Below are 45,634 nucleotides of genomic sequence, written 5' to 3'. Positions count from 1 at the left end.
GAAATAGTTGATAAAGTTATTTCTGTTGCTCTCGATTTGATGAATCCTCAACATTTAAAAAATTGGTTCACTAATTGTTGTTACTGTACCTCATAACACCGGGAAGTGCTGTATATATATATATATATATGAAGGATAATCTATGTGCGGAATTGCAGGTGTTATCAAACTAAATACCGACGATGGAAGTTTAGAAGCAAAAATCGAAAAGATGCAAACAGCACTAAAACATCGTGGTCCTGATGATGCAGGTATTTATATTTCAACTGACAAACAAGCAGCTTTAGCTCACACTCGACTTTCTATTCTTGATCTCAGTGCTGCTGGACATCAACCTATGTCCACCACTGACAACCGCTATCATATTACATTTAATGGAGAAATTTACAACTTTCAAGAATTGCGAGAAAATCTTATTTCCCAAGGTGAAAAATTTCATTCTCAAACAGATACAGAAGTAATTCTCAAACTCTATCAAAGAATCGGTTCTGATTGTGTCCAACACTTACGAGGAATGTTTGCTTTTGCGATTTGGGATGATTTAGAAAAAACTTGTTTTTTAGCTCGTGACCCTTTAGGAATTAAACCACTTTACTATTACCAATTAGGTACAACTTTAGTATTTGCTTCCGAACTCAGAGCAGTTTTAGCATCTGGTTTACCTGCAATTAATATGAGTGTGGAAGGATTATATGGTTATTTAACAACCGGTTCAGTTCCCGAACCATACACTCTAATAGCTGACATTCATTGTTTATCCGCTGGTAATTGGCTATATTGGCACAATGGAAATACTACCAAAAAACAATATTGGCAAATAAATTTTACTCCTGAAGCAATTTCTCCTCCAGAAGCGCAAGAAATAGTTCGTAAAGCTTTATTAGATTCCATTCAACATCATTTTATCAGTGATGTACCCGTGGGAATTTTCCTCAGTGGTGGTATTGACTCCACAACCATTCTCGCTCTAGCAACCCAAACCCAACAATCACAATTATCTACCTATTCCATAGCTTTTGCTGAATCGGAATTCAATGAGGGAGAATTAGCTGAAAAAATCGCTAATCATTTTGGTGCAAAACACACAGAATATCAAGTTACATCATCCTTTGCTAAGAGCATATTACCCGATTTCCTCGCAGCAATTGATCAACCGAGTATTGATGGCTTTAATACATTTTGTGTCTCTAAAGTTGCCCATGACAATGGCATGAAAGTAGTATTATCAGGTTTAGGAGGAGATGAAATATTTGGTGGATACAAGTCTTTTCAAAAAGTTCCCCAAATGGTTGCATGGAGTAAAAATCTAAATAGATTACCTTTCCTCCGTACGGGTTTGAGTCTAGGATTAGAACGTTGGGGAAATTCACTAAAAATGCAAAGATTCGGTGAGTTTTTAAAACAACCCCCTAGTTTTGCTTCTGCTTATAATACTTTTCGCGGTATTTTTTCTCATCAAGAAGCTTGTCTAATTATTAATCAATTATCAATAAGCATCCCTATATTACCCCCCTTAGTCCCCCCTTATCAAGGGGGAGGGTTAGGGTGGGGTTCTACCCCAGAAGATGAAGTCAGCTTTTTAGAATTAAGTGGTTATATGCGTAATCAATTACTGCGAGATAGTGATATCATGAGCATGAATTGGGGTTTAGAATTGCGTGTTCCCTTTGTGGATAAAACTTTATTAGAAACTGTTGCACCAATTCCTAGTAATATTCGTTTAGCACAGGGGAAAAAACTGTTAACACAAGCAATTACAGAAATACCTGATTGGGTAATAAATAGACCGAAAAAAGGCTTTTCTTTTCCCTTTGAAAGTTGGATGAATAGTGAATTTGGCGATTATTTTCATAATGTCCATCAAAAGCTAAATATCCCACCAAATATACCCCTTAAACCTTGGTATCGTCGTTGGAGTTTAGCAATATTAAACCATTGGTGGGAGCAGATTAACTCATGAAAGTTCTCCATATAATTCCTTCAGTTGCGACTGTTCGCGGCGGTCCGAGTCAAGCCATTTTAGAAATGGTGAAAGCTTTAAGAAAAAATAATATTGATGCGGAAATTGTCACTACTAATGATAATGGAGAAGATATATTAGACGTACCTCTAAGAAAATTTATAAATTATCAACAAGTTCCTGTCCAGTTTTTTCCCCGATTTTCTCCTTCTATTCACGCTGTGAGAGAATTTGCTTTCTCCAGAGAATTAACAATATGGTTATGGCAAAATATCCGTAATTATGACTTGTTACATATTCATGCTATTTTCTCTTATAGTTCTACAATAGCAATGGCGATCGCCCGCTGTCAAAAAATTCCCTATATTGTTCGTCCTCTAGGACAATTATGTACATGGTCTTTACAGCAAAGTGCTAGAAAAAAGCAAATCTATCTGAAAATTATCGAAAAAGCTAATCTTAATCACAGTCAATCAATTCATTTTACCTCTGTTGCAGAACAACAAGAAGCTGCTCTATTAAATTTAACCTCCCCAAATTTTATCATCCCCCACGGACTTGCGATTCCCGATACAATTCCTCATGCTTATCAACGTCTACGACAACATTTTAATTTACCCATAGATGAACCAATTATCTTATTTTTATCTCGCTTACATCCTAAAAAAGGTTTAGACTACCTAATTCCAGCATTAGGTAGGTTATCTCATTACCGCTTCACATTCATTGTCGCCGGTAGTGGCGATTCAGATTATGAAACTGAGGTAAAAACTTTAGTGAAAATTCATGGAATTGAGAGAATAACATATTTTGCCGGATTTGTCAAGGGTGAAATCAAGGATTTATTAATACAAGGAGCAGATATATTTGCCTTAACTTCCCATTCCGAAAACTTTGGTATATCAGTTCTAGAATCCCTAGCTGCGGGTACTCCAGTTATAATTACCCCTGGTGTAGCACTCAGTGATATAGTCCAGCAACAACATCTGGGATATGTTACAGAACTTAATATTAATGATATTGCTACTACAATTGAAAACTTCTTAAATCATCCTCAAAAATCTCAAGAAATGGGCGATTCCTACGGAGCGCTTCGCTATCGCGCCCGGCAGTTTATATTAGATAATTATACATGAGATAAAATAGCGTTAAAAATGGTTTCCGTGTATGAAAATATCATTCAAAGTAATAAACATTTATAGACTCTACACCCAAATTCATACTTGGTTTCAGCAACGCCATTAAATGCAGTACAGCTGAAAAAGCGATCGCTCTGGGTTCTCAACTTTTGAAAAAAGGATTTGGAGCGATAGGGCGATTCCTAGGTCGCGCTTCGCTATCGCAGCTATAATACTATAATAGAGTAAACAATACTTAGGTGCTTTCATGAACACCATTAATGCTCTTTAGGAACAAGATTATTTCCTTTGGCTGGAAGAAACCTATAAATTACTAGAAAATAATCGCATTGAGGAATTAGATTTTTTACATTTAAAGAGTGATGTCCCTGTGAAATTTCTATAATAGAGTTTTTATTACCAATTACCTAGTATATGGAAGGAATTAAATATTAATGACTTAACTATTGAGTAGAGGGAGGCAAAAACAATGACTGTAGCTCTAGACAAAACCATAATCTATCCCGACAGTGATGGTCAGCCCATGGCAGATAACACCAAGCAATTTCGCTGGATTGTCCTGATTAAAGAAAATCTCGACTCCCTCTTTGCCAATGACGAGACCGTTTTTGTGGCAGGAGATCTGCTGTGGTATCCCGTTGAAGGTCGTCCCGATATTCGTGTCGCCCCCGATGTCCTCGTGGCCTTTGGCCGACCCAAAGGCGATCGGGGGTCATACCGGCAATGGCAAGAAGATAATATTGCCCCTCAAGTAGTGTTTGAGATTTTGTCTCCAGGCAATACCCTCAAAGAAATGAGCCGTAAATTGTTATTCTATAACCGCTATGATGTGGAAGAATACTACATATATAACCCAGACTCTAATGAGTTGATGGGTTTTACCAGAGCCGACGAAGAACTCATATCCATTGAAAACATGGATCATTGGCACAGTCCTCGTTTGGGTATTCGGTTTGAACTAACAGCGTCAACTCTAAATATTTATGATCATCAAGGCAATCTCTTCTTATCTCCGTTAGAACTACGCAAAAGCCTTGAACAGGAAAAAGCCAGGGCAGAGCAGGAAAAAGCCAGGGCTGATTGTTTAGCCGCCAAACTGAAAGAATTAGGTATAGATCCTGATACTCTAATACCATAGGAGCAATTCATTAATACTTTTGGTTTCGAGCAGTTTCAGAAGACATTGGCTGGGTATTTGCAGGATCATTAAACCAAATGATAAAATCAGGAAGGAAGCCAGGGAATTAATTCCCTGGCTAATAGCTGAAGTCGTTTTTAAGCGACTGGTTTGGGTAATATTGATATATGGCAACCCTGGCACATTAGTTGGTAGGGTGCGTTAGATATCAACAATCCGTTTATTTGCAAGATTTATGCAGTAGTAAAGCACCTTACAACAGATTTTTGGTGTGACGCTTGCGTAAGTCCTAAGATAGTTGAATTTTGGCAACGGCAATCAAACACAGGAGATAGTCATCATGTATCAAAGTGAAGCACCTCCGCACAAAAACCTGCCCATCATGTATGATTTACCCAGTGAGGATGTTAATGAATTAGACTCCACAATTCATCCGCGTCCACCCTGGGAAACCATGCCCACCATGTATGATTTACCTAGTGAAAATCCAGAGGAGCCAGGTTTGCCAGACGAATTTCATGACTTTCAACCGCAATTATTACGGGAAACCTGTCAGTCTCCCATTTATCCCAGGGAGGAAATGTTCATTGGTACAGATTTAAACTTATACTATGATGGTCGTCATTATTCATGGTATAAAAGACCAGATTGGTTTTTAGTCTTAGGTGTAGCTGCTTCCGAAAAACAAGAAGATATGCGGTTGAGTTATGTAGTTTGGCAGGAAGTAGTAGCTCCATTTTTAATAGTAGAATTATTATCACCAGGTACAGAAGCAGAAGACTTAGGACAAACACCAAGAAGCGCGAATAAACCGCCGACAAAATGGCAAGCTTATGAACAGTATTTGCGATAGCTTCGCTCGCCGTAGGCATCGCCCTACTATGTTATCTTTGATAGATATGAAAATCGCCTCCGAGTATTTCAATTACTGGGGACAAAATATCAAGCAGTGGAACTGGTAGAACCAAAATTCTGGTTTCCCGAATTGGAATTAGGGGTAGGAGTTTGGGCGGGAAAATATCAAGGTACAGCAGGTTTGTGGCTACGTTGGTATAATCAAGATGGTGATTGGATTCCTACTTTTGCTGAAAGCGCAGAACAGGAAAAACAACGAGCAGAACAGGAAAAACAACGAGCAGAACAGGAAAAACAACGAGCAGAACAGGAAAAACAACGAGCAGATAAATTAGCTGAAAAATTGCGGGCTTTGGGGGTGAATTTAGATGAAATTTAAAGAAAATTAACTGAAAAGAGTATTAGAATTAGCCAAGCAAACAGAAATAATTATAGCAAAAATCCAAGAGGCGATCGCTATTTTTAGTCAATGGTTAGAATCTCAGGTAAAAGACTTGTAAATTACCCGCTTTGGTCCTTGATGCTTTGGGGGGAAACAAGAATTTAGTCTTGGGATTTAATCTCAAAATAACGTAGTATACTGGGGTTAATCGTATTTAAACGCAAGATGAAATACCTAACCCCAGAACAAGTTTATAAACAATTCGGCTATCACCCCAAGACAACCGCTTGAGGGGGCTGACTTAGGGAAAAAATAGCCGAAGAACAAAATATTTATGAGCCAAATAAGTAGGTTGGTGTTAAAAATTGTCGTTATAGTGAGGGAACTCTTAACTCTTAACTCTTAACAGAAAAGAGGCTTCGCCGTGAGCGTCAGCCGAACGGTTTCGGGCAACTTTACTTTTCGTTACTTATGTCGTTTTTTTCCGTTCACCTATTTAGTAGCCAATGTGATTTAATAGAAGTATAATAACAAGAGACGTACTGAGTCTAGACTATGAAACTCAAAGTTAAAAATCAGTTAACCGTTACCAGAATCGCTATTTTAGGGACTAAAAAACTAAATACGTGGAAATCTAACCAACTTGATTTAATTGCTTTGCGTTTAGGACAACTGCGCTCTGACTTGTGGAATGAGTTCGGCTCTTTAAAGGCTTGGGGTATTTCTAAATTTGAAATTGACAAACAGCTACGCACATCTAAAGACAAGTACCAATTACCTGCTAAATTATGGGATTCAACCCTTTATGATGTAATTGATAATATCCATTTGGTTCAGGCTGCTTGTGTTGAAAAAGTGATGAAATCCCTAGGTCAATCATTCCAATCCTTCCAGTCTAAAAAAGGGGTTTTACAACTTACATTAGAAAGTCGTGAATGGTTGGATCATCCCAAACTTTGCACCTTAGTGAGAAAGTTTTGGTATCGCGGTCATACAAAAGTTTGTAACCAAATTATTCTTAGGGCTTTTGATACTAAATTAGATAATAAAGGCGTGGTATGGCTGCGTTTTGGTGGACTCACAAAGGGTAAAAATCTGAAGTTGCCAACGACTTTACCGACAGAAGTAAAATGTCAGTTAAGGCTAATCAAACGTAATAGTAGATGGGAAATACATTACACAACCGATATTCAAAAAGCCGAAAAAAAGACCGAAGGTAAAATAATTGGCTGTGACAGAGGTTATACAGAAGTTTATGCTACATCATCTAACGATGGTGCTAGATTTTTGGGTAATAATTTCGGTAAAATCCAAACAGAAGAAACTGATTACAGAACAGCGAAACAAGTTAAACGCAACAAAATCAAATCAGTTTTTGACAAGTCTATTGCCAAAGGGAATAGTGCCAAAGCTGATAGAATCAAACGGAATAACCTCGGTAAAATCAAGTGGAACAACCGAGAAACATCATTTAAAGGTAGGATTCAAACAATAGTTTTTACAGCTACATATCACTTGATGTTAAATGCAATCAAGGTAGCTTTTGAAGATTTGACGGAAGCAATAAAAAGCAAAAAGCCCTTGAAAAAACGCATAAAGAGAAATGTTTCTTCATGGTGCAAGGGGGTAGTTGCGGATGCTCTCAAACAAGTTTCAACCCGTGTAGGTTGCACGGTTGTTAGTGTAAATTGTGCGTATACGTCACAACTTGACTCCAGATTTGCTACCTTAACGGGTAGTAGAAATGGTGACAAGTTTACCGGACATGATGGGGTCGTAATGCACTCAGATACTAATGCTGCTGACAATATTCTAGCAAGAATGAGTGATGTTGAAATCACTCGATATATGAAACATTCCGATGTGAAGAAAATCTTGTTAGAAAGAAGTCAGAAGTTTCGGGATTCCTTGATGGAGACCGAAGCGATAACGGGCAAGGATAAGCCCCAGACTCTAGAACCTGAAGTCAGGTCAATCAGAGAGCGAATTATAAGCAATTGACACTGTTTGACCAAGGTTTAACTACGTTAGTTGTGTATCTCAGGCTAGTGAATCTCAGTATATAGAGAAATGTGTTATAACCTACCATCAGAACCATTATCCTGATCATTTATTGCTCACCCCTTGAAGGAGTTATGCTGTGGAAAATAATAAGTCATTTTTTGAGACGCGGGGAATATTAATATCAATACTTGGCTTAACTGGTGCTTTAAGCATTGCTTTAATGATCATGTTCAAAGGTAACACCTCTGACGCTCAAAATCGCAGCGTCAGCACCAAGGATAATGATACTGCTGTTCTTATGGTAACTCAAGAGCGGTTAGAGCAGTTGAAAACAGAAATGCTCACCACTTGGCAACAACAAGCACAAGCAAAAGGTGTTTCTACTGATGTACCGACTAACTTTCAAGGAATTGTCATCAGTGAAGCCAAACTTCCCCCAGAAAAAAAAGTTATCGCCCTAACCTTTGATGATGGTCCTTGGCCTAATAGTACAGCAAAAGTATTAGATATTCTCCAGAAAAATCGCATCAAAAGCACCTTTTTTGTCGTTGGCCAAAATGTTAAGAATTATCCCGACTTGACAAAACGAATAGTTGCAGATGGTCATACTATCGCTAACCATACTTGGCATCACTGGTATCATCACATGAATGCACAGGTAGCAGCTGCGGAAGTTGCAAATACCGGAGACATAATTTATCAAACCACAGGGGTGAAAACTAGTCTATTTCGTCCACCTGGTGGCAACATGACCAATGGGGTGGTAGCTTATGCTAAAAGTAATAAATATGCTGTTATTATGTGGTCATCTGATTCCAAAGACTATTCACGTCCGACTGTACCTCGGTTAATGAATAATATATTTAGAGAAGCTAAACCGGGCGGTATTGTATTAATGCACGATGGAGGCGGAGATCGATCCCACACTATTAAAGCATTACCAGAAATCATTAGCAAGTTTCGCAAACAGGGTTATGAATTTGTCACTATTCCCGAACTTCTAGAAATGCAAGATCAGTATCCATCCTTAATTGCCCATAAATCTCAGAAATCTCAGAAACTTGAGAAAGCTAAGAAACCTTAAAGAAATAAAGTCAGAATCAGGATACCCAGGATTAAAGGATGAACAGGATGAATAAGCTGTTGGACATTTAGATTGTATATTGCTCACAACTAAAACTCTTGTGGAACAGGCATCCTGCCTGTTTTAATTATGCAAATTAAATGTCTATCAGCTTATACTAATTCTGGATAAAGATGCACATAATCTTAATTAAATCCTGTACATCCTCAAATCCTGGACATCCTGATTCAGACAAAAAAGGATTAAAGGATAAACAGGATAAAGTATTTAATTAAATCCTGTAAATCCTCAAATCCTGAACATCCTGATTCAGACAAATTACACAGAACTTAATTGTTTTTCTGCCACTTTAGCCTCTGGACTGTCAGCTTCAGATGGTGGTACTAATTGCCAGAATTTGGGTAAATACTCTGGCCAATTAGCGATAATTTCTAAGGCTTTGGGTGAACCAGTTTTATCAGCGTGGGCTTTAATTAAATCATACAACTGTTTTTCACCCGCATCACTGGCAACCCGCTGGACCTTAACAATAGCATGATTTACGAAATCTGGGAAATTACCGACTTCATCCAGGAAATAAGCCAAACCACCAGTCATTCCTGCACCAACATTCCGGCCTGCTTTACCCAGGACGACAATTACACCACCAGTCATGTACTCGCAGCAGTGATCACCAGCACCTTCAATCACGGCTGTACCCTTTGAGTTGCGTACAGCAAACCGTTCTCCAGCCAAACCATTAGCAAATAATCTACCACCAGTAGCACCATAAAGGCAAGTATTACCGACAATGACGTTTTCCGCTGGGTTGTAAGTCGCATTTGCTGGGGGTTTAATGATAATTTCCCCACCATTCATTCCCTTCCCTACATAGTCATTGGCTTCACCTTCTAAGCTCAAAATCACACCATCAAGATTAAACGCGCCGAAACTTTGCCCGACACTGCCTTGAAACTTCAGGTTAATTTGCCCTTTAAAGCCGTTGTCACCATATTTTGAAGCAATCACCCCAGTTAACCGAGTCCCGACGGTTCTATCGGTATTAACAACGGCGTAGGTTTTACTAACTATCCCTTGTTCCTGGATTCCTTGACAAATATCCGCATCAGCTAGTAATTGATCATCTAATACAGGTCCATTACTATGAACTTTTTCATGTACTAACCAATCACGATTAATTTTTGTATCTGGTAGCTTAGTTAAACAATCTAAGTTCACAGCTTGGGTTTTATTGAGTTTTACATCAGAGCGTACTGTTAATAAATCAGCGCGACCAATTACCTCTGATAAAGAACGATATCCCAATTTAGCTAACAGACTCCGCACTTCCTCCGCGACAAAGTAGAAGAAGTTGACAACGTTTTCGGGAACTCCTGTAAACCGCTTCCGCAGTTCCTCCTTCTGAGAAGCTACACCCACAGGACAGTTGTTAGTGTGGCAAATTCGCGCCATAATGCAGCCTTCCGCAATCATAGCTATCGAACCGAAACCAAACTCCTCAGCACCCATTAAAGCCCCAATTAATACATCCCAACCACTTTTTAAACCACCATCCACACGCAAGATAACGCGATCGCGTAACCTATGTTCCATTAATACCCGATGTACTTCTGTTAAACCCAATTCCCAAGGAGTACCAGCGTGTTTAATAGAAGAAAGGGGTGATGCACCAGTACCGCCATCATGGCCTGAAATTTGGATAATATCAGCATTAGCCTTAGCTACACCCGCAGCAATTGTGCCAATACCGATTTCTGCGACTAATTTTACTGAAACTTGAGCTTTAGGGTTAATTTGGTGCAAATCAAAAATCAACTGTGCTAAGTCTTCAATAGAGTAAATATCATGGTGGGGTGGTGGAGAAATCAAAGTTACACCGGGTTTAGAACGCCGTAACATAGCAATATAGGGACTAACCTTGGGACCTGGTAACTGTCCACCTTCTCCTGGTTTTGCACCTTGAGCGATTTTAATTTCAATTTGTTTAGCTGTGGCTAAATATTGGGGCGTAACGCCAAACCGCCCTGACGCAACTTGTCTAATGGCACTTGCAGCGGTATCACCATTTCTTAACCCATGCAAATGGGGGAAAGTAGGAGATTTACCAGCAGTATCAACATCATTTAAAGCGTTGTAACGAACCGGATCTTCTCCACCTTCACCAGAATTAGATTTACCACCAATGCGATTCATAGCGATCGCTAAAGTTTCATGTGCTTCTCGTGACAAAGCCCCTAAAGACATCCCCCCGGTACAAAAACGCCGCACAATATCATTAACGGACTCTACTTCTGACAAAGAAATTGGTGTCCGTTCACTGTGGAAATCCAATAAATCACGCAGTGCTGTCACAGGTCGGTTTTGCAGATGCTGTTTATACACTTGATAATGGTCATATTGCTTACCATTAACCGCCTTATGTAGAGCCTTAGCCAACTCTGGGTTATTACTGTGATATTCCCCACTAGGACGGTATTGAACAAAACCTAAATTTTCTAACTTATTCGCTGTCAATTCTGGGAAAGCCTTGCGGTGGAAAGATAACACTTCTTGAGCTAATTCACTCACACTTAAACCACCAATACGGGAAGTTGTTCCCCGAAAACCCAAAGCCAACAAATCACCACCAATACCAATCGCTTCAAATATTTGTGCTGCTTGGTAGCTAGAAAGCAGAGAAATCCCCATTTTCGAGAGAATTTTCAACAAACCCGATTCTACAGCTTGGCGATAATTTTCTATAGCTTTTTCCCAGGTCAAAGTAGCAATTTTCCCCCTAGTCATAAACTGCTGGGTCTTAGGATCATCCCACCAAGCACTCACAGTATCCAAAGCCATATAAGGACAAATAGCACCCGCACCATAACCCAATAAACAAGCAAAATGATGGGTACTCCAACACTGGGCGGTATCCACAATTAAGGACGTTTTCATTCGCAACCCAGCGCGAATCAAATAATGGTGAACTGCACCAATAGCTAACAATGGCGGAATATAAGTATATTCCGCAGCAATACCCGTGTCAGTGCGATCGCTTAATATTAATATCTTTGCCCCAGCCCGTACAGATTCCGCCGCTTGTTTTTGTAAAGATTCCACAGCGGACTTCAAACCATCTGGACCTGTAGATATGGGAAATAAAGTCGACAATTCAGCCGTGGCAAATCCTGACAGTTTAATTGCTTCCAATTCTGCTTGAGTGAGTACAGGCGATTCTAATTTGAGCTTACGAGCGTACTCTGGCTTAGGTTCTAATAAATTCCCCCTTTCCCCCAGTTCCACTGTCAAGGACATAACCAGCTTCTCCCGCAAAGGGTCAATAGCTGGATTAGTCACTTGGGCAAAACGTTGTTTAAAATAGTCATACAGTAAATGAGGTTTGTCCGAAAGCACAGCCAATGGAGTATCATCACCCATACAAAAAGTCGCTTCCGCACCAGTGCTGGCCATGGGGTGAATTACCATTTCCACATCTTCTATAGTGTAGCCAAAAGCGATTTGCTGTTGTAATAGGACTTGTGTATCAATTTTCCTGCTAGTCTGCCTATTGCCATTAGTTAAGCTATGATGTCCATTACCATTTGACTCACCCTTAACTAAGCGATTCAATTCTAAGCGATATTTTTGCAACCATTCCCCGTAAGGATACTGTTTTGCAATACGTTGTTTAATCTCCCAATTTTTCAAGATTTCTTGGGTATTTAAATCTACCGCAATCATTTGTCCTGGTCCTAGTCTACCCTTTTCTAGAACATTCTCTTCTGGTAAATCTACAACTCCCGCTTCCGAAGCCACAACGATATAATCATCTTTGGTAATGACATAACGCGCAGGTCGTAAACCATTGCGGTCTAATGTTGCTCCTACCTTTTTCCCATCACTAAATACTAACAGTGCTGGTCCATCCCACGCTTCCTGCAACCCGCTGTAATATTCATAAAAATCTACAATTTCTGGATATTCCGCTAAAGCAGGTTGATTTTTGTATGCTTCCGGAACCATCATCATCAACCCTTCTAAGGGGCTACGTCCCGAACGTACCAGTAACTCTAATACATTGTCTAAAGTAGCAGAATCACTATTATCAGTATTTACCAGTGGCTTGAGTTCATCAAAACGATCTTCCCAAATTGGATGACTCAGAGTCGCCTCCCGTGCCATCATCCAATTAATATTCCCCAACAGGGTATTAATTTCTCCATTGTGACCTAATAACCGCATGGGTTGAGCTAAAGGCCATTTCGGCATAGTATTGGTACTAAAGCGGCGATGGTATACCGCAAATGATACTTTAAAAGCAGGATGCTTGAGATCTTCATAAAAATCCCCCAATACAGCCGAACGTACCATGCCTTTATAAACAATGGTGCGACTAGAGAAAGAACATACATAGAAATCCTCAGAAATTCTCCTTCCCGCTTGCATAATGCGTTTACTCGCAATATACAGTTCTCTTTCCAATTCATCACCGCTTTTATCAGCGCAAGAAATTATAACCTGTTCTATACGAGGTTGATTTTCTCTAGCTTGTACACCCAACACCTCTGGACGCACCGGAACTACTCGCCAGCCCAGTACAGTCAATTTTTCCTCTGCTGCTATTTGCTCAAATGCGTTCTTAGCAACTTGAGCCGCTTCCGAGTCTTGGGGCAAGAATATCATTCCCACCGCCTTATGACTCACATTAGCAAAATCAATTCCGTGACTGTTATCTTGTGCTAATAATTCCCAAGGAATTGCTGTCAGTATCCCCGCACCGTCACCAGAATCTTGGTCAGCGCTACAACCCCCTCTATGTTCTAAGCAAGTTAAGGCAGTTAAAGCCTTGTTTAAAATTTCATGACTAGCTATATTCTGACGATGGGTAATAAACCCTACTCCACAAGCATCCCTTTCTTCTACTAACCACTTTTGTCCTAAATAAGTATCTTGACAATTGATATCTGACATTGTAGTTTGCTGACCCTGATTTGATTGATGACTCATACTTTATTCCTGAAATATTGAGGTACAGACGTTGTTACTACTGCTATAGGGAAATTTTCTCATTTATTGGCACTCGATAAAAATACATAATTACCAAAATTTAGGGATAACAATTTCAGCCTTAGCTTGACATTTAGCCAAAGCTGTGTTATCAGTGCCTACTCTATTTTTTATTTGTTTATGCACTCTAAAAAAAATTACCCTAATCTAAAATTTTAGAGCTGTGGGAATTTTAGATTTAATCTCCAAGACTATGATCATAGCCTCCAAGCAGTGTGTATTATTTAAAGCAGTTATCGCTAGTATTTTTAGTGTGACAACTGTTTGCTACTCTTGATAAGAGACAAAAACCCAATATACATATTATCATGATTATTTCTAAAAAAGGTAATTATTTTTTTAATTTTCTGATAAATTTTCGTTAGGCTGGTTTTTGCATAATAACTTTATCAAAAAACACAATGATCTGGAAAATACTCAATTCTCTGTCACCACTGCTGTCAGCAGCACTGTGTTTAACTGCTAGTTATGGCGCATTCGCCCAAAATATTCCTAGAATACCAAATTCCGTTCCCACTGCTGTTAGTGCTGGTAATCAAATTACTATAAATGGCCGAACCTTACCAGGAGCATGGTTACAACCAACAGGAATGCAAACTTATATCAGTGATGGCGCAGTTAAGCAATTAATGGGCATAGATTTACTCAGTAGTAACAATCCTGGTAAACAGCCAATACAGTGGTTTTCTAGCTTGACAAATCCCATAATTCTTAATACTAAACTAAGAGGTGGGTATCGCTATTTAGATATAAGTAAATTAGCTAAAACAGCAAAATGGCAAATTAAAGCTAATGGTAACACATTAGTAATTGCCACTCCCCCTTCTCAACTGAGAAATATTCGTCTTGGTAAACAACCAAAAGGGGATCGGATTGTACTAGACTTAGATAACGCAACTTTTTGGCAAATTAGACAAGAGTTACCAGTCAAAAAAGTAGTAGATCCTGATGAAATTATCCCCAAATCTACCACACCGGCCAACCGCCAATGGACTGTCACTTTAGATACTATTGCTGATGCGGCTTTACTCGCAGTTTATAACCCTAAACCTCCTATAGCACAAAGCACAGAATCACCCATTGAAAAAATAGAAATTGTCAATAATCAAACAATTATCAGTTTGAGTATTCCCTTTGGACAGTCTGTACAAATTAGCACCGTCTCCCAGCCAAATCGTCTAGTAATTGATATTCAACCTGATGCAATGGTCGAAAGAAATATTACCTGGGCGCAGGGGTTACAATGGCGACAACGGCTAGTAACTTTAGGAACAGACCGCTTTCCTGTGGTTTGGTTGGATATTAATCCCCAGACTGTGGGTTTAAGCATTAAGCCTATCTTAACTAAAACTAACGTGCAAACATTAACTGGTACTGCCCCTTTAATCCAAACTGCTCAAAATTACTTAGCCGTAGCGGCAATTAATGGTGGTTATTTTAACCGCAATAATAAATTACCATTAGGGGCAATTAGACGAGATAATCAATGGATATCAGGACCAATTCTTAACCGAGGAGCAATAGCTTGGAATAATAACGGACAATTCTATTTTGGTCGCCTCACCCTCACAGAAACCTTAACTAGCAACAATAATCAACGTTTACCTATTATTTTACTCAATACTGGCTATGTTCAAAATGGCATTTCTCGTTACACAACTGCATGGGGAGATACTTATACACCCTTAACTGAGAATGAAAATATAATTGTCGTGGAAAACAATCAAGTAACTAATCAATTACCAGGGTTAAAAACTGGTATAAATGCTATTCCTATTCCCAAAAATGGTTATCTCCTGATTTTCCGTAATGAGACACCACAATTACCCATTGGGACAAAAATTGATCTTACCAACAACACCACCACACCCGAATTTAGTCGTTATCCCTATATTATCGGTGCAGGACCCCTATTATTAGAAAATCGGCAAATAGTCCTCGACGGAGAAGCCGAGAAATTCGGTTCTGCTTTTATGAACAGTCAAGCAGTTCGTAGCAGTATTTGTACCCTTAATACAGGTAACTTAATGATTGCTGCCGTACATAATCGCGCAGGTGGTGGAGGTCCAACCTTAGAAGAACAAGCCAAGTTAATGCAAACAATGGGTTGTATCAACGCTTTAAATCTAGACGGTGGTAGTTCTACCAGTCTTTATTTAGGAGGTCAATTGCTGGATCGTTCTCCCAATACAGCAGCCCGTGTTCATAACGGTATTGGAATTTTCCTAGAATCAAAGTCAGGACTTACACAAAACAGAAAAAAGAAGTAGATGTAAGTATTAGGTTTTAGTTATAGAAACCAGAGACTCGACTTCCGACCTTGATTCATAATATATTGATACCATCAAAGAAGAACTCAGGTATCTTACCCGTATCTTATCCTAATTCGTGTTTTTGATCAAGATTTTATGTAGACAGATGAGTTTGAACATTCTCATTTTACCAGTCAGTGCTGACTTTTGCTATCTTAATCAAAGTGGCTGAATTTAGTCCCTTTGTCATCAACTGTTACAGCTAAAAACGGGTTTATTATGTCTCCAAATGAGGTAATTATGGCTAAATTATCAGAAACAGTCCCCACGAATACTCTTACTTTACAACCAGCAATTAATTCTAGAAGCGTTGTCGCAGGTGAATTACGTCCTTGGGGATCCTTCACAGTCTTGGAAGAGGGTCGCGGATATAAAATTAAGCGCATTGAAGTAAAACCTGGACATCGCCTGAGTTTACAAATGCACCACCACCGTAGTGAACACTGGATAGTTGTTTCAGGTACAGCCAAAGTAGTTTGTGGCGACAAAGAGATATTATTAAGCAATAATCAATCAACTTATGTCCCTCAATGTACAACTCATCGCTTAGAAAATCCCGGCGTGATTCCCTTGATTTTGATTGAAGTCCAAAATGGCGAATATTTAGGAGAAGATGATATTATTCGCTATCAAGATGACTATGCACGTGAAAAATAGGCAATAGTTACAAGGGAATCGACAGGGGGGATTTTTTCTTTCTGACCACTGACCAATAAAAAAATTCCATGATTAATTTAAGTTCAGCAGCCATTAATGAAATTAGGCGCTTAAAATCCAAACAACCATCAACTATTTTATTTCGTTTGCGGGTGAAATCTGGTGGCTGTGGTGATTGGTTTTACGATTTGGGTTTTGATACAACTGTACAAGCCACAGACCAGGTTGTAGAGTTTGATGATATTCGTCTAGTTATAGACCCAGGAAGCCTAAATTACATTAATGGCTTGTCACTAGATTACGCAGAAGATTTGATGGGTGGTGGTTTTCGCTTTGATAACCCCCAAGCAATATCCATCTGTAGTTGTGGCAATTCTTTCTCTGTTAGTCAGTAGTCAGTAGTCAGTTGTCAGTAGTTAGGAATTACCTGGTTTCTGTTCCCTGTTAAGAGTTCCCTGTTCCCTTCCAAAATGATTGACAGAAAATCAGAAAAAATGATATAATCAGGATTTGTTAAAACTTAGATCATAAAGCAGCTTCACGCGCTGTAACTCATGCCAACAATACAGCAGCTAATACGTAGTGAGCGCGAACTAGCGCGTCAGAAAACCAAGTCCCCTGCTCTGAAAGAATGCCCTCAACGTCGAGGCGTTTGCACCAGAGTATACACAACAACACCGAAGAAACCCAACTCAGCACTCCGTAAGGTAGCAAGGGTAAGGCTTACCTCTGGATTTGAAGTGACAGCTTACATCCCAGGTATTGGTCATAACTTACAAGAACACTCTGTAGTTATGATTCGCGGTGGTCGGGTCAAAGACTTGCCCGGAGTTAGATACCATATTATCCGTGGTACATTAGATACAGCCGGAGTTAAAGACAGGAAACAAGGCCGTTCCAAATATGGAACTAAACGCCAGAAAGCAGGGAAAAAATAGGGAAGAGGCGGTTAATCGCGTTAAATACGGTTAATCGTCCTGACCAAAACTCTGTATCTGGGAGAAAAAGCAAGTTGCATGAGCTTCTGAGAATAATCCTGTAAAAGATAACAGCACTTTCATCTAAATTTAAAAGTAGATTAAGTTGTCGTCTTCTGTGTCTGGTGACAGACAATAAAGTGAATTAATTCAGTCTCTTGACAACTGATAGAGCCATAAACAAAAAATCAGGAAAATTAAGCGGCTGATGAAACCGCTTTTAGTCTCCTGTGTTCTGATAACATATAATTTCGTTGCCAAATTCCCTATTCAAGGATGAAGTATGTCTCGTCGTGGTGTTAGTCAAAGGCGGCCAGTGCCGCCTGACTCAGTGTACAATAGTCGCCTGATCAGTATGATGATGCGACGACTAATGCGTCATGGCAAAAAATCAATTGCCGCAAGAATAGTTTATGATGCTTTGAAAACTATTGAAGAACGCACCGGTGGAAGTCCCTTAGAAACTTTTGAGAAAGCAGTGCGTAACGCTACACCATTAGTAGAAGTAAAAGCTCGCCGAGTCGGTGGAGCAACCTACCAAGTACCAATGGAAGTGCGTACAGATAGGGGTACTACCCTAGCATTACGTTGGCTAGTACAGTATTCTCGTCAACGTCCAGGGAGAACTATGGCAGGAAGACTGGCTAATGAGTTAATGGATGCTGCGAATGAAACTGGTAGCGCTATTCGTAAGCGGGAAGAAACGCATCGCATGGCAGAAGCAAACAAAGCATTTGCACACTATCGTTACTAAACTAAGTAGAAAAGCGATATCGTCTTCCCAGCTCGGTAATTCATATACAATGTGAATTAGCTGATAGCGCGGAATGGCAAAACCATAGTCTTTAATTAAACTATTACTTATGCGAAAACCAAGCAATTATAGTGATAGTTTTTTCAGAGCAAAAAAAAGTGATATTGCGTTTGGCTAAAGCGTGAAAGCTTACTGAGGGATAACCGCTCCCATGCTCCCATTGAAGTAAGAAGTAAATGTCTAGCTTCGTCTAGGATTTATATAGCAGCAGTAATATACAAGATATCATAGGGCGACAACAATAGGAGGTAATGGTGGCACGCACAAACCCGCTAGAGAGAGTACGCAATATCGGTATTGCGGCGCATATAGATGCGGGAAAAACAACGACGACAGAGAGAATATTATTTTACTCTGGGATCATTCATAAAATTGGCGAAGTTCACGAAGGAACAGCCGTCACAGACTGGATGGAGCAGGAGCGAGAGCGGGGAATCACCATCACTGCAGCTGCAATTAGTACCAGTTGGAAAGATCATCAAATTAACATTATTGATACTCCAGGTCACGTAGACTTCACAATTGAAGTCGAACGTTCCATGCGAGTATTAGATGGTGTAATTGCTGTGTTTTGTTCCGTAGGTGGTGTACAACCACAGTCAGAAACAGTATGGCGACAAGCAGACCGCTATAAAGTACCTCGCATTGCCTTTATTAACAAGATGGATCGCACGGGTGCGAACTTCTATAGAGTGCATGATCAGATGCGCGATCGCTTGCGGGCCAATGCGATCGCCATTCAACTACCCATCGGTAGTGAAACTGAATTTAAGGGGATTATAGATTTGGTGCGGATGTGTGCATATATGTACACAAATGACCAAGGAACTGATATCCAAGAAACAGAAATTCCCGCCGACTTACAAGAAAAAGCCACAGAGTATCGCAAACAATTGGTAGAAGCAGTAGCAGAAACCGAAGATGCTTTGATGACCAAATATTTTGATGGCGAAGAACTGACAGAAGCAGAAATCCGTACTGCTCTACGTAAAGGGACAATTGCTGGGACAATCGTACCAGTGCTGTGCGGTTCAGCCTTTAAGAATAAAGGTGTGCAGTTGATGTTGGATGCAGTGATAGATTACCTGCCAGCGCCAACAGAAGTACCACCAATTCAAGGCACACTGCTCAACGGTGATCCCGTAGAACGTCATGCTGATGATAACGAACCATTATCAGCTTTGGCATTTAAGATTATGGCTGATCCTTATGGTCGGCTGACCTTCGTTCGTGTTTATTCTGGTGTGTTGAAGAAAGGTAGTTATATTCTCAACGCCAGTAAGAACAAAAAAGAGCGGATTTCTCGATTAGTGCTGATGAAAGCAGATGATCGGCAAGACGTGGATGAACTACGGGCTGGTGATTTAGGTGCTGCACTAGGATTAAAAGATACTTTGACAGGTGATACCCTTTGTGATGAAGGCTCACCAGTAATTCTGGAATCCTTATTTATTCCTGAGCCAGTGATCTCGGTAGCGGTTGAACCCAAAACCAAGAACGACATGGACAAGCTTTCCAAAGCACTACAATCCCTGTCAGAAGAAGATCCCACCTTCCGTGTTCGTGTTGACCCTGAAACTAACCAAACTGTAATTGCGGGAATGGGAGAATTGCACCTAGAAATTCTCGTGGACCGGATGTTACGGGAATTTAAAGTAGAGGCAAACGTTGGTGCGCCCCAAGTGGCTTACCGCGAAACCATCCGCAAATCCGTCGAAAAAGTTGATGGTAAATTCATCCGTCAGAGTGGTGGTAAGGGTCAGTATGGTCACGTGGTGATCAACTTAGAACCAGGCGAACCAGGCACAGGTTTTGTATTTGTCTCTAAAATTGTCGGTGGGATTGTACCCAAAGAGTACATAGGACCTGCTGAACAGGGAATGAAAGAATGTTGTGAATCCGGTATTTTAGCCGGATATCCACTCATTGATGTCAAAGCCACATTAATACATGGTTCTTACCATGACGTAGACTCTTCAGAAATGGCTTTCAAAATTGCCGGTTCTATGGCAATCAAGGAAGCGGCTGCAAAAGCTTCTCCTGTCATCTTAGAGCCGATGATGAAAGTTGAAGTTGAAGTACCTGAAGACTTTATGGGAACTGTCATCGGTGACTTAATCTCCCGCAGAGGACAGATTGAAAGCCAAAGCACTGAAAATGGGGTTGCGAAGGTAGTATCGAAAGTTCCACTAGCAACCATGTTTGGTTACGCTACTGATATCCGGTCAAAAACCCAAGGTCGGGGAATTTTTACGATGGAGTTTAGTCACTACGAGGAAGTACCTCGGAGCGTGGCTGAAACTATCATTGCCAAAAGTAAAGGAAACGCTTAATTAAAAAAGGAAACTAGTATTCATGGCACGCGCAAAGTTTGAAAGAAATAAACCCCACATAAATATCGGTACTGTTGGACACGTTGACCACGGTAAAACTACTTTAACAGCAGCTATTACTATGACATTGGCGGCTATGGGTCAAGCTGTAGCTAAGGGTTATGACCAAATTGATAATGCACCGGAAGAAAAAGCCCGGGGTATTACCATCAATACTGCTCACGTTGAGTATGAAACTGAAAGTCGTCACTATGCTCACGTAGATTGTCCGGGACACGCTGACTATGTGAAAAACATGATCACAGGTGCGGCGCAAATGGATGGAGGTATCTTGGTAGTTGCGGCTACGGATGGTCCTATGCCCCAAACCCGTGAACACATCCTCTTGGCAAAACAAGTCGGTGTTCCCAGTCTCGTAGTCTTCTTGAACAAAGAAGATTTGATGGATGACCCAGAATTGCTGGAATTGGTAGAACTAGAACTACGAGAACTGCTTTCGAGCTACGATTTTCCTGGTGATGATATTCCCATTATCAAAGGATCAGGTCTACAAGCTCTCCAAGCAATGACCGCAAATCCCAAAACTCAACGGGGTGAAAATCCTTGGGTAGACAAAATCTACGAATTAATGGACGCTGTAGATTCTTATATCCCCACCCCAGAGCGGGCTATAGACAAACCATTCTTGATGGCAGTAGAAGACGTATTCTCCATCACAGGTCGTGGTACAGTTGCCACGGGTCGGATTGAACGGGGCGTGGTCAAAGTCGGTGATAACGTAGAGTTGGTAGGTATTAAAGATACTCGCGCTACTACCGTGACTGGGATTGAAATGTTCAAGAAGAGTCTTGAAGAAGGTCAAGCAGGGGATAACGCAGGTGTATTACTGCGCGGTATCCAAAAAGCTGATATTGAACGGGGAATGGTAATCGCTAAACCAAAATCAATTACCCCTCATACTGAATTTGAAGGTGAAGTTTACGTTTTAACAGAAAAAGAAGGTGGACGGAAAACTCCATTTTTCTCTGGCTACCGTCCTCAGTTCTATGTGCGGACAACTGATGTAACTGGTACAATCACAGCGTTTACCGCTGATAATGGTGATGCGGCAGAAATGGTGATGCCCGGAGACCGGATCAAAATGACTGTAACCTTGATTAATGCGATCGCTATTGAACAAGGTATGCGCTTCGCTATTCGTGAAGGTGGCCGGACTATTGGTGCTGGTGTTGTCGCTAAAATCTTGAAATAACACTCACCTTTTTGCTCTCATGACAAAGGAGCGGAGATAAATGATAAAATCTCTGCTCCTTTCTATTCCCAAAAACTATTTTGGATTTTAAATTTTAAATTCGAGATGACATCTAAAAATCTAAAATCTAAAATCTAAAATCTAAAGTCTAAAATTTACCGAACCTGGAAAACTTTGATATGGCCACTCTACAGCAGCAAAAGATTAGAATTCGCTTGAAGGCATTTGACCGTCGTTTATTAGATACATCTTGCGAGAAGATTGTAGACACAGCTAACCGTACCAACGCGACAGCTATAGGACCGATTCCTTTACCAACAAAACGAAAGATCTATTGCGTACTCAGATCACCTCACGTAGATAAAGACTCACGCGAACACTTTGAAACCCGTACCCATAGGCGCATTATTGACATTTATCAGCCTTCTTCTAAAACCATTGATGCGCTGATGAAGCTAGATTTGCCTTCTGGTGTGGATATTGAAGTCAAATTGTAAATTTGTCATTGGCCAATAAGATCCCCGACTTTGATAAAAATTCGGGGATCTGTTTTTGTAAAAAAATTTGTGAAAAAATTTATGTTGTGGGCTTTTTCTTTAGCGATCAAACATAATGATAAAATATAAACCAAGTCGGGAGAAATTAGAAAACAATATAATATTTTAAGAATACAATTAATTTATACTCAACTAACTAACAATGACATCCTCTTCTAAAATTGCAGTTCGTGAACTACCCCTGTTTCCATTACCTGAAGTAGTTCTATTTCCTACCAGACCATTACCCTTGCATATCTTTGAATTTCGCTACCGAATCATGATGAATACGATTTTGGAGAGCGATCGCCGATTTGGGGTATTGATGATTGACCCAGCTAATGGGACAATTGCTAATGTTGGTTGTTGCGCGGAAATTCTTCATTATCAACGGCTACCTCATGACAGAATGAAGCTATTAGCTTTAGGACAGCAAAGGTTTCGTGTTTTAGAGTATGTGCGGGAAAAGCCTTATCGCGTTGGTTTGGTAGAATGGATTGAAGATCAACCACCAGCTAAGGATTTACGTCCTTTAGCATCTGAAGTGGAACAACTTTTGCGGGATGTGGTTCATCTTTCATCCAAATTAACAGAACAAAATATTGAATTACCCAATGATTTACCAGATTTACCCACAGAACTATCTTATTGGATAGGTAGTAATCTGTATGGTGTCGCTCCAGAACAACAAGCATTACTAGAAATACAGGACACAGTGGCTCGTTTAGAACGAGAAGCGGAAATTCTCACTTCTACTCGTAATCATTTAGCAGCACGTTCTGTGCTTAAAGATACATTTAGTAATATGGGATAAACTGTCCAAATTTTACAAATTTTATAAGTTCAGGGTTTGCACATAGCTTCTAGTTTCTATGTTCCAAAATTTGATGGTATTATCCTCACCAAAGATAATCAAGATTTATTGTCGTTATGACAAAGGAACTCTTAACTCTTAACTCTTAACTCTTAACTGGGAAGAGGTTTTGGGCAACTTTACCTTTCGTTACTTATGTCGGTTTTTTTCCGTTCACCTACTTATAAATTCTTGTTTTTACTTCTTTTGTTTTTTGCCATTCCCTTGATTAATCCTCGACTCTAAGGTAAAATGTGGTATTTCTTCAAGTTCATCTTCATTTAAACTATACTGTTCACAAACAAGACTTAAGCGATTTCCCGCAGTTGTAACAGCATTCACAGAATGAGTTAAATCACCCTGAAAATAAATTAAAGCATTGGTTTGGGGTTTAACTTGTCCAACCTGACGTTTTTGAGATTTTAGCACCAATTCTCCTCCCTGCATATCCTCTGGTACACGCACATAAAGAACGCTTACAAATGCTGGTGGTTCAACAGTTTTACAATAGGAACGCAAAGATCGATCAATATGGGGGTCAACACGAGAACCCGCTTTAAGTAGTAAAGGATTGAGATAAAAAGCATTACAAGTAGGTAAAAGTGCTAAATCTAAATAAGGCTTAAAATAGGGAAATTTTTGGATAACTTCCGCTAAACCCTGACGCTGAAACACCACAGAAAAGCCTTTAGTATTCACAAAATCCCGATTAAGGTTATTAATAGCAAAATAGGGACAAGCTTGGATTTCTCCCCACAAGTCCTGGAGATATTGAAGAGGAAAGACGTGAGGATGTTGTTGATAGTATTTCACAGTCAGTTAAACTAATTTACATTGCAGGAGTTTTCATCTATTTATACCACACTCTCAGTTCTGTATTTTTTTCTTCCTACGATACGGGAATATGGCTCATCTCCATGCGTCTATACGGAAATCTGCAAATAACCTCACAACTCAGAATTAGCCATAAGCAACATAACCACAGTCCAGGATAAGCCTAAAAAATCAATACTAGTAAAGGACTGACCACGATAGTGAATCAAAAGTGCGGATAAAAGGACTTGAACCTTCACTCCTTTCGGAACTAGAACCTAAATCTAGCGCGTCTGCCAATTTCGCCATATCCGCATTATCATTTCATGATTATAGCATAACAAATCATTTATGACAATAGGTAAAAAATTTAAATTTTTATTTAAATTTTCAAATAAACAGGACTTGTGAAACTTCCGTAAGTCCTAATAAATTGAGAATTAGGCTATGGGGTATTAAGCTGTACTCCATTTAATTTGTATGATTCTAGCGGGCAAGATGCCCGTACCACAACATCTAGCTAGATTAGGATTATCAAATTTAAATGCGTAACAGCTTAGTAATTTCTCCCCATATTCCCATCTACATAACAGTTACACGAGGTAGACGATGCTTAAAGCCGCACAGAATTTCCCAAGAAATGGTATTTAGGCAATTTGCCCAATTATCAGCCGATATTTGCTCTTTTCCCTGTTCTCCCAACAATGTAACTACTTCCCCCTCTTGTAAATCCGGTATAGAACTTACATCTAACATCATTTGATCCATTGTAATTGCGCCAATTTGCGGCACACGCTGTCCACGGATTAATACTTGCATTTTGTTAGAAAGATTACGGGGTACACCATCAGCATAACCAATACCAACCACCGCCAGCCGCATTTCCTCAGCAGCAATAAAATGATGACCATAACTAACTCCAGTACCAGCAGTTATAGTTTTAACTTGGGTAACTCTAGCTTTAACCTGTAAAACAGGTTTAAGTTTGATTTGATTTTGTAAGTGAATAGCAGGATACAACCCATAAATCGCTAAACCTACGCGCACCATATCATAGTGTAATCCTCTATCTGTAAGAGTAGCCGCTGAGTTAGCTAAATGTAAAATAGGAATTTTGATACCTTTAGCTTTGATGTGTGCTATTACTTTTTCAAATCGTCTATGCTGTTCTGTCATCATCCTAGCATCAGGACTATCTGCTGTTGCCAGATGAGAATAAATACTAGCAATATGCAAATGGGGTAATCTTTGCACCAACTGGACAAATTCTGCTGCTTCTTGCCAATTCGTGCCTAATCTAGACATTCCTGTATCCAATTTAATATGTACAGGTAAGGGTAAATTATAATTAATATTTTCTAATACGTTAGAAAATTCTAAAGCTTGCTTGGGACTATATAGGGTAGGCTGAAGTTGCCAATCAGCGATCGCCTGAATTTGTTCTGGTGTGTTCGTTGCCCCTAAAATTAAAATTGGGGCTTGAATACCATCTTCCCGCAATTGAATACCTTCGGGAACAGTCGCTACACCCAACCAACTAGCACCGGATTCTAAAACAGTTTTAGCAACTGCTACTGCCCCATGTCCATAGGCATCAGCTTTAACTACTGCCATTAATTGAGTACATGGGGATAAAAACTTTACCAACTCCTTGACATTATTAGACAAAGCTCCCAAATCAATTTCTACCCAAGCCCGCTGAGAAAACCAAGCATAAGCATCACGTTCTTGATGATCAGTAAAAATTGGGGTTTGTTTGCGATTTAACATTGGACTTCACTCCTATCACACCACCGAAAAGCTTCTCCCATCCCCTAGAAGCTATATCAATTTAATCAGGAAGTTTAACTTTTATCCGGTAATTTATACAAGATGGTGGCGTGAGTAATATTAGTGTGTCCGCATATTCAACAATTTTTCTTTAACTTAATTATTTTATGATAGTTCTTCCTTATCGTCTCAATCATAACAAATTTAAAATCAAATGTCAACCCCTAAATACTTCTTTATTGCGATTTTTTTGGCAAATTTGGGAAAATAGTAACCACAAGATACCCCACTTCTGGAAGAAGTCGAGAATCTGAGTTGAGAATAAAAGTATAAATTCCTTTCCTATCCCCAAGAAAGTGTATTTGTGTTAATATATGTAAAACTAATACCTTGAGCGCAGATTCATGGGGAAGGTTTTAGTCCTGAACGCCTCTTACGAACCGCTCAACATCACCAGTTGGCGACGGGCCACCGTGTTGTTGATGAAAGGCAAAGCTGAACGCTTAGAATACAATGGTAAATTCCTTTACACTGACTTTCCGCAGCCAACCGTTATCCGATTGCGCCACTATGTCCGTGTTCCGTATATGGAAGTTCCTCTGACCCGTCGGAATATCCTGCATCGTGATGGACACACTTGTCAATACTGTGGTTACACAGGAGATAAGTTGACACTTGATCATGTGATACCGAGATCACGAGGGGGGGGTGACACCTGGGAAAACATTGTTGCTGCTTGTGTATGCTGCAATGTCAAAAAAGGCAGTCGTACACCCCAAGAAGCACGGATGCCTTTGCGTCATTTACCTCGCCAACCTTATAGCAGTCTTTACTTTGAGGTAACAAAACATCTGAAAAGTGGACTGCACCAAGAATGGCAAAAGTACGTAATAGGCCTTTAACATTATACAGAATCAACTACAAAAACTCAGGTCAAATTTCACCTGTGGATAGAACTGTTTAACCTAAAACAGTGGCTACAAGTGGTATTTTTACTTGTTTTGGGTTAGTGCTAACCAGCTTAGGGTAGAATTGCCATAAGCTGATATTTTTATGTCCGCAGCGTCGCAAATTACTTGTTTTTCAAGAATTGGGGTTATATCCTTTAAGAAGGGATATAGAGGGAGGATTTGCTCTTAACTGATAATTTGCTACAATTATGAGTAAATGATTTGCCACCAAGCCACCAAAGAAATTGAGAAACAAATTTGAACACAAGATAGTAAGCATAACACAAGTCAAATAAATATTCAAGATAATTATCTAATTTTCATCAAAATCTGCATATTTGTTTAGACAAGTCTCGAAATCAAGAATTCAAATAGATGCTAAAAGGAGAGGCTTGCTTGATTTTTGGCATTTATAGGCACTTTTTGACTTGTGTTAATGACAAAAAATAAACAACTTTAGATAGTACCAACAATTAACTTTAGATTATGGACAAGTCTCATGTAGCTTTAGCAGCGCATTATTGCTTGGATTATATCTAAATGGATAACACCACCTTCAACGTTTAGAAATACAGTTCCCTATGTACGCGAATTATCCAGCCTCTCAACTTGAGAACTTATCTTTAGCTAAAGATCCAAATCCAGAGGAAGTAGAAACAGAGAGAGACATTATTGAACCTCCACCTTTAGTCCGGACATCTTTATCACCGGCTAATAGTGATGGTGGTATCTATTTAGTTCAGCGTGGCAGTTCTTTAGCGTCTCAGAAATCGGAAGAGTTACAAAAAACCCTGCTAGGACACCGCCATGAACGTCAGTTAGTGATTTTACAGGATTTTCCTGATCCCGACGCTCTTTCTTGTGCCTGGTCATATCAATTAATTGCCCAACAGTATGATATCAAATGTGACATTATTTACGCGGGAACTTTAAGCCATCAGGAAAATATTGCTTTAGTTAAATTAACTAATTTACCCGCTCAACGCTGGACAATGCAAACCCTGAAAAATAAAGATTTGTCATGTTATCACGGTTTCGTGTTAATTGACAACCAGGGAACTACCTCTCAATTATTACCAGCAATCCAACAAGCGGGAATTCCCTTAATAGTGCTAGTAGATCATCATAGCTTGCAGGGGGACATCAAATCCGAATTTATGGATGTTCGTCCTTATGTGCGAGCTACAGCGACAATTTTTACTCAATACTTACAAGCAGGATTATTGACCTTAGATAATAGTATTAACCAGCACATTAAATGTGCTACAGCTTTAATGCACGGGTTAAGATCGGATACAAATAGGTTAATGCAAGCCCAAGAAGAAGATTTTATGGCTGCTGGGTATTTGAGCAGATTTTATGATGCTCAGTTACTAAATGCTATTTTACAAGCAAATCGTTCTAAGCGTGTAATGGATGTGATTGAGCGATCGCTTAAAAACCGCATTGTTCAAAATAATTTTTCCATAGCTGGTGTTGGTTACTTGCGGTATGATGATCGGGACGCAATTCCCCAAGCCGCTGATTTTCTAGTTACAGAAGAGAATGTTCATACTGCGGTAGTGTATGGAATAGTTCATGATGAAGACGACGAACTAGAAGTAATTATAGGTTCTTTGAGGACGACAAAACTGACCCTAGATCCTGATGAATTTATCAAAGAAGCCTTTGGACAAGATAGCGCCGGGAGATTTTTTGGTGGGGGGAGAACTGGTGCGGGAGGCTTTGAAATTCCCATGGGTTTTTTATCAGGTGGTAATGAAAATTCGGCTTATGCCAAAATGAAATGGGAAGTTTTCGACGCACAAATCAAACAGAAATTATTAAGATTGGTAAATCCGAGAGATAATCCAATTTAGTCTTAAACCGGATTAAAAGACTTGATTAATTTAGGGTTTAGCAGTGCTGAACCCATGCAAATGAATTGGCTTTTGCTGTCTGATAAGCGGGTATAAATTTGGTATAACTTATTATTGCGCGAAGGTGTCATTATTGGTCAAAAGTGTGTTTATGTCAAAGTAAGTGAATCTCAACCATTGGCAGAATACTTATGATGGAAAATACTAAAAGTTTACATGATGAGAAAGTTGAATCTTTGATCAAAAAGTATCGTGATCAAGGATTTACTGTTATACAAAACCCGAAAGCAGATCAATTACCGTTTGATTTGGATAATTATCAACCCGATATTCTGGCTACTAAGAATGAAAATGAATGCGGTTTAATAGGTTTAATAATTGAAGTAAAAACCAGCATTACTCCAGTTTCAGTTGAGCGTTTACAATCTGTTGCAGAAGAAGTGAGTAAACATCCAGGCTGGCGTTTTTTATTAGTGACACTTGAAGATATGGAAGCAGAATCATTACCAGGAACTTGTGAAGAACTGCCATCCTGGGAAGAACTAATTAACTATTTTAGTCAAGTTAGCAAGCTGATTGAAAATAATAATATTGAACCTGCTTTTCTTTTTCTTTGGAGTCTTTTTGAGGGAGCATTAAGAAAAAGAGCAGTTGATGTATCAATTCCTGTTGAACGTTTACCAGCCATAAAATTAATAAAATCAATGTACTCTTTGGGAGAGTTATCAATTTCTGAATTTGATATTATTCAAGCTTGTCTTGAACAGCGCAACCGACTGGCTCACGGATACATTCAAAAGCTAGATTCGGAGGTTTTACATAAGCTTGTAACGTTGGTTGTTAAGTTATTGATAGAATGGACTTCTAATATATCTGAAACTGAAAAAATAGCAGTTATACAGGTTTCCAGGCTTATGGCTAGTATGACAAAAAATATTCAGGAAAACACAGCACAAAGAAATCAGAAATTTCAAGAAATAGTAGTTTCTGAGTTACATAATCACCCAAAAGAAAAAGAAATATTGGCAAAGATCAAGCACGCAGTGGAAAAAGGAGAAGGAGGAACTAATTTTTTCAATGAACTTCAACACTTATCTGATGAGTATTACGATACTTCTACTGAATCTAAAAATCAACAGGTAAACAAAAATGAAACAGTTTTAGATGATAACGCACAAATAGCACTTGATGTTTTACCAACTCAAGAGAAAGAAAAGATTAGTTATGCTATTAGTTGTCTAGAAAACTTTCCTGATTGTTCAGAAATTGAAGTTTCTAAACTAAATTCAAGTTCAGATAATGATTTTATTGCCAAGGTAGGCACATATCGAATCATTTTTGAATTTCAATCTAAAAAAGTAACTATTATTGATATAGTGAATTACAAACGGATTGAAATGTTATATGGATTATTAGAAAAGGCTAAAGTATGAGAGGTCTAGATTTTTGTGATATAGATATTAAACAGTGTTTGATTGAACTTGAGGAATTTGAAAATCTACTGCGTGATAATAAGGAATTAAATGAACGGAAGGATATACTTCCTTTTTTCAAAGAGAGACAACATTTATCTGCCTGTATTGGATGGTACGCTCCTGATAACTCTTGCAACCAGATCAAACATGAATTTACATTATTTGGAGATTTTAGAGCCGATTTAGTTGTTGGTGATTCTGTAAATAATATTTACTGTTTCATTGAATTTGAAGATGCTAGAAAAGATAGTATTTTTGTAAACAAAAAAGGAAAAACTACATCAGATTGGTCGTCTAGATTTGAAAATGGATTTAGTCAAATCATTGATTGGTTTTGGAAACTTGATGATTTTAAGAATACTGGTCAATTTCGTTCTATTTTTGGAAGTGAGAATATAGAATATCAAGGTATTCTTGTTATAGGTAGAGATGAATTTCTTAGCGAGGTTGAAAAAACTAGATTGAAATGGTATTTAAATAGAGTTGTAGTAGACTCACGCAAAGTAATTTGTAAAACATTTGATCAATTAGCTAGAGATACAAGAAATAGACTTTCACGGTATCCAAAGATTTTATCAAATTACTAATTTGACCCTCTTGTTTGCGCTTTTTCGCAAAATAAAAAATCATATAAAAACACCCAACTGAAAAAATGGAACTATACTTAATCCGTCATGGTATCGCCGAAGAACATCAACCAGGACTAAAAGATGAAAAACGACAACTCACCCCGGAAGGAAGGGAAAAAACCGAGAAAATAGCCCAGAGATTAGTCAAACTCGGTTTTAATTTTGATTTAATACTCACCAGTCCCCTAGTTCGCGCTTATCAAACAGCAGAAATACTCATTGCTGCTGGTCTGAGTTCCCAGTTAGAAGCATCTGATCATCTTAGCTTTGAGGGTGATATTCAAAATTGGTGGCAAGAATGGCTCAAACCCAGGAATTATCCCCAGAAAACCAAACTAGCATTAGTAGGCCATGAGCCTAGTTTAAGCCATTGGGCAGAAATTCTCCTTTGGGGAGAAGCAAAAGAGAGCATTATCCTCAAAAAAGCAGGTATGATAGGAATAAAACTACCAGATAATGGTTCTCCCTTGGGTCGTAGTCAAATGTTCTGGTTGACACAGCCCAAGTACCTGCTGTAAGAGTTATTCGATATAAACGCATCGAATAGTTGTAATATCGGCAACTCTTGTAGTGAAAACAGTCTCTGGTGAGTTAACGTGAGCAGATATTTTACAAAGTAAATGGTGTTGCCATGACGGTATGCGAATACAAGCCTGGTTTAGAAGGTATTCCCGCAGCCCAATCGAGTATAAGTCATGTAGATGGGCAGAAAGGAATTCTAGAATATCGTGGTATTAGGATTGAGGAATTAGCCGAAAAAAGTACATTCCTAGAAACTGCATATCTTTTAATCTGGGGTGAGTTACCAACCAAAGAAGAACTAAAAGCATTTGAACATGAAGTTCTTTTCCACAGACGCATCAAGTACCGTATTCGAGACATGATGAAATGCTTTCCTGAAAGCGGTCATCCTATGGATGCTCTTCAAGCTTCGGCTGCTGCTTTAGGTTTATTCTATTCTCGTCGTGACTTACATAATCCGGTCTATATTCGTAACTCCGCTGTCCGGTTAATAGCGACTATTCCCACAATGGTAGCAGCCTTCCAGTTAATGCGGGAAGGTAACGACCCCGTTAAACCCAGGGATGACTTAGACTATGCTGCTAACTTCCTGTATATGCTGAATGAGAAAGAACCTGATCCTTTAGCAGCCAAGATATTTGATGTTTGTTTAATTCTTCATGTTGAGCATACAATGAATGCCTCTACATTTAGTGCTAGGGTAACGGCTTCTACCCTGACAGATCCCTATGCTGTAGTTGCTAGTGCCGTAGGTACTTTAGGCGGACCCTTGCATGGGGGAGCGAATGAAGAAGTAATTCAGATGCTAGAAAACATTGGTTCTGTAGAGAATGTTCGTCCTTACGTAGATGATCTTCTCCGACGCAAAGCCAAAATCATGGGTTTTGGACATCGTGTGTACAAAGTCAAAGATCCCCGCGCTACAATCTTACAAAGCTTGGCAGAGCAGTTGTTTGAGAAATTCGGGTATGACGAATATTATGAAATTGCCGTAGAAATGGAAAGGGTAGTTTCCGAAAAATTGGGTGACAGAGGGATTTATCCTAATGTTGACTTTTATTCCGGTTTAGTGTATAGGAAAATGGGGATTCCTACAGACTTATTTACACCAGTATTTGCGATCGCTCGTGTAGCAGGTTGGTTAGCACACTGGAAAGAACAACTGGTAGAAAACCGGATTTTCCGTCCTACCCAAGTTTACAATGGTCTTCATGAAGTCTCTTACACTCCCATAGACCAACGTTAAGTGATAAACAACTCAACTCTAGATTTTGGATTTTGAATTTATGCCCTTCAGTGGACAGATTGATAAATGTCACATCTTCTATTGGGGCTTATGATCCAAAATTACAAATCCGGCTGACAACAGTAGGCTGTTGCAGAAAATCAGACAATTTAGATACAATCGACGTTACCAGAGTGGAAACGGCTATTTGTGTCTCACTGCTGAATGGGTAAACTTTTGCCCATTTCTCCACTGATAAATTATCAATTACCAATCTTAACCATAGAGAAAAGTTGTCTCTTGGGTCTGATGGTAAAAACCATCCAAGGATATACTAAACTCATGAGTTGGTGCAGGGGCTTTCCTGCCGTTCGCCCGTACATTGAACTTCAATCGGGCATCCAAATCTCCCAGGGATAATTACTAAAGCTGAAGGACAAAAGATGAAAATGGGAAACTTAGATCCCATTATTCATAGTTCATCAGGAAGTTGACTTACAAGAGCAGCAAACATGAATCCAGGAATTGACCTTCAAGGAACTTTTATTCAATCTGTTAAGGACTTAGGCGTACCCCCAGGGGCGGCCAAAGCCCTATGGATGCCATTACCAATGGTATTGATGCTCATTGGGGCTACAGTAGGCGTACTAGTTGCGACCTGGCTAGAACGGAAAATTTCAGCGGCGGCACAGCAGCGTATAGGACCAGAATATCAAGGTCCTTTTGGATTGCTGGTTCCTGTAGCGGATGGTCTGAAGCTGGTATTTAAAGAAGATATCATCCCCGCTAAGGCAGATCCTTGGCTATTTACCCTTGGACCTGTTCTTGTCGTTTTACCAGTATTTCTGTCGTATTTAATCGTACCATTCGGACAGAATATCATCATTACTAATGTGGGCATGGGGGTATTTTTGTGGATTGCATTATCCAGTATTCAGCCCATTGGTTTATTAATGGCAGGTTATGCCAGTAATAATAAATATGCCCTATTGGGAGGTTTACGGGCAGCAGCGCAGTCCATAAGTTATGAAATTCCCCTAGCACTGAGTGTACTAGCGATCGCTATGATGTCCAATAGTCTCAGTACCGTTGACATCGTGAACCAACAATCTAATTTTGGGGTTTTCGGCTGGAATATTTGGCGACAACCATTAGGCTTCATCATTTTTTGGATAGCCGCCCTAGCAGAATGTGAACGCTTACCCTTTGACTTACCAGAAGCAGAAGAAGAACTAGTAGCAGGGTATCAGACCGAATATTCAGGGATGAAATTCGCGCTTTTTTACCTGAGTTCCTACATTAATCTTGTACTTTCTGCCTTACTAGTAGCAATTTTGTACCTTGGTGGTTGGCATTGTCCCATACCCCTGGATATGATTACCGGGTGGTTAGGAGTCAGTGAAAGTGATCCTATCATCCAAGTGGTTACAGCGGTGATAGGAATTACCATGACCGTAATTAAAGCTTACCTACTAGTATTTCTTGCCATTCTTATTCGTTGGACAGTACCACGGGTAAGGATTGACCAATTGCTAGATTTAGGATGGAAATTCCTTTTACCAGTAGGCTTGGTAAATCTGCTCTTAACAGCAGCCTTTAAACTAGCTTTTCCCTTCGCATTCGGTGGGTAAGGCATTTTAGATTTTAGATTCTGGACTGAATCTGAAATCTAAAATCCAAAATTGTAAAGAGAGAGACACACAATGCTCAATTTCCTCAAACAAGTTGGTGATTACGCCAAAGAAGCCGTACAAGCAGGTCGTTATATTGGTCAAGGATTATCTGTTACTTTTGACCACATGAGACGGCGACCTGTTACCGTCCAATATCCCTACGAAAAATTGATTCCCGGTGAAAGATTTCGCGGTCGCATTCACTATGAATTTGACAAGTGTATTGCTTGTGAAGTCTGTGTGCGTGTATGTCCTATCAACCTCCCTGTAGTTGACTGGGAAATGGACAAAGTAGCCAAAAAGAAAAAGCTCAAACACTACAGTATTGATTTTGGAGTTTGTATCTTCTGCGGTAACTGTGTGGAATACTGTCCCACTAACTGTTTATCCATGACAGAAGAATATGAATTAGCCACTTACGATCGCCATGAACTGAACTACGATAGCGTAGCCTTGGGACGTTTACCGTATAAAGTTACAAACGATCCAATGGTGACACCATTACGGGAACTTGCTTACCTACCTAAAGGTGTAATGGACCCCCACGGAGTACCAGAGGAAGCTCCCCGTGCTGGTTCTCGTCCAGAAGACCTAGTAGAAAGTGGTAATCAGTAATAGGTAATGGGTAATGGGTAATCAAAATTTTTCCAATTACCAATTACCAATCACCAATCACCAATTACTACTCAATATTTATTAAACATCAATAAGGATAGAAAACAGTGAATCTAGCAGAGGGAGTACAGTCTGTATCACTTGGCATTCTTGGTGTAATGATGATTGGAGCAGCACTAGGTGTAGTGCTATTCTCTAACATCGTTTATTCCGCTTTTTTGCTGGGAGGTGTATTCATCAGCATTGCGGGGATGTACCTATTGCTAAATGGTGACTTTGTCGCATCAGCCCAAATATTAATTTATGTTGGTGCAATTAACGTTTTAATTCTGTTTGCCATTATGTTGGTAAACAAAAGACAGGATTTTTCACCATTACCTAGTGCAGGATTACGAAAAATATTTACAGCTATAGTCAGTTTTGGACTATTTGCTCTTTTAAGCACAATGGTAGTAGCCACACCTTGGGCTAACTCAAGCAACGGGAAAGTCAGTCAAAATTCCATCGTAGTCATTGGTGAGCATTTCTTTAGCGACTTTTTGCTACCTTTTGAATTAGCTTCCGTCCTCTTGCTCATAGCCATGGTAGGAGCGATTATTTTGGCACGAAGAGAATATCTACCCGACCAATTACCAACCTCTGACCTACCACAAACAATTTTAACCCTCCCAGAGCGCCCCAAAGAACTCATATCCACTGGTAGCAGTTCTAATAATTGACAATTGACCACCGACAACCGACAATCATGCAACTTCAATACTTCTTATTACTAGCAGCGGCTTTGTTCTGCATTGGGATTTATGGTTTAATTACCAGTCGCAACGCAGTTCGGGTACTCATGTCAATTGAGTTATTGCTAAATGCCGTTAATCTGAATTTAATGGCATTTTCCAACTTCCTTGATTCAACCTTAATTAAAGGCCAGGTGTTCACAGTTTTTGTGATTACCGTGGCTGCTGCTGAAGCAGCGGTAGGTTTGGCGATTGTTTTAACTATTTATCGTAACCGTGATACCGTTGACATGGAGCAGTTTAATCTCCTGAAGTGGTAATAGCGCGTGCAACTCAAGCAGGTAATCATTGCTTATAAAGCACGAGATCCCCAGAGTAAACGCTGGGCCGAACTCTGTGCTAAACAACTAGAAAATCGTCATTGCCAAGTATTGATGGGACCTAGTGGGCCAAAAGATAACCCCTATCCGGTTTTTTTGGCCTCTGCTAATCAATCAATCGATCTGGCCTTGGTACTTGGTGGTGATGGTACTGTTTTAACCAGTGCTAGGCATTTAGCCCCCGCTGGTATTCCCATTCTCGGAGTCAATGTAGGTGGCCATTTGGGGTTTTTAACGGAGTCAGTAGATGAATTTCAAGATCCAGAAGTAGTTTGGGAACGTCTGTTAGAAGATCGTTATGCTATCCAACGACGCATGATGTTACAAGCAGCGGTATATGAAGGGACTGGTTCTAATTTAGAACCAGTTACCGAGAGTTACTTAGCTCTAAATGAGTTTTGTGTCAAACCCGCTTCTGCTGACAGAATGATTACCTCAATTCTGGAAATGGAAATTGATGGTGAGATAGTTGATCAATATGTGGGAGATGGTTTAATTATCTCCACTCCCACAGGTTCTACTGGTTACACTGTTTCTGCCAGTGGACCAATTATCCATGATGGTATGGAAACAATTACCATCACTCCCATTTGTCCTATGAGTCTTTCTAGTCGTCCTCTTGTCTTACCTCCTGGTTCTGTGGTCAGTATTTGGCCTTTGGGAGATTATGATTTAAGTACCAAACTATGGATGGATGGCGTGTTATCTACCTCTATTTGGCCGGGACACCGTGTGGATGTCCGAATGGCTGATTGTCGTGCTAAGTTTATTGTCTTACGGGCAAATAATTCCTATTATCAAACATTGCGGGAAAAGTTACTTTGGGCTGGTACAAGGGTTCGCTACAACAATAATCACCGGAATTGATTTTTATGTTTATTTTCTAAACTTTCACCCCGTCACGCTCGTAATTCTCAATCAATTTTCGCCCCCAATTGCAATTTATTTGGGGGTTTTTTATGTCTACTCTTACTGGCAATTTAAAGTATGAACTATAGCAGGAGTCAGAATTTACCGAATCAGAACTCAGAAGTTAAAAGTAGTTGTCAACGAAGTTTCATTAACACCTAATAACTCTCTTTTGTAAGTTTTTATAATTAGGTGTATTAATTCAATTTAATATGGTCTCGATCTTCAACTCTTTGCTTTTCACCAGATATACTCCAAGAATCACCATTCTAATCACCATAAACATAGACATAGCCAACCACAACATATGGTTATTGTGATAAAACCATGTTAACATAGCTAGAGGGATAAATCCCGCCAAGGTACTAATTAAGAAAGTATTGCGGAGAACAACCCCTTCGGCTAGACCCGTAAAGTATCCCTCCAGAACTAAACAAATTGAGGCACACCCCAGAACCACTAATAACCAAGGAACATAGGTCTTAATTAGCTCTATGATTTCGCTGTGGTTGGTTAACAAACCAAATATGGTTTGTGGAGAAAGGACACAAAGACCAGCACAGGTAAGTCCTATTGAAAGACTAGTTCCTATTGCTATTTGCAATAAAGGCAAATACTTATGAGTTGTCTGTTCACCTTTAAATGTTCCAGTTAAAGCAGCGGTAGAAAGTCCTACACCATGAAAAATATCTATAGTCAGCAGTAACACCTGTAAAAGTAAGGCATTGCAGGCAAATATCATTGTATCCATTGTTGCGCTCAGACTGGAAAAAATGACGTAGGTGAATGCAATAGTTAAAGACCTCACAAACAGATTTCCATTCAACCGAACAATGGATTTGAAACCTGACGATTCCAAAATCTGCCCCTTTAATGCTGCTACCTCTTTTAAAGGTATATCACGGAGTATGAAAATTAACCCCGCCAACGACATTAAATATTGGCTAATTCCAGCAGACATTCCTGCTCCGGTACTTGCCCAGTGCCACTGGTTAATATAGAGGTAGTCTTGCAGTATATTAACAACATTGTAAACAATGGTCATTAGCAATACCCTACCACTTTTTTCCTGTCCAATAAACCAGCCAACTAGTACATAGTTGAGTAAAACTGCTGGTGCGCCCCAAATACGGGCATTAAAGTAGGCAAGACCAGCATCCTTGACCTCTGGAGAAGTAGTAAACAGTGCAAACCCCAATTTCCCTAAGGGTTCATGTATAACCAGAATGAGTATCCCTAAACCTAAAGCGATCGCGCTATTCCGTATTCCTACTAGTAACATAGCCTCTCGGTCATCTTCACCAACAGCTATTGCTGTCATGCCTGTAGTTACTAAACGTAAAAAATTTAAACTAAAGTATATATAATCAAAAAGAATTGCACCCAGAGAAGCACCTGCAAAATAGCGGATATCTGTCAAATGACCTAGAAAAACTGTACTGGTAAAACCAGCTAACGGTATAATAGTACAAGATAAAATATTAGTAAGGGTAATTAGATAAAAGCGAGAGATAAATTGATATTTACCTGACAAGGGGAATAATAGCATCGTATAAAAAGCCTGATTTGAAGAGGTTTTGCCCTACAGAAAATTTCATAAATAACCACAAATATGAAATTATATGATTACGATTCTTTGACTACAGCAGAGTTTTGCAGTTAAATCCTATTTAAGGATAGCCTAGCGGTAAATTTAAATCTTTATCTCATGTTATGTGCAATATGCTGTATTCACTGCTACTGCAACTAACTTAACAAGCCGCTTTTTCTAAATCCCTCAGCAGTATATGCTTCTTCAAAAACACCGCTGTTCTCCAAGCATTTTAAAGTTGCACTTGCTGCTTTTTTAATACCAAGCATCAGTCTTCTTTGAGGATAGGATTCTTCCACTAATATTTCTATTTCTTTATTTTCTAAACCCAATACTTCCAAATAATATTTTATTGCAGTAATATCAGGTTCTAGAAAAGCGAAAATAATTTCTGGTAAAACCGGACCAATTATAGATTGATCTTGAGGTTTAAGTTGGAACCACAATATATTTAATAAACTAGCAAAGTACACATGGTGACGACTTTCATCCCTAGCGTGATCAAGAATCATTTCCCGCACTGGAGTTACTACATTTTTGTTTTTTGGTATATCTGTAAGAATTGATGTAATCAATGTTTCCGATATAACAGTCCAGAATACCTTAATTATTTCTCGCAAATTACTATCAACAGATGACTGTATATAGTTAAGACGTTTTAAGAGGTTCGGAGTTCCTAAATAAAGAGAAGTTATTCCAGTTGCTTTTTCCACTTGTTTTTTCATCTCAACAGAGAATAAAGCATGATAACCTTCATCAATGTAAATTTTATAGGCATCAAATCTCCTTTCCTGAGAAATTTCCATACCTATCTGATCATGGGCTATTCTAGAAACTACCGGATTGACTATTTGATGTTCTAAAACTTCGGTGAAGTCCAAGTAACTATATAAACGATGAACAAGTAGTTGTTCTATAAAAGCTTCACCTCGTTTTTGAACAAGAGGATGTGAAACTATAGGAAACAAATCTGGAGGGAAAAACACTTTCCCCTCAAGTTGATCTTTTTGGATGACTCTGTGAGGTTTAATCCTTATAGAGGAGTGTTCATGCCAACTATCAAATGCACTATGATAGTTATCAGTCTTCTTGTCAACACATTCTGGAAAAAGCATATATTTATTACAAGTAACTCACCATTAATTTGTTTCAATTTGTACCAAGGAAGCTAGTTCTTCTAAAACCTTTTCAATGTCTCCCTCAGATCCACACTCAGCGATTACATAACCAACTGCGTATTCATTAGTTTTATCTATGGGAAGAAATACTTCATCGTTAACTTTCTTTAGTTGTATTACGGTTTTTGTATTAGGATGATTCCTAACTTTTTCAAAACCTTGTATACTGGTTAAGCGGCCAGGCTTGGGTGGTAAAAATGCCCGAATCCCAGACTGCCTGAAATCATTATTGATGAAATCCCTTTGTGTAAAAGGATTACGTCCTTGAACAACCTGTAGCAACAAGTCATAAGGATGCAGTTGAGATGATGAAGATAATGGAATTAGATGTGAGTTAATACATTCTCCTCCTAGCCGTCCGCCGATTTCTAAAATTCTCAGACCATGATCAGTTACCATTAAATCTATATGAAACCCGCACCAGTTTATTCCCATTAGTTGTACTGCTAAATGGGATATTTCTAAAATCTGATTCTGTATATCTTGCGAGAGTTTACTGGGAACTATATTCTCGTATTGAAAGGGAATTTCTCGATTAATTTTTTTATCGGTAATCGCTAATACGTACACCTGATTATCTGCTACGATACCAGCTACGGAATGTTCAGTTCCATTTAAATATTCTTCTAGGAGAAATTCATTTGAAAAATAAGAATAAATTTCGTCTCTACTAGGAGTACAATATTCGATGAACTGTTGAAATATTTTTTCTGCTTCTTCATAGGCAGAGATTTTAAATATTCCCCTACCAAAAGATGCTCCTGAAGGTTTAAGCAGACAAGGGATACCAACCGTCTTCAAACTTTTACTGAAGCTTTCATAGTCATGAATAATAGCGTATTTTGGGTTAACAGAACTTAACTGGTTGAGAACTCGTCTTGTGTTTGCCTTATTACGGACATTGAGAACAGCTTCAGGTGTAGTTGATGCTAAACCAAGAGTTTTTCCTATCCTAGAAGCTAGTTCGACTGATATATCCCCCCAAGCAACTACTCCTCTCACTTGAATATTGTGAGAAAGGAGATTACTAATTATGATTTCTTCCGCGATATCAAATTGTCCAAGAGGTACTTGTATAAGATGGTCTATATTGTAATTTTCGTATGGTTTTAAGGAAGGTGCTGCTATAACTATCTTAAGTCCTGCATTTCTAGCAGATTTTATTTCCTCCTCTCTTTCTGGCGGGAAAGAACGTGTGTCCAGATATAAAATAAAATTATTTTCTCGGTTTTCCATAGTTTACAGTCACTATTTAGCTAATTGTTTTGTAATTGAGATCACTTAGAGGGTGTTTGAAAAGTCGGTGAGTGAGTAAAAAAGCTAATTACTCTGGTACTTTCTTAATCTTCATTTGGATTAGGATTCCCAGGGTTCAAAAGTATTTGTAAGCTAGTACAGCACAGCGCAAATAAACTAAGGGCTTTAAATTTATTAAAGGATCACACTGTATTCATGTTATTTGCATACTGTGCTGTATCCTCTATTTTGAATCCTGCTTTGCTATACTAGCTTTTATTAACTTCTAGTCTTTATTTAGTGTTAGGATCTTTTGTCGCAAAAATCATCCTTTCACGTTTAATTTGATCTTCTGTCCATTTATCAAAATTAATAAAATCTTCGTAAGCAGCACCGACAATTGGCACAAGAACAGGTGAAGTAGTGTCCCTGAATTTATCCATTTCAAATAGTTTAAAACCTGAATCTAAAAGAATATCCAGTATTTCTTTATAGGAATAGTCCACTAACAAATGAGCAGCATGAATTTCAATGAAAAGATATTTAACAGCTTCTTTGAGTGCAGTCTTCATCCCATATAGAACTTTTCCTTCAGCCCCATGGACATCAATCTTGACTATTTCTGGTCTAATATCCTCTTGATTATTCAATTCATCGAAGGTTATAGCCTTAATTGTTTCAGTCTCCAGTTGTCCTGCAAATTTCATCGTTCTGTTATGAAAGAGAACTTCTTTTGTTTCATCAGAAAGAGCTACATCGTAAATTTCAGCTTTAACGTCGTTAATTTGAAGATTTTCCCTCAATACTTTCAGGTGTTTAACCCCGGGTTCAAAGGAATATACTCGACTATCAGGACTTATCTTACTAACATAAACTGTGTAGTAACCATAATGCGCTCCCACATCCAGAAAAGAGAGGGTTTCCTTTTCTAGGATTTGTTTTAGATACTGGGTAACAGCAGGTTCATAGTCCACTCCCTCAGTAGTTTCTTTTGATACGCTACTGTCAGGGTCTAGAAGTTGAAATCTAGCTCCATTAACTGTGTAGGAATCTAGACGTTGATTTTCAACATTAACCATTAGATTTATTCTCCTTTTTGATTTTTTAGTTTAATTCTCTTTAATTGCCACTAAACCAACAAAATTATACCATCTAAAGAATATTTCCATATTGGAAAAACCTGCTTCGCGAAGCAAATCCATATTTTGTTGTAAGGTTAACGGATTTAAAACTCCTCTGAGACTTTTAGATTTCTGTCTAATCATAGAGTCAGTTAATCCCTGTCTTTCCTTAAAATCCCAGTAAAGCTCTAACCAGGGAACTTCAAAAAATGAACTCTCGCATCTGGTTTTTTCTACTAGGACGAAAGCACCGCCTCCTATTATACCATCATAGATTCTTTGCAGTACCTTGAGCCTGTAATTGAAGGGTACAAATTGCATTGTTAAAATACTAGTTACAAAACTAGCATTTTCAAAACATATATTACTACTAATTACATCTTGAAGAAGAAAATTCACATTTGGAGAAGTACATCTAGATCTAGCATTCTCTATCATGGATGGGCTTTCCTCTATCCCAAATAGGTTAATATTTTTTTTTAAAATATGTTGTTGAGATAGCAGTGATAAAGTTGTGCCTGTAGAAGAACCTATGTCGTATATAACACTATTATCTTTGATAAAATACTCGCTAATTTCAACTACCATTCTTTGAATCTCTTCATAAAAAGGCACGCTCTTTACAACATGACTGTCAAAACTTTCACTAACTTGCTGATCAAATCTCCAGTTACCATGACTAGCTAGAATTAAATCGTCAACAGACTCAACTGAATTACTCATATTTTCACAGTTTTATTTTGCTATCTTTACATTGCTACTTAAAGTATTTCTCTTGAGTAAGAGTATCACATCTACTACGACAAGTCAATACTTTAAGAGCAGTAAACCAAAAAGTTTTTTCTCAAGGGTGATGGCTTTACCTTAACGGGTGACAAGGTGGCTAAACAGCTTGTTTCATAAGGGGTAGAGCCTGAAAGCCACGTTGAAAAAAGAGGCGTATGCAGCTTAAGCTTTGTTAAGTTCATAGCTAATTTCTGTGCTAAATTTATATGTAGGGCTTGCTGAAAAAGTGGAAAAAGGCAAAAAAAAATTGACCAGGTAGTTAGGCAAAAGCAAAGATCCGATGCCAATTTTTCTTCAAAGGGTAATTCAAACTTTGCCGGTGCTGTTTCCCGCCCTTGCGCTTTTCTATACATCTTAATACGCCTTTGTGCAAGGGTTTTTACCCATTTTAACTCTTTTTCTTGCACCTTTTTCACTTTCTATCCCCATCAATTCATTTATTTGTCCCGGTTTTATGTTTATTCAGCAAGCCCTACCTAAAAGTGGCTGTAAGGAGATTATACCTTATGAACCAGATTATACCTTCTTGAAACAAAAAAAGTGGGAGATGATAGCAAAGCGCGACCCAGGAATCATCCCCCACCTCAGATGTCACTGATTAAGTAAACTAATTAATCCTTAAACAAGAGAGAAATTACTAGCAGTCAAAGTGGGAACAGTAGCGAGAATAGCAAACTCACCACCAGCACCAAAGCCCGCAGCCGCGCCATTTTCGTTGTAGAAAAGACTACCACTGCTAGAGCTATAAACAATCAGTCCGTTACTAGTACCTACCAAATCATCATCTTCAACCGTAGCAAACTCCTCTGCTAGGCTGAATCCTTGACCGATAACACTGGTAACAGAAGCGAATACAGACTTACCCAACAATATTTGGTCACTACCGATACCAAAGTCTTGGATAGTATCTAGACCTTGACTAGCTACAGTGAATGCAGCATCCCCTGCAAAGCTGAAGACATCATTACCAGCACCACCAATCAGAGTATCATTACCAGCACCACCAATCAGAGTATCATTACCAGCACCACCAGTCAGAGCATCATTACCAGCACCACCAACCAAGCGGTTATCTAAATCATTACCGATAATTCTATCTGCTCCAGCACCAGCAATCACGTTTTCCATGGCATTGGCGGCAGTTAATGTCAGTTTTGAACCATTAGCAACCAGGGTTTGAGTAGTAGTAATGCCTAAATTTAGGCGAATTGCTGCGGTTGTACCAGTGAAGTCAATGGTATCTTGACCACCCACTACTGCCTCTGTAATGATGTCAGTACCGACGCTAGTGGTAATGGAGAACAAATAAGTATCATTTCCTGTACCACCAACCAAACTGTCGTTACCTAAACCACCATTAAGGGTATCATTGCCTAAGCCACCATCAAGGATGTTATTAGCCGTATTACCTGTAATGACGTTATGGGTATCGTTACCTGTACCGTTGATAGCAGTTGTTCCTGTGAGGGTAAGGTTTTCGATATTGCTGAAAGTAGCAAGAGCAAGAGCGACACTGGATTGAATGCCATCTGTACCCTCTCCCTGATTTTCCGTTATGGTGTCAGTTATGCTATCTACAACATAGATATCGTTACCTAAACCACCAATCAAAGTATCAGTACCTAAACCACCATTAAGGGTATCATTGCCTAAACCACCATCAAGGATGTTATTAGCCGTATTACCTGTAATGACGTTATGGGTATCGTTACCTATACCGTTGATAGCAGTTGTTCCTGTAAGAGTGAGGTTTTCGATATTGCTGAAAGTAGCAAGAGCAAGAGCGACACTGGATTGAATGCCATCTGTACCCTCTCCCTGATTTTCCGTTATGGTGTCAGTTATGCTATCTACAACATAGATATCGTTACCTAAACCACCAATCAAAGTATCATTACCTAAACCACCATTAAGGGTATCATTACCTAAACCACCATCAAGGATGTTATTAGCTGTGTTACCTGTAATGGTATTATTCAGGCTGTTTCCAGTACCGTTAATAACGTTTGTTCCTGTGAGGGTGAGGTTTTCGATATTGCTTAAGGTAGCAAGAGTAAAGGTGTCACTGGATTGAATGCCATCTGTACCCTCTCCCTGATTTTCCGTTATGGTGTCAGTTATGCTATCTACAACATAGATATCGTTACCTAAACCACCAATCAAAGTATCAGTACCTAAACCACCATTAAGGGTATCATTACCTAAACCACCATCAAGAATGTTATTAGCCGTGTTACCTGTAATGGTATTATTCAGGCTGTTTCCAGTACCGTTAATAACGTTTGTTCCTGTGAGGGTGAGGTTTTCGATATTGCTTAAGGTAGCAAGAGTAAAGGTTTCACTGGATTGAATTCTATCTGTACCCTCTCCCTGATTTTCCGTTATGGTGTCAGTTGTGCTATCTACAACATAGATATCGTTACCTAAACCACCAATCAAAGTATCAGTACCTAAACCACCATTAAGGGTATCATTACCTAAACCACCATCAAGAATGTTATTAGCCGTGTTACCTGTAATGGTATTATTCAGGCTGTTTCCAGTACCGTTAATAACGTTTGTTCCTGTGAGGGTGAGGTTTTCGATATTGCTTAAGGTAGCAAGAGTAAAGGTTTCACTGGATTGAATTCTATCTGTACCCTCTCCCTGATTTTCCGTTATGGTGTCAGTTGTGCTATCTACAACATAGATATCGTTACCTAAACCACCAATCAAAGTATCAGTACCTAAACCACCATTAAGGGTATCATTACCTAAACCACCATCAAGAATGTTATTAGCCGTGTTACCTGTAATGGTATTATTCAGGCTGTTTCCAGTACCGTTAAT

The 45,634-nt window shown here is 39.1% G+C and carries 34 protein-coding genes, 1 tRNA gene and 3 pseudogenes; 27 read left to right on the top strand and 11 right to left on the bottom strand.

Going from position 1 to position 45,634, the window contains the following annotated elements; genetic code table 11:
* The first annotated feature begins 142 nt into the window (after nt 1–142).
* The 7 genes and pseudogenes from asnB to H6F39_RS14870 all read left to right on the top strand — a co-directional run bounded on the left by asnB (nt 143) and on the right by H6F39_RS14870 (nt 8,562).
* Nucleotides 143–1,960, top strand: a complete 1,818-nt coding sequence (gene asnB / locus H6F39_RS14900) for an asparagine synthase (glutamine-hydrolyzing) (RefSeq protein ID WP_190396939.1) — start codon at nt 143–145, stop codon at nt 1,958–1,960.
* Nucleotides 1,957–3,093 (top strand): annotated as a pseudogene (locus H6F39_RS14895) (glycosyltransferase); the annotation flags it as partial. The gene asnB and the pseudogene H6F39_RS14895, both read left to right, overlap by 4 nt.
* A gap of 289 nt (nt 3,094–3,382) precedes the next feature.
* Nucleotides 3,383–3,484 (top strand): annotated as a pseudogene (locus H6F39_RS21210) (hypothetical protein); the annotation flags it as partial.
* Between the two features lie 84 nt (nt 3,485–3,568).
* Nucleotides 3,569–4,237, top strand: a complete 669-nt coding sequence (locus H6F39_RS14885) for a Uma2 family endonuclease (protein ID WP_190396937.1) — start codon at nt 3,569–3,571, stop codon at nt 4,235–4,237.
* Nucleotides 4,238–4,619: 382 nt separating this feature from the next.
* A pseudogene (locus H6F39_RS14880) lies at nt 4,620–5,471 on the top strand (Uma2 family endonuclease).
* 558 nt (nt 5,472–6,029) lie between these two features.
* Nucleotides 6,030–7,475, top strand: coding sequence for an addiction module component (locus tag H6F39_RS14875; RefSeq protein ID WP_190396936.1), 1,446 nt, complete (start codon nt 6,030–6,032; stop codon nt 7,473–7,475).
* 139 nt (nt 7,476–7,614) lie between these two features.
* A complete protein-coding gene (locus tag H6F39_RS14870; protein ID WP_190396935.1) occupies nt 7,615–8,562 on the top strand; it encodes a polysaccharide deacetylase family protein in 948 nt (315 codons plus the stop codon).
* 318 nt (nt 8,563–8,880) lie between these two features.
* Here H6F39_RS14870 and H6F39_RS14865 read toward each other — a convergent pair whose 3' ends face one another.
* Complete coding sequence (locus tag H6F39_RS14865) at nt 8,881–13,548, bottom strand: glutamate synthase-related protein (RefSeq protein ID WP_190396934.1); 4,668 nt, start codon at nt 13,546–13,548, stop codon at nt 8,881–8,883.
* Nucleotides 13,549–14,009: 461 nt separating this feature from the next.
* Here H6F39_RS14865 and H6F39_RS14860 point away from each other — a divergent pair, with 461 nt between their 5' ends.
* The 9 genes from H6F39_RS14860 to H6F39_RS14820 all read left to right on the top strand — a co-directional run bounded on the left by H6F39_RS14860 (nt 14,010) and on the right by H6F39_RS14820 (nt 23,303).
* Nucleotides 14,010–15,878, top strand: a complete 1,869-nt coding sequence (locus H6F39_RS14860; protein WP_137907279.1) for a phosphodiester glycosidase family protein — start codon at nt 14,010–14,012, stop codon at nt 15,876–15,878.
* A gap of 282 nt (nt 15,879–16,160) precedes the next feature.
* A complete protein-coding gene (locus tag H6F39_RS14855; RefSeq protein WP_137907280.1) occupies nt 16,161–16,577 on the top strand; it encodes a cupin domain-containing protein in 417 nt (138 codons plus the stop codon).
* 68 nt (nt 16,578–16,645) lie between these two features.
* A complete protein-coding gene (locus H6F39_RS14850) occupies nt 16,646–16,972 on the top strand; it encodes an iron-sulfur cluster assembly accessory protein (protein ID WP_137907281.1) in 327 nt (108 codons plus the stop codon).
* Nucleotides 16,973–17,131: 159 nt separating this feature from the next.
* Nucleotides 17,132–17,515, top strand: a complete 384-nt coding sequence (rpsL, locus tag H6F39_RS14845; protein WP_028085100.1) for a 30S ribosomal protein S12 — start codon at nt 17,132–17,134, stop codon at nt 17,513–17,515.
* Nucleotides 17,516–17,837: 322 nt separating this feature from the next.
* Nucleotides 17,838–18,308, top strand: a complete 471-nt coding sequence (gene rpsG / locus H6F39_RS14840) for a 30S ribosomal protein S7 (RefSeq protein WP_137907282.1) — start codon at nt 17,838–17,840, stop codon at nt 18,306–18,308.
* A 314-nt stretch (nt 18,309–18,622) separates the two neighbouring features.
* Nucleotides 18,623–20,701, top strand: coding sequence for an elongation factor G (fusA, locus tag H6F39_RS14835; protein WP_137907297.1), 2,079 nt, complete (start codon nt 18,623–18,625; stop codon nt 20,699–20,701).
* A gap of 22 nt (nt 20,702–20,723) precedes the next feature.
* Nucleotides 20,724–21,953 carry an elongation factor Tu gene (gene tuf, locus H6F39_RS14830; protein ID WP_137907283.1) on the top strand — a complete coding sequence of 410 codons (1,230 nt, stop codon included), beginning with the start codon at nt 20,724–20,726 and terminating at the stop codon, nt 21,951–21,953.
* A gap of 179 nt (nt 21,954–22,132) precedes the next feature.
* Nucleotides 22,133–22,450, top strand: a complete 318-nt coding sequence (gene rpsJ / locus H6F39_RS14825; RefSeq protein WP_015113498.1) for a 30S ribosomal protein S10 — start codon at nt 22,133–22,135, stop codon at nt 22,448–22,450.
* A 202-nt stretch (nt 22,451–22,652) separates the two neighbouring features.
* Complete coding sequence (locus tag H6F39_RS14820; RefSeq protein WP_137907284.1) at nt 22,653–23,303, top strand: LON peptidase substrate-binding domain-containing protein; 651 nt, start codon at nt 22,653–22,655, stop codon at nt 23,301–23,303.
* A gap of 237 nt (nt 23,304–23,540) precedes the next feature.
* Here H6F39_RS14820 and H6F39_RS14815 read toward each other — a convergent pair whose 3' ends face one another.
* The 3 genes from H6F39_RS14815 to alr all read right to left on the bottom strand — a co-directional run bounded on the left by H6F39_RS14815 (nt 23,541) and on the right by alr (nt 25,925).
* The gene (locus tag H6F39_RS14815) at nt 23,541–24,155 is read right to left on the bottom strand and encodes a 2OG-Fe(II) oxygenase (RefSeq protein WP_137907285.1); all 615 of its coding nucleotides are present in this window, start codon (nt 24,153–24,155) and stop codon (nt 23,541–23,543) included.
* A gap of 233 nt (nt 24,156–24,388) precedes the next feature.
* Nucleotides 24,389–24,470, bottom strand: a tRNA-Leu gene (locus H6F39_RS14810).
* 267 nt (nt 24,471–24,737) lie between these two features.
* A complete protein-coding gene (alr, locus tag H6F39_RS14805) occupies nt 24,738–25,925 on the bottom strand; it encodes an alanine racemase (RefSeq protein WP_137907286.1) in 1,188 nt (395 codons plus the stop codon).
* Between the two features lie 404 nt (nt 25,926–26,329).
* On the opposite strand from alr, the gene H6F39_RS14800 reads away from it, so the two are divergent.
* The 11 genes from H6F39_RS14800 (at nt 26,330) to H6F39_RS14750 (ending at nt 36,851) form a co-directional block, all read left to right on the top strand.
* The gene (locus H6F39_RS14800) at nt 26,330–26,827 is read left to right on the top strand and encodes an HNH endonuclease (protein WP_028085093.1); all 498 of its coding nucleotides are present in this window, start codon (nt 26,330–26,332) and stop codon (nt 26,825–26,827) included.
* Between the two features lie 629 nt (nt 26,828–27,456).
* The gene (locus tag H6F39_RS14795) at nt 27,457–28,734 is read left to right on the top strand and encodes a bifunctional oligoribonuclease/PAP phosphatase NrnA (RefSeq protein ID WP_137907287.1); all 1,278 of its coding nucleotides are present in this window, start codon (nt 27,457–27,459) and stop codon (nt 28,732–28,734) included.
* Between the two features lie 191 nt (nt 28,735–28,925).
* On the top strand, nt 28,926–30,167 hold the full coding sequence (locus tag H6F39_RS14790) for a hypothetical protein (RefSeq protein WP_190396933.1): 1,242 nt from the start codon (nt 28,926–28,928) through the stop codon (nt 30,165–30,167).
* Entirely contained in the window at nt 30,164–30,796 is a 633-nt protein-coding gene (locus H6F39_RS14785) for a Shedu immune nuclease family protein (protein ID WP_190396932.1), read from the top strand. The genes H6F39_RS14790 and H6F39_RS14785 overlap by 4 nt, the downstream gene beginning before the upstream one ends.
* Nucleotides 30,797–30,861: 65 nt before the next feature.
* Nucleotides 30,862–31,356: a phosphohistidine phosphatase SixA gene (gene sixA, locus H6F39_RS14780; protein WP_190396931.1), complete on the top strand. Its 495-nt coding sequence runs from the start codon at nt 30,862–30,864 to the stop codon at nt 31,354–31,356.
* A 113-nt stretch (nt 31,357–31,469) separates the two neighbouring features.
* Nucleotides 31,470–32,606, top strand: coding sequence for a citrate synthase (locus H6F39_RS14775; RefSeq protein WP_137907289.1), 1,137 nt, complete (start codon nt 31,470–31,472; stop codon nt 32,604–32,606).
* Between the two features lie 491 nt (nt 32,607–33,097).
* Nucleotides 33,098–34,216, top strand: a complete 1,119-nt coding sequence (gene nuoH / locus H6F39_RS14770) for an NADH-quinone oxidoreductase subunit NuoH (protein ID WP_137907290.1) — start codon at nt 33,098–33,100, stop codon at nt 34,214–34,216.
* Nucleotides 34,217–34,288: 72 nt separating this feature from the next.
* Nucleotides 34,289–34,873, top strand: coding sequence for an NAD(P)H-quinone oxidoreductase subunit I (gene ndhI / locus H6F39_RS14765; RefSeq protein WP_137907291.1), 585 nt, complete (start codon nt 34,289–34,291; stop codon nt 34,871–34,873).
* Between the two features lie 107 nt (nt 34,874–34,980).
* Nucleotides 34,981–35,592, top strand: a complete 612-nt coding sequence (locus H6F39_RS14760; RefSeq protein ID WP_137907292.1) for an NADH-quinone oxidoreductase subunit J — start codon at nt 34,981–34,983, stop codon at nt 35,590–35,592.
* Between the two features lie 26 nt (nt 35,593–35,618).
* Nucleotides 35,619–35,924, top strand: a complete 306-nt coding sequence (gene nuoK, locus H6F39_RS14755; RefSeq protein WP_015080280.1) for an NADH-quinone oxidoreductase subunit NuoK — start codon at nt 35,619–35,621, stop codon at nt 35,922–35,924.
* A 6-nt stretch (nt 35,925–35,930) separates the two neighbouring features.
* Complete coding sequence (locus H6F39_RS14750) at nt 35,931–36,851, top strand: NAD(+) kinase (protein WP_028085086.1); 921 nt, start codon at nt 35,931–35,933, stop codon at nt 36,849–36,851.
* A gap of 244 nt (nt 36,852–37,095) precedes the next feature.
* Here the strand turns inward: H6F39_RS14750 and gntT are convergent, their stop codons facing one another.
* The 7 genes from gntT to H6F39_RS20800 all read right to left on the bottom strand — a co-directional run.
* Nucleotides 37,096–38,442 (bottom strand): guanitoxin biosynthesis MATE family efflux transporter GntT, encoded by a 1,347-nt coding sequence (gene gntT / locus H6F39_RS14745; RefSeq protein WP_190372229.1) that lies wholly within the window; start codon nt 38,440–38,442, stop codon nt 37,096–37,098.
* Nucleotides 38,443–38,639: 197 nt separating this feature from the next.
* Entirely contained in the window at nt 38,640–39,599 is a 960-nt protein-coding gene (locus H6F39_RS14740; protein ID WP_190372228.1) for a diiron oxygenase, read from the bottom strand.
* Between the two features lie 24 nt (nt 39,600–39,623).
* Nucleotides 39,624–40,898: an ATP-grasp domain-containing protein gene (locus H6F39_RS14735; RefSeq protein ID WP_190372227.1), complete on the bottom strand. Its 1,275-nt coding sequence runs from the start codon at nt 40,896–40,898 to the stop codon at nt 39,624–39,626.
* Between the two features lie 293 nt (nt 40,899–41,191).
* Nucleotides 41,192–41,977, bottom strand: a complete 786-nt coding sequence (locus H6F39_RS14730; protein WP_190372226.1) for an FkbM family methyltransferase — start codon at nt 41,975–41,977, stop codon at nt 41,192–41,194.
* 30 nt (nt 41,978–42,007) lie between these two features.
* Nucleotides 42,008–42,742 carry a methyltransferase domain-containing protein gene (locus H6F39_RS14725; RefSeq protein WP_190372225.1) on the bottom strand — a complete coding sequence of 245 codons (735 nt, stop codon included), beginning with the start codon at nt 42,740–42,742 and terminating at the stop codon, nt 42,008–42,010.
* Nucleotides 42,743–42,834: 92 nt separating this feature from the next.
* A complete protein-coding gene (locus H6F39_RS14720) occupies nt 42,835–43,221 on the bottom strand; it encodes a hypothetical protein (RefSeq protein ID WP_190372224.1) in 387 nt (128 codons plus the stop codon).
* A 202-nt stretch (nt 43,222–43,423) separates the two neighbouring features.
* A partial coding sequence (locus H6F39_RS20800; protein WP_190396930.1) for an S-layer family protein occupies nt 43,424–45,634 on the bottom strand: 2,211 nt, incomplete at its 5' end.

Origin of the sequence: Dolichospermum sp. FACHB-1250 (assembly GCF_014696335.1) — a bacterium.
Lineage (GTDB): Bacteria > Cyanobacteriota > Cyanobacteriia > Cyanobacteriales > Nostocaceae > Dolichospermum > Dolichospermum planctonicum.
This window is presented reverse-complemented; position numbering and strand designations above follow the sequence as displayed.

What these genes read in the sequence shown, in the direction of transcription:
- alr (WP_137907286.1), bottom strand. Translation starts at nt 25,925, where the DNA reads ATGTTAAATCGCAAACAAACCCCAATTTTTACTGATCATCAAGAACGT.
- rpsG (WP_137907282.1), top strand. Translation starts at nt 17,838, where the DNA reads ATGTCTCGTCGTGGTGTTAGTCAAAGGCGGCCAGTGCCGCCTGACTCA.
- H6F39_RS14885 (WP_190396937.1), top strand. Translation starts at nt 3,569, where the DNA reads ATGACTGTAGCTCTAGACAAAACCATAATCTATCCCGACAGTGATGGT.
- H6F39_RS14875 (WP_190396936.1), top strand. Translation starts at nt 6,030, where the DNA reads ATGAAACTCAAAGTTAAAAATCAGTTAACCGTTACCAGAATCGCTATT.
- H6F39_RS14785 (WP_190396932.1), top strand. Translation starts at nt 30,164, where the DNA reads ATGAGAGGTCTAGATTTTTGTGATATAGATATTAAACAGTGTTTGATT.
- nuoH (WP_137907290.1), top strand. Translation starts at nt 33,098, where the DNA reads ATGAATCCAGGAATTGACCTTCAAGGAACTTTTATTCAATCTGTTAAG.
- H6F39_RS14820 (WP_137907284.1), top strand. Translation starts at nt 22,653, where the DNA reads ATGACATCCTCTTCTAAAATTGCAGTTCGTGAACTACCCCTGTTTCCA.
- H6F39_RS14730 (WP_190372226.1), bottom strand. Translation starts at nt 41,977, where the DNA reads ATGGTTAATGTTGAAAATCAACGTCTAGATTCCTACACAGTTAATGGA.
- H6F39_RS14800 (WP_028085093.1), top strand. Translation starts at nt 26,330, where the DNA reads ATGGGGAAGGTTTTAGTCCTGAACGCCTCTTACGAACCGCTCAACATC.
- H6F39_RS14740 (WP_190372228.1), bottom strand. Translation starts at nt 39,599, where the DNA reads ATGCTTTTTCCAGAATGTGTTGACAAGAAGACTGATAACTATCATAGT.
- gntT (WP_190372229.1), bottom strand. Translation starts at nt 38,442, where the DNA reads ATGCTATTATTCCCCTTGTCAGGTAAATATCAATTTATCTCTCGCTTT.
- rpsJ (WP_015113498.1), top strand. Translation starts at nt 22,133, where the DNA reads ATGGCCACTCTACAGCAGCAAAAGATTAGAATTCGCTTGAAGGCATTT.
- H6F39_RS14735 (WP_190372227.1), bottom strand. Translation starts at nt 40,898, where the DNA reads ATGGAAAACCGAGAAAATAATTTTATTTTATATCTGGACACACGTTCT.
- H6F39_RS14795 (WP_137907287.1), top strand. Translation starts at nt 27,457, where the DNA reads ATGTACGCGAATTATCCAGCCTCTCAACTTGAGAACTTATCTTTAGCT.
- H6F39_RS14725 (WP_190372225.1), bottom strand. Translation starts at nt 42,742, where the DNA reads ATGAGTAATTCAGTTGAGTCTGTTGACGATTTAATTCTAGCTAGTCAT.
- rpsL (WP_028085100.1), top strand. Translation starts at nt 17,132, where the DNA reads ATGCCAACAATACAGCAGCTAATACGTAGTGAGCGCGAACTAGCGCGT.
- H6F39_RS14850 (WP_137907281.1), top strand. Translation starts at nt 16,646, where the DNA reads ATGATTAATTTAAGTTCAGCAGCCATTAATGAAATTAGGCGCTTAAAA.
- tuf (WP_137907283.1), top strand. Translation starts at nt 20,724, where the DNA reads ATGGCACGCGCAAAGTTTGAAAGAAATAAACCCCACATAAATATCGGT.
- H6F39_RS14865 (WP_190396934.1), bottom strand. Translation starts at nt 13,548, where the DNA reads ATGAGTCATCAATCAAATCAGGGTCAGCAAACTACAATGTCAGATATC.
- H6F39_RS14790 (WP_190396933.1), top strand. Translation starts at nt 28,926, where the DNA reads ATGATGGAAAATACTAAAAGTTTACATGATGAGAAAGTTGAATCTTTG.
- asnB (WP_190396939.1), top strand. Translation starts at nt 143, where the DNA reads ATGTGCGGAATTGCAGGTGTTATCAAACTAAATACCGACGATGGAAGT.
- nuoK (WP_015080280.1), top strand. Translation starts at nt 35,619, where the DNA reads ATGCAACTTCAATACTTCTTATTACTAGCAGCGGCTTTGTTCTGCATT.
- H6F39_RS14775 (WP_137907289.1), top strand. Translation starts at nt 31,470, where the DNA reads ATGACGGTATGCGAATACAAGCCTGGTTTAGAAGGTATTCCCGCAGCC.
- H6F39_RS14860 (WP_137907279.1), top strand. Translation starts at nt 14,010, where the DNA reads ATGATCTGGAAAATACTCAATTCTCTGTCACCACTGCTGTCAGCAGCA.
- H6F39_RS14855 (WP_137907280.1), top strand. Translation starts at nt 16,161, where the DNA reads ATGGCTAAATTATCAGAAACAGTCCCCACGAATACTCTTACTTTACAA.
- ndhI (WP_137907291.1), top strand. Translation starts at nt 34,289, where the DNA reads ATGCTCAATTTCCTCAAACAAGTTGGTGATTACGCCAAAGAAGCCGTA.
- sixA (WP_190396931.1), top strand. Translation starts at nt 30,862, where the DNA reads ATGGAACTATACTTAATCCGTCATGGTATCGCCGAAGAACATCAACCA.